Consider the following 55,306-nt stretch of genomic DNA (forward strand, 5'->3'; position numbering starts at 1 on the left):
CGCTTCTCGCGCACCTCCTGGAACAGGCGCGAGGTGAAGGAGCCGCCGCCGAAGATGTGGTTGAAGACGTAGGCCGGGATGAAGTCGGGGTCGCGCCAGGCGACGCCGCCCATGCCGAACCGGATCACCGACTGCGGCACGTCGAGGTCGACCACCACCCGGCGGCCGAGGTCCTGCACCACGGTCTGCGGCACGGCCTCCAGCGGCGCGGTCTCGTCGAGGACGCCGAAGGCGCGGTTGAGGGCATCGGCCAGGCGCGCGGCGTCGATGGCGCCGACGGCGGCCACCTTGATGCCACCGCGCCCGATCAGGTGGCGGTGCATCGCCACGAGGTCGTCACGGGTGATGGCGGCCACGCTCTCGGGCGTGCCCGAGGACGGCCGGGAATAAGGATGGCCGGCAAAGCCCTCGCGGAAGAACCGGCGCGAGGCCATCACGCCCGGATCGTTCTGCTGGTAGCGCAGGCCGGCGAGCGTCTGCCCGCGCACCCGCTCGACGGCGTCGGGGTCGAAGCGGGGCTTGGCCAGGGCGAGCGCCAGGAGGTCGATGGCCTCGTCGGCATGCTTGACCAGCATCTTGAGCGAGCCGCCGATGGAATCGTGCCCGGCGTGGAAGCTGAGTTCGATCGCGCGCGCCGCCAGCCGCTCCTGGAAGGCGTCGGATACGAGGTCGCCCGCCCCCTCGTCGAGGAGGCGGGCCAGCATCTGCGCCACGCCGGCCTTGCCCTCGGGGTCCTGCGCCGCACCGCCCTCGAAGGCGAACGAGAGGGCGATCAGCGGCACCACCGGCGATTCCACGTGCCAGGCCTCGATGCCCGAGGCGGCCGGCACCGGCAGGGCCAGGGTCTGGGACGCGGAACTGCGGGTGTCGGCCAGATCGACCTGGACTGCGTTCATGGGAGCCTCGTTGTTCGGGGGCGGTGGCGCGGCCTCGGCCGCTGCCGGAATGCGATGGTCGCTGATGCTGCGGCCTCAGGCGTCGGGATCGCGGGACTTGGTGAGATGGCCGGTGACCGAGCGGGCCGGGACGAGGTAGCGCTCGGCCGCGGCAGCCAGCCGCTCGCGGGTGACGCCCTCGATGTCGGAGGGCCAGCGGCGGACCTCCTCGATGGTCTCGCCGATGGCCAGCGCCGAGCCGTAGATGCGGGCGAGCGACGACTGGCTGTCGGAGGAATACACCGTCTCGGCCACGAGCCGGGTCTTGGCCCGCTCGATCGCCTCGGCGTCCAGGGCCTCGGCCGGCGCCCGGCGCAGGGTGCGGTCGACGGCGTCCTCGAGCTGCTCCAGGCTGACGCCCTCGGCGGGGATCGCGTAGACCGAGAACCGGGTGTCGTCGATGGCCGAGCCCATGTACCAGGCGCCGGCGTTCACCGCGATGCCCTGCTCCATGACGAGCTTGCGGTAGAGGTATGAGGTCGAGCCGCCGCCCAGCACCTCGGCGAGCAGTTCCAGGGCATGGCACTCGCCGTCGCGGGCCGTGACGCAGGAGGGGGTGAGGTAGAGCCGCTGCAGCGTCGGCTGCTCGACCTTGGGATCGGCCACCGCGACGCGGCGCAGCGCCTTGGGCTCGGGCTCGCGGGCCCGCAGCCGCACCGGCCGGGCGCCCTGGGGGGTGACGCGGCCGTAGGTGGAATCGGCGAGCTTGCGCACGACGTCCGGCGTCACGTCGCCGGCCACCACCAGGATCGCGTTCTCGGGCGTGTAGAACCGCTTGTAGTAGTCGAGGGCGTGGGCGCGGTTCAGCTCCTCGATCTCGTGCATCCAGCCGATGATCGGGATGCCGTAGGGGTGGTGCACGAACAGCGAGGCGGCCATGGCCTCGGAGAGCTGGGCCGAGGGGTCGGTCTCGACCCGCATGCGACGCTCCTCCAGCACCACGTCGCGCTCGGGGCCGACCACGGCATCCTCCAGCACCAGGCCGGTCATGCGGTCGGCCTCGAACTCCATCATGGTGCCGAGGTGGTCGCGGGCGACCCGCTGGAAATAGGCGGTGTAGTCGTAGCTGGTGAAGGCGTTCTCCTGGCCGCCCAGGCCCGAGACGGCCTTCGAGAAGGCGCCGACGGGATGGCGCTCGGTGCCCTTGAACATCAGGTGCTCGAGGAAGTGGGCGATGCCCGACTGTCCGAGCGGATCGTCGGCCGACCCGTTGCGGTACCAGATCATGTGGGTGACGACGGGGGCGCGGTGATCGGGCACCACCACGACGTCGAGCCCGTTGTCCAGGGTGAAGGACGACACCTCCGGCCCGCCGGCTTCGGAGCGGCCGAACGGTGCCGCCTCGACCCGTCCCGCGATGGGATGCGCGGCGGTCGACAGCAGGGCCGACGTATCCTTCCTGAACAGATGCATGGATGATCCTTCGGATGTCGGCGCGTGACGGGCCGACATCGTGGCCGACACCCCTCGGCACCACCCGGAGGGCGCCTCGTCGGGGCAAATTTCGTACCGGCGCCCGGTGGCCGCCGGCCGAAGCGGATGTCAGTAGCGGCTCTGGCCGCGCACGTAGAGGCCCGGGTCCGCTTCCTCGCGTTCGCGGCTCGGGTTGTTGATGGGATCGCCATTGGTCCTGGCGACCTTGGTGGGGGCGCGGCGGTAGTCGGTCGGCGGCTGGGTGAGGACCTCGCGGGTCGGCGCGGCCTCCACCGGCTCGGTCTTCTCACCCCCGGTGAGGCCGAAGGGATTGCTCCAGAACGAATCGCCGCGGCTGCCGTCCTCGGGCTTGCGCTGGCCCTCGGTGGGGATCTGCGCCCCGGCGCGGCGGCCGGCCTGCATCTCGTCGATGGACAGGGTCATGTTGTTGTCGTCCATGCGCCCCTGGGCGCCACGGACGATCGGCTTGCGCGCCTCGACGACGGCCCGCTCGCGCCGGGCCACCTCCGGGTCCTTGGGCCATTGCGGCGTGGCCTCCAAGGCCCGCGGCTGCGGCAGCGACCGGGTGTCGATGGCCTTGGCGCCGAGCTTGGGCGGCATCACCAGCGGCGCGCGCTCGCGGTAGGTGATCGGCGGACGCTCCGCCTCGACGAGGCCGAGGTTGCTGAGGGCGTCGCGCAGGAACTCGCCCTGCTCGGCCCTGGCGGCCCCTGTCAGAACCGAGGCCGCGAAGGCGGCGGCGCCCAATGGGACGAGGACCTTGCGATAGCCGACCATGTCACCCCCACTCCGTTGCCCGAGCCCGGTCGCGTTCTCGCGCATTCCCGGTCCGGCATGCCTCGTGCCTGATCCGGGTTTCGGGCGAAGGTATGGCGCCTTGACCGCACCGCACCAGCCCGGCGCGGACATGCCGCGCCGGTGTGGCCTGCGTGTCACAGCGACCGGGGTTCTCGCGCCGCGGGGGCCGGGCGCACGCTGTCGATGACGAGGCCGGCGACGCCGGCGACGATCGCGGCATCGGCGACGTTGAACACGTACCAGGACCAGTCGCCCGCGTGCAGGTGGACGAAGTCGAACACCGCCCCGTAGGCGGCCCGGTCGATGGCGTTGCCGATCGCCCCGCCGGCGACGAGGCCGAGCGACAGGGCGAGGAGGCGGCTGCCGGCCCGGCGCATCCACACCACCAGGGCCACCGTCGCCACGACCGAGATCGCCACCAGGATCCAGCGGCCGAGCGCGCCCTCCTGCTGGAACAGGCCGTAGGACACGCCCCGGTTCCAGACCACGACGAGGTCGGCATAGGGCCCCAGCCGCCAGGGCTGGGTGAGCACGAGGTCGGTGCCGAAGTAGAGCCCGAGCTTGGTCGCCTGGTCGAGGGCCAAGGTGACGAGGAGGGCGACGAGTCCGATGCGGAAGGGGGTCATGGGTGCTCGTCTAAGCAGACCTGCGCCCCCGGGCCAACGGCTGTGTCGCACGCTCACGACGGAAAGTCGCGCCGCGCGGGTTCACGATAGCCACCGCTCCCAATCCTGTCGCCCATGCAACACGCGCACGATCAGGATGCCGGTATCCTGGACGGCATAGACAATGACATGGACGCAGTGGGGATGGATGCGGACCGGCGGGGTGATCTCCTGGCGTTCATGGGCGAGGTGCGGGTTCCGCGCCAGCACGTCGAAGGCGTCGAACAGGCCGGCCTGATAGCGTTCGGCCTGCTCGATGCCGAAGGCCCGTTCGCCGTGGCCGTAGATGTGGGCGATGTCGAGGTCCGCGCGGTTCGTCGTCCGCCAGATCGTCACGGCTGACGCGAGGCGGCGGCCATATCCCGGGACAATCGGGCGATATCGTCCCGCGACCGGCCACTTTCGCCGCTCTCTAGGCCTTCGCTCACCAAGGTCTGCAGGTCGGCGATCCTGTCGGCGCGTTCCTGGTCTCGGCGGATCAGGTCGCGGACATAGTCGCTCGCAGTGCTGTAGCGACCCGTGCGGGCGCGGGCTTCCACCCAATCCTTCATCGGGTCCGGCAGGGATACGTTCATCGTCGCCATCGGCAGACCTCCACCAGAACGCTTCCGGCCCTTAGCAAAGATTGTCAACTAGCCCGCAACCGATACCCTGAACGGAGCAAACAGTACCGCCTGCCAAGCCGGCTAACTGAGCCGGTCCCGCGCCCTTGCCTCATCCGGCCCCGGGTGGCGCTTCGGGCGTTCCGGGACGAGATGACCCGGACGACGGGTCACGCCGCCCCTGCCCGTGCCGCATCCCATTCCCGCAGCGCCAGCGCGTCGCGGGGGGTGACGTCGGGATACTCCGGGTCGGTGCCGACCTCGGGGCTGACCCGCCAGGAGCGAGCGCATTTCGTCCCTTCGGCGAGGGCCGGGACCACGGCGACGCCGCGCACGTCGTCGAGGCGGAAGGCCTCGGCGGGGCCCTCGCCGGGTTCGATGCGGAGGCCTGAGGTGATGCAGACCTCGGCGGCGTCGATCCCGTCGAGGGCGGCGAGGAGGTCGGGGTCGGCGACGTACACGGTGGGTGCCGCCTCCAGGCTGGCGCCGATGCGTTTTCCCGCCCGCTCGATCTCCAGCGCCCCGGTGACGACCCGGCGCACCTTTCGCACCTTCTGCCAGCGCGCCGCGAGGGCGTCGTCACGCCAGGAGGCGGGTGTCTCCGGCAGCACCTGCAGGTGCACGGACCCGTCGTCGGAGGGATAACGGTCGAGCCAGGCCTCCTCGGCCGTGAACGCCAGCACCGGGGCCAGCCAGATCACCACCCTGCGGAACGTCTCGTCGATCACCTGGAGCGAGGCGAGGCGCGTGCGCGACGAGATCGGGTCGCAGTAGAGCGCGTCCTTGCGCACGTCGAAATAGAAGGCCGAGAGGTCGCCGGTCATGAAGCCGTTGAGAAGCGCCACCACCCGCTTGGTGTCGAAGGCGGCGTAGGCCTCGCGGATCTCGCCGTCGAGCTCGCACAGGCGGTGCAGGATCAGCCGCTCCAGGTCGGGCAGGTCGGCGTGGGCGATTGTCTGGCCCGGCTCGAAATGGGCGAGCGAGCCCAGCATCCAGCGCAAGGAGTTGCGCAGCTTGCGATAGGTCTCGGCGAAGGTCTTCATGATCTCCGGCCCGATCCGAAGGTCGTCGGTGTAATCGGAGGCCGCCACCCACAGGCGCAGGATGTCGGCGCCGGCATCCTTGATGATGCTCTGGGGCGCCACGACGTTGCCCTTCGACTTCGACATCTTGAAGCCCTTGGGGTCGAGGACGAACCCATGGGTGAGGACGATGTCGTAGGGCGCGCGCCCCCTGGTACCGGCGGATTCCAGCAGCGAGGACTGGAACCAGCCTCGGTGCTGGTCGGACCCTTCGAGGTACATCACCGTGTCGGCGCCGCCGTCGCGCTTGCGCACCACGCCGGCGAGGCCGGGGAACTGGGCGGGATCGTCGAGCACGAAGGCGTGGGTCGAGCCGGAGTCGAACCAGACGTCGAGGACGTCGGTGACCTTCTCGTAGTCCGCCGGGTCGTGGTCGGGTGCCAGGAAGCGGGCGCCATCGGCATCGGTGAACCAGGCGTCGGCGCCCTCGGCCGCGAAGGCGTCGGCGATGCGGGCGTTCACCGCTTCGTCGCGCAGCACCTCGCCGGTAGCCCGATTCACGAAGACGGTGATCGGCACGCCCCAGGCGCGCTGGCGCGAGACCACCCAGTCGGGGCGGTTGGCGACCATGCCGGTGATGCGGTTCTTGCCCTGCGGCGGCACCCAGCGGGTGTCGTCGATGCCCTTCAGCGCCACGTCGCGAAGCGTCCGGCCGTCGAGGGAATCCACCGGCCTGTCGAGCGCGATGAACCACTGCGGCGTGTTGCGGAAGATGACCGGCTTCTTCGAGCGCCAGGAGTGGGGATAGCTGTGCTTGAGCCGGCCCGAGGCGACGAGGGTGCCGGCCTCCCTGAGCGCCGCGATCACCGCCTTGTTGGCGTCACCCTTCTCGCCCTTGGGGGTGAGGACGAGTTTTCCCGTGAAACCGGGCGCCTCTTCGGTCAGCGCCCCGTCGGCGTCGACGGTGTAGGGAATGCGGGTCTCGATGCCGCGCGCCGCGAGCGCGCGACCGTTGGCGGTCCAGACCTCGAAGTCCTCGCGGCCGTGGCCCGGCGCGGTGTGGACGAAGCCGGTGCCGGCCTCGTCGGTGACGTGGTCGCCTTCGAGGAGGGGGACGGCGAAGGCGTAGCCGGGGACGTGGGCCGCGAGGGGATGCGCCACCGTGAGCCCCGCCAACGTCGCGGGCAGGACATCGCGGACGCGCTCGAACGCCTCGACGCGGGCGGCCTCGAAGACGCCGGCCGCCAGGCTGTCGGCCAGAAGGTAGGTATCGCCGACCTTGGCCCAATTGTCCTCGGCCGCCGCCGTCACCCGGTAGAGGCCGTAGGCGACCTTCTTCGAGTAGGCGACGGCGCGGTTGCCCGGCATGGTCCAGGGCGTCGTGGTCCAGATGACGACGCGGGCAGCCACCAAGTCGTCGGCGCCCCCCTCACGGATCGGAAACGCCGCGAAGATCGTATCGCTGACGTGGTCCTCGTATTCGACCTCGGCTTCCGCCAGCGCGGTCTTCTCCACCACCGACCACATCACCGGCTTCGAGCCGCGGTAGAGCTGACCCGTCGTCGCGAAGGTCATGAGTTCGCGCGCGATGGTGGCCTCGGCGGGATACGTCATGGTGGCGTAGGGGTGGTCCCAGTCGCCGGTGACGCCCAGGCGCTTGAACTCCTCGCGTTGCACGTCGAGCCATTGGCCGGCGAAGGCCCGGCATTCCTGGCGGAACTCGAGGACCGGCACGTCGTCCTTGTTACGGCCCTTGGCGCGGTACCGCTCCTCGATCTTCCACTCGATCGGCAGGCCGTGGCAGTCCCAGCCGGGCACGTAGTTCGCGTCGAACCCGAGCGCACCCTGAGAGCGGACGATGACGTCCTTGAGGATCTTGTTGAGCGCGGTGCCGATGTGGATGTTGCCGTTGGCGTAGGGCGGCCCGTCGTGGAGCACGAACTTCGGGCGGCCGGCGGCGGTCTGGCGGATGCGGCCGTAGAGGCCGGTCTCGGCCCAACGCGCCAGCAGCAGCGGCTCGCGCACCGGCAGCCCGGCCCGCATCGGAAACTCGGTACGCGGCAGGAACAGGGTCTGCGAGTAGTCGCGGGGGGGGCTCGGCTCGGTCATGATCTTCGTCTGGCGCAGTCTGAAGGGCGGCGCGGCATCGGGCCGTCGTCCGCGAAAAAAAGGGCGCGTCACGCTCTCCCGGCATCCGGCGGGCCGCTCGCGCGGGCCCTCAGGCGGGGGCCGGGCTCGTAATTCGGTGAGGGCGGTCAACACCGCACGGATCGCCGGGAGCGCACATCCCTTGTCCTCTAACAGCGGCGGGGACGCGAGGCCAGCACCGGCCGCGCGTGGGACCTTTTGATAGCTCGACCGTTGATTCCTCGCTCCGTCCCGGCGCTCCGGCGCCGGCGTGGACGACCAACAAGCAGAGGATACGCCATGAAATACGCCTTGCTCGGCCTCGGCCTCGCTCTCGCCACCGTCACCTTCGCGGATTCGGTCCAGGCCCAGGGCCTGCCCGGCGGCGTCCGTCGCGGGGCCGCCGAAGGCGACCGGGTCGCAGGCCCCATCGGCGGCATCGTCGGGGGCGCGGTCGGCGGAGCCGTCGGCACCGTCAACGGGGCGCTCGGCATCGATCCGGGCCGTCGCGCCTACCGCACGCGGATGAAGTCGCGCCAGCATCACCACGATCGCCGCCGCCACCGCTGAGCGGCCGCACGCGCCGGCCGGTCGGTCACGCCGGCCGGCGCGTGCGCTCCTGGCTCAGGAGGTAGAGGCCCGAGGCCACCACGATGGCGCCGCCGATCAGCGTCCAGCGGTGGGGCACGTCGCCGAACAGGAGGTAGCCGAGCAGGACCGACCACAGCAGCTGCGTGTAGAGGAACGGGGCCAGCACGTTGGCCGGGGCGCGGGCGTGGGCCAGCACCAGGAGCCAGTGCCCGAGGGTGCCGAACAGCCCGACCCCGACGAGCAGCAGCCACAGACCGGGCGAGGCCGGATCGCTCCAGATCCAGGGCAGCAGCGGCGCCATCACCGCGAGGCCCGCCAGCCCCGAATAGAACATCGTCGTGGCGGTGGAATCGATGGCCGCGAGCTTGCGCGTGGCGATGAGATAGAACGCGTAGCAGAGCATGTTGCCGAGGCTGAGCAGCACCGCCGGCTGGAACGCACCCACGCCCGGCCGCACGATCACCAGCACGCCCACGAAGCCCACCGCGATGGCCGCCAGCCGGCGCGGCGACGACCATTCCCCTAGGAGCGGCCCCGCCAGGAGCGCGACGGCGAGCGGCGCGGCGAACTGGATCGACAGGGTCTCCGCCAGTTGCAGGTGGCGCAGGGCGAAGAAGTTGAGGGCGGTGGAACCGAACAGCAGCAGCGAGCGCACCACCTGCAGCCACAGCCGCCGGGTCCGCACCACGCCCGGCGTGGTCACGGGATTGATGAAGGCCGAGACCATCACGACGCTGACGCCGTAGCGCATGAAGGTGGTGAACAGCGGATCGACGCCGGCCAGCGCCAGGGTCTTGGCCGAGGCGTCGAGGCAGGCGAAGAACGCCACCGTCCCGCACATCAGCACGATGCCGGCGAGCCTGCGACGGCGGACCTCGCCGGGCCCGGGGTGTTCGGAGACTCCTGGCATGGCGATGCGCTGTCCTCCCGGCTCGAACCCGACCAGGCGGGTCTACGCCGAGCCGGGACCGGCAACCACCCGCGACGGTGGCAGGGCGGCGTCGCGGCGGGGGTCTGAGGCGCTTGTCTGCCGGATCGATTCGGCGTGGCCCGTCCCCTCCCCTCTGCGGATAGGGGTTGGGTGGGTGCCCCTGCGTCGCGGCAAGAAGCCCGCTGTCCGCCCCCTCAGGCCGAGGGACCGTCGTCCTCGTCGAGGTCGCCTTCGAGTTCGGCCTCGTGGCCCTCGACGCCCGTCACCTCGGCGAGATTGCCGGCGGCACGGCGCAGGAGCTTGCGCAGGCGGCGGCGTTCCTTGCCCTCGAAGCCGTCGAGGAGTTCGGCTTCGACGTCGTCCCAGATCCGCTCGATCGCCTCGGCCTTGGCCAGCCCCGCCTCGGTGAGGCGCACCCGGACGACGCGGCCGTCGCCGGCCTCGGCCCGGCGCTCGACGAAGCCCAGCGCCGCCAGCCGCGAGATCGTCTTGGAGGCGGTGGGCGGGCGCACCCGCAGGGTCGCGGCGAGGTCGCCCATGGTCATGGTCCCGGCCATGGCCAGGGCCTGCACCACCTGCTCCTGACCGGCGAACAGGTCGAGGGCGGCGAGCCTGTCGCCGATGCGGGACCGGTGCAGCCGCGCCGCCTGCACGAGGGCCCAGCCGACGCTCTTCGAACCGGGAGGGCGCAGGCGCTTGCCCGGCCGGATCATCGGCGCCACCTCGGTCTCGACCGTTCCGGCCGCCGGCCTCTCCTCCGCCGTCGACATCCCGCGTCTCCCATCGGGACCAGGCCTCCGCCGCGGCGTGGGGCACGGCCGAGATGGCCGGGTGGGTCCGTCAGGTCCCGCATGTGCCGCCGGCCCGTGAAGGTGAGATGACACGGGGGCGACGCGGACGCCGCCATCCCGCCCCGAATCGCGCCGGCGCGCTGAAAAGCGACCGTGCATGGCGCCGGCTCACCATCCGGAGCGGACGCCGGGCCGAAGGCGACCGGCCCGCGAGGTCCGCCGCAGGACGGCACGGTGGTCATGGCGTGCCCTCCCCTGCCGCCGGCCCGTCGTTGTCCGGAACGCCGGCACCGGCTCACAGCATGCCGGGCAGGATGCGGTCCGGCGGACGGTGGCCGTCCATGAAGGTCTTGATGTTGATGATGACCTTCTCGCCCATGTCGGAGCGGCCCTCGTGGGTGGCCGAGCCCATGTGCGGCAGGAGCACCACCTTGCCCGAGCGGGCGAGCTTGACGAGGCGCGGGCTCACCGCCGGCTCCTGCTCGAACACGTCGAGGCCCGCCGCCGAGACGTCGCCGGATTCGATGAGGCGCGCCAGCGCGTTCTCGTCGATGATCTCGCCGCGGGCGGTGTTGACGACGATGGCCTCGGGCTTGAGCAGCTTGAGGCGCCGGGCCGAGAGCAGGTGGTAGGTGGCCGGCGTGTGCGGGCAGTTCACCGAGACGATGTCGACCCGCGCCAGCATCTGGTCGAGGGATTCCCAATAGGTCGCCTCGAGGTCGCGCTCGATCGCGGCGGGCACCCGGCGGCGGTTGTGGTAATGGATCGAGAGGCCGAACGCCTTGGCGCGGCGGGCCAGCGCCTGGCCGATCCGGCCCATGCCGACGATCCCCAGGCGTTTACCCGTGATGCGGCGGCCGAGCATCCAGGTCGGCGACCAGCCGGCGTCCCAGGCGTCGTCGGGGATGATGCGCGCCCCCTCCGTCACCCGGCGCGCCACCGCCAGGATCAGCGCCATGGTCATGTCGGCGGTGTCCTCCGTCAGCACCCCGGGGGTGTTGGTGACGGTGATGCCGCGCTCCAGCGCCACGGCCACGTCGATGTGGTCGACGCCGTTGCCGAAGTTGGCGATGAGCCGCAGGTTCGGGCCGGCCTGGGCCAGGAGCGCGGTGTCGATCTCGTCGGTGACGGTGGGCACGAGCACGTCGGCCTCGCGCATGGCGGCGACGAGGGCATCCTGGTCCAGCGGCGTATCGTCGGGGTTGAAGCGGCAGTCGAACAGCTCGCGCATGCGCGCTTCAACGGCTTCCGGCAGTCGCCGCGTGACCACCACGAGCGGCTTGCGCTTCAACGACGGCATGCTTCCTCCCCGCGGACCCGGCCCACCGGCGCCCCGGCCTGTCCGGGCGCGGATGACGGGGCCCCTTACGTTCTGTTAACCACGCGACCGGCAGAAGATCACCACGGACGTCGCGCATCCTCGCGCACAAACCGAGGCCGTCGCGGGCCGCCCTCTCTACCAGAGAGGGGCTCGAACACAATGCGCGGGGCGGTCCCGTGTCCGGCGTCGGCCGGAGACCGCGGGACCACGGCACAGGAGACGAACGATGCGCGCCCTCGCTGTTGTTGTCGCCGCCCTCCTCGGCGCCGCGGCCGCCTCCGGCCCGAAGGGCGCCGCCGCGCAGGGGCAGCCGGACGTGGCCCTGGGGCCGGTGACCAAGCTGCCGCTGCCGCGCTACGCCAGCCTCAAGACCGACCGCGTCAACCTGCGCGAAGGCCCCTCCAAGGACCACCGCACCCTGTGGGTGTTCCAGCGGGCCGGGCTGCCCATCGAGATCGTGGCCGAGTTCGAGACCTGGCGGCGCATCCGCGATTCCGAGGGCACCGAGGGCTGGGTGCTGCACTCGCTGCTCTCGGGCCGGCGGACCTCCATCGTCACCGCCGGCCGCAGCGGCGACAAGGCCGCGGCGATCCCGCTGTTCGCCAAGGCCGACGAAACCTCCGGCGAGGAGGCCCGGCTCCAGGCCGGCGTCATCGGCAGCGTCAAATCCTGCACCGGCAGCTGGTGCCGCGTGATCGTCGCCCTCCCCCAGAAGGGCGGCGACGTCTCCGGCTACATCCGCCAGGACCGGCTGTGGGGCGTGTACCCGAACGAACGGGTGGAGTGATACGGTTTCCGCTCGAATCGAGTGGGAGCCGTCTCACCGAGCCCGCGCGGCGCCTGAGCGAAGCCCATTTCCGCATCACGAAGTGATCACCCGGAAATGATATGAGGCCGGCCGGTGATCGCCCGCCTGTCCCGCTCACGAAAAAGGCCCGGCGAAACCGGGCCCTTTTCGTATCTCATTGGGACGAGGTCGCTCAGGCCCGGCGGGCGGCGACCCGGCGGCGCAGGCGCACGATCACCTCGACGCCGGCGATCTCCATGCCCTCGGGGGCCTCGGGCAGGGAATCGACGGTGATGCCGCAATCGGGCATGTCGAGGACCTGACCCTCCTCCTCGAGGAAGAAGTGGTGGTGCTCGCTCGGGTTGGTGTCGAAATAGGCCTTCGAGCCGTCGAGCGCGAGCTGGCGCAGCAGGCCGGCCTCGGTGAACTGGTGGAGGGTGTTGTAGACCGTGGCCAGCGACACCGGCACCTTGGCGCGCATCGCCTCGTCGTAGAGCATTTCCGCCGTCAGGTGGCGGTCGCCACGCCCGAACAGCAGCCAACCCAGGGAGAGGCGCTGGCGCGTCGGGCGCAGTCCGGCCCGGCGCAACCGGTCGCGCAGGTCCGACAGCGGGCAGCCGCGCCGACCGAGCGCACCGGCCGCCTCACCGGCGGGACCGGTGCCCCGCGCGTTCAGCGCGGCCTGGAGTGACGTCAGATTCGACATGACGGTTACGGAACGCTCGCGGAATGCATCGGAACTCTGATGGGAGGGTTATATGAGAGGCACCGCCGACCCGCAACCCGAAGCCGCCGCGTCGCCGCCGGCCCGCTTTGAAGGCGCCGGGGGCCTGTGCTAACGAGGCCGCGCTGTCGCAGGGGACGGCATGGACGCGGGGCGGCCCGGACCACGGGCCCGTCGCGTCAGCATCACGAGCCGAGGACCGATCCGCTTTCATGTCTTCCGATCACGATCAGACTCCTCCCCGGACTCCTCCCGAGACCCCGACCACGGCCGTATCGGCGCGGGCGTCCAGCTACAGCCACGAGGAGTTGCTGGCCTGCGGGCGCGGCGAGCTGTTCGGCGCGGGCAACGCCCAGCTGCCGCTGCCGCCGATGCTGATGTTCGACCGCATCGTCTCGATCGGGTCCGAGGGCGGCGCCCACGGCAAGGGTCATGTCCTGGCCGAGTTCGACGTCAGGCCCGACCTCTGGTTCTTCGGCTGCCATTTCAAGAACGACCCGGTGATGCCCGGCTGCCTCGGCCTCGACGCCCTGTGGCAGCTCGTGGGCTTCCACCTCGGCTGGCTCGGCGCCCCCGGACGCGGCCGGGCGCTCGGCGTCGGCGAGGTGAAGTTCACCGACCAGGTCCTGCCGAGCGTGAAACAGGTGGTCTACGGCATCGACATCAAGCGCGTGCGCCAGGGCAAGCTCGTGCTCGGCATCGCCGACGGTTGGCTCGAGGCCGACGGGCGGCGCATCTACGAGGCCAAGGACCTGCGCGTGGCCCTGTTCCAGGCGCAGGCCTGAAGCGACATCGACGAGCCCCGATGAACGGGGCCGGTTGAGATCGGGCCCGGCCCGCCTTACCTGACTGTCTCTCGATTGATCGTCCATGGGGAGCGCCTTCGCTCAGGCACCCCGGCGGAGAAGAACCTGCCCATGCGCCGCGTCGTGATCACCGGGATGGGCATCGTCTCGTCCATCGGCAACACCACCGAGGAAGTCCTCGCCTCCCTGCGCGAGGCCAAGTCCGGCATCGGCGCTTCGGCGTCCTATGCCGAACTCGGGTTCCGCAGCCAGGTGGAAGGCCGGCCCAGCCTCGATCCGGAGACCCTCGTCGACCGGCGCGCCATGCGCTTCCACGGCGGCGGCACCGCCTGGAACCACGTCGCCATGGACCAGGCCATCGCCGATTCCGGCCTGGAGGCGGGCGAGATCTCGAACCCGCGCACCGGCATCATCATGGGGTCGGGCGGCCCCTCCACCAAGGCGATCGTGGAATCGGCCGCCATCGCCCGCGAAAAGGGCCCCAAGCGCGTCGGGCCGTTCGCGGTGCCCAAGGCGATGTCGTCCACCGCCTCGGCGACGCTCGCGACCTGGTTCAAGATCAAGGGCGTGAACTATTCGATCGCCTCGGCCTGCGCGACGTCCAACCACTGCATCGGCAACGCCGCCGAGATCATCCAGGCCGGGCGCCAGGACATCATCTTCGCGGGCGGTTGCGAGGACCTCGACTGGACCCTCTCGGTGCTGTTCGACGCCATGGGCGCCATGTCCTCGAAGTACAACGACACCCCGGCGCGGGCCTCGCGCGCCTACGACGCCAACCGCGACGGCTTCGTCATCGCCGGCGGCGCCGGCGTGCTGGTGCTCGAGGAACTGGAGCACGCGCGGGCTCGCGGCGCCAAGATCTACGGCGAGGTCGCGGGCTACGGCGCCACCTCCGACGGCCACGACATGGTCGCCCCCTCCGGCGAGGGCGCGGTGCGCTGCATGCAGCAGGCGATCGAGGGACTGAAGGGCGCGCGGATCGACTACATCAACCCGCACGCCACGGCGACGCCCGTGGGCGACGAGAAGGAGATCGAGGCGATCCGGGAGGTGTTCGGACGAGGCGAGGACTGCCCGCCGATCTCGGCGACCAAGTCCCTCACCGGCCATTCGCTCGGCGCCACCGGCGTGCAGGAGGCGATCTATTCGCTCCTGATGATGAAGCACGGCTTCATCTGCGAGAGCGCGCATATCGACGAGATCGACCCGGCCTTCGCCGACATGCCGATCCTGCGCCAGCGCCGCGACGGCGTCGCGCTCGGCCACGTGCTCTCGAACTCGTTCGGGTTCGGCGGCACCAACGCGACCCTGGTGCTCAAGCACCTGGACGCCTGATAGGGGTCCCGCTCGCATCGAGCGGCAACCAAGTACGGACCCCGCGCGGCACCCCCGGGAAGCCCATCGCCGCATCACTGCCGGATCGACGGGATCAGGTCGGAGACCGGCGGTCCGCGACGTTGCTGGCCGCATGGATGTACCCGGACGCCGGACGGCGGGCTCCTCAACGGCCTTTCGGCCGGAGCGAAGAAGCGCGAAATTTTCCGCTTCGAGAGAATATCTTTATCGTTTCTGTGCCGATCGGCACGCAAAACGAAAAGATCATTTTTTATCGCATCCCTTTGAGACGGTCGCACGTTATTGCGGCAGACCCGCTTACGATACGACGACGGTCGGGCGGGACATCACAACGGGAGTTTCGATCCATGACCATCAAGACCTTGCTGGCCGCCTCCGTCATCGCCCTCAGCCTGCCCATGGCCGCCCAGGCCCAGGGTCTGGTGCGCGGCGCCGAGCGCGGCGCCCAAGAGGGTGCGGATGCCGCCGGACCGGTGGGTGCCATCGTCGGCGGTGCCGTCGGCGCGGCCACCGGCACCGTCGGCGGCATCCTCGGCGTGGACGACCGTCCCCGCTTCCGCCAGTACGTGACCCGCGAGAAGCGCCGTTCGTTCGACTACAACGGTGACGTCCGTGTCGGCACCGTGCTGCCGAACTCCGGCGTGACCTATTACGAGGTCCCGGCCGAGTACAACGCCCGCGGCGCCCGCTACACCGTCATCAACGACCGTCCGGTCCTCGTGGACCGCTCGTCGCGGATCGTCGAAGTCATCGACTAATCGATCGACCCTTTTCGGTTGGATTGAACGGAAAGCCCCCGGCGATCGCTCGCCGGGGGCTTTCTCATGCCCGGCCGACGGCGGAGGTCGGGATCGCGAACCGCAGGCGATGAGGTCCCACGAGTGGACTTGCGACGACTTGGGACTGGCGACGACCTGAGACTTGCAACGACTTGCCATGGATCGCTGTTGAGGGTGACGGAGCGAGGAAAGACCGACACCATGCAGAACGAGATCGACGACCGCGGCCCCTCGGAGTCCGCCTCCAAGGAGGGCGCCCTGCCCGAGCCGGTGCGCGATCATCTCGGGCAGCAGCTGCGTAGCGTCTTCACCACCGGCGACGGCGTGCCGGACTATCTCGGGGACCCTGTGGTGCCGGAAGAGTTCGAGCCGCAGATCAAGCGGCTGGAAGTCCGCCTCAAGACCCACGAAGAGGGCACCGAGGCGGTGGCCCAGGCCCTCGATCAGATCCTCGGCGACCTCGGCGGCACCGGAACGGGCGGGTCGACGTCGCGAACCTGACAGCCCTGAGCCTGTCGGACGTTGGAGCGCTCAGACCTTGGGGGCGTTCAGACCTTGGGGCGCGTCGCCAGGATGTCGCGGATCTCGCCCAGGATCTTCACGTCGGCCGGCACTTCGGCGACCGCCTCCGGCTTGGCCTCCTCCTGCGACTGAAGCTTGTTCATGGCGCGGATGACGAGGAACAGCACGAAGGCGACGATCATGAAGTTGATCGCCACGGTGATGAACTGGCCGTAGCCGATCACCGCGCCCTGCTTCTTGGCATCGGCATAAGCGGCGCCCTTCTGCACGCTCGACGACAGGGCGATATAGTAGTTCGAGAAGTCGAGACCGCCGGTGATCGCACCGATCATCGGCATGAAGACGTCCTGCACCGCCGATGTGACGATGGCGCCGAAGGCCGCGCCGATGATCACGCCGACGGCAAGGTCGACGACGTTGCCGCGCAGTGCGAACTTCTTGAATTCCTCGAGCATGATTGCCGCCCCGTCCCCGTTCGTGTTCCCGAGCACTAGCCAAGCCATGCTCACCGGGCAAGGTGCCGACCGGCGCCAGGCGTCAGGGCGGCGGCAAAGCCTGTGGGGCGTCGGCGGGCGCGGGCGGCGTTTACGTTGCGGCGGCGGTCGGCGTCTCGCGACGGGCCTCCGCCTTGGCCCGGCGGCGGTACTGGGCCGCGCCGATGGGGATGCCGACGAGATAGGCGACCGCGAGCACGACCATCGCCTCGAACGGGAAGCTGATGAACAACCCGAACCCGGCCGCCACCACCAGGAAGATCGGCAGCACCCAATCGCGCGGCACCCGCTTGCCCATGGTCTTGCCCGAGAAGGTCGGCACCGTGGAGACGACGAGCAGCGCGATGACGAGGACGTAGCCGAGCACGATGGGGGCCGCCCACCGCTCCATGGTGAGCCCGAGGAAGTGCAGGTAGAGCGGCAGCATCGCCGTGAGAGCGCCGGCCGGGGCCGGCACGCCGACGAAGTAGTCCTTCTTCCATTCCGGCCGGGTCGGGTCGTCGAGCATCGCATTGAAGCGGGCGAGCCGGAGGGCCATGGCGATGGCGAAGATCAGCGCCACGATCCAGCCGACCGAGCGCAGGTGGAACAGCGCGAAGCCGTAGAGGATCAAGGCCGGGGCGCAGCCGAAGTTGACGAAGTCGGCGAGCGAATCGAGCTCGGCCCCGAACCGCGAGGTACCCTTGAGCATCCGCGCCACGCGCCCGTCGATGCCGTCGAGGAAGGCGGCAGCCACGATGGCGATGACGGCGGGCTCGAACTTGCCCTCGAAGGCCAGCCGGATCGCGGTCAACCCGAGGCAGAGCGCCATCAGGGTGATCATGTTGGGCGCGATCATCCGGAACGGCACCGGCTTGAACCGGCGGGGTTTCGGCTCGTCGGCGTCGGGCGCGAAGGGCGGGAACAGGTCGTCCATGGCGGGCTCCCTCTCAGATCCGGCGGAAGGCGCGCTCGGGGCCGCCGCTCAGGTCGGCCAGCACCGTCTCGCCGGCCACCGCCTTCTGGCCGAGGCCGACCAGCACCCGGGTGCCGAGCGGCAGGTAGACGTCGACGCGCGAACCGAACCGGATCAGCCCGAAGCGCTCGCCGACCTGCAGGGTCTCGCCGGCCTGGACGAAGCCGACGATGCGCCGGGCGACGAGGCCGGCGATCTGGACGACGCCGATCCGCAGCGGCGTGCCGCGGTGGGTGGTCTCCATCACGAGGCCGTTGCGCTCGTTGTCGTCGCTGGCCTTGTCGAGCTCGGCATTGAGGAAGAGGCCGGGGGTGTAGTGGATCTGCCCGATCCGGCCCGTCATCGGCACCCGGTTCACGTGGCAGTCGAACACGTTCATGAACACCGAGATGCGGGTCATCTCCACCTGCGGCAGGTCGAGCTCCGGGGGCGGCAGCACCGTGGCGATGAGGTTCACCCGCCCGTCTGCCGGCGACACCACGAGGCCGTCGCCGATGGGGGTGATCCGCTCGGGGTCGCGGAAGAAGTAGCAGACCCACAGGGTGAGGATCAGGAAGATCCAGCCCAGGCTCTGCGCGAAGTACCCGCCGATCACGGTGAGCACGATGCCGATCAGGATGAAGGGATACCCCTCCTTGTGGATCGGCACGAGCGTCTTGCGGATCGTCTCGAGGAGGTCGGTCATGGGGCTGTTTCGGTTGTCCGTGTCTGGCGACGGCCCCGCGGCCGCCCCGTGTGCATGGCGCCCCTCTTAAGGCAACGGGCGCGCTCCGTCATACGGTTTCGGGCAGGCATACGGTTTCGGGCAGGCGCCGGACGGCCGTTGGCAAGCGTCGGATCAACGCAGGCGCCCGCCTGCATCCCCGGCGGGGACGATTGACAAGACTGTATCACTTAGTGATACAGTCTACCAAGGGCGATCCGGTGATCAGAAGCCTCAGGGACACGTGGTCGGAGGCGATTTTTCGGGGGCGATGCCCCAGGGGATTTCCGACCGACCTCTTCAAGGTCGCGAGGCGAAAGCTTCAGGCGATCGACGCGGCCGACGTCATCGGCGACCTGCGTTATCCGCCCGGCAACCGTCTGGAATCCCTGAAAGCCGATCGTGTCGGCCAATGGAGCATCAGGATCGACGATCAGTGGCGCGTCTGCTTTCGAGGGGTGCCAACCGGCCCGGAGGATGTCGAGATCGTCGACTATCATTGATCGACCGCCCGGAAGACTGGAGGCTCCGACATGACCCGAGATGTGGTGGAGATCGTCGCCACCCTGCCGCCGATGCATCCCGGCGAGATGCTGCGGGAGGAATACATGGTTCCGCTCGGTCTCAGCGCCGGGACCGTCGCACGGGCCTGTGGCGTCCCGCGCACCCGCATCGAGCGGATCGCGCGGGAGGAGATCGGCGTCAGCGCCGATACGGCGTTGCGCCTCGGTCGCTACCTCGGCACCAGCGCGCAGTTCTGGATCAACCTTCAGGGACGCTACGACCTCCTCAGGGCGCAGGAGTCGGCAGGGTCCGACGTCGAACGGATCGAGCCTCTGAACCGCGACGCCGCCTGACCGGCCCGGATCCTCACTCGGCCGGCTCGGCCACCCGTGCCGCACCCGCCCGCGCGTCCGACGCCTTGTCCTCCTCGGCCCGTTTGAGAATTTCGCGGGCCTCGTCGGCCTCGCGCTGGCGATTCCACATCGCGGCATAGACGCCGCCCTCGTCGAGGAGCACGTCGTGGCTGCCGCGCTCGACGATGACGCCCTTGTCCAGCACCAGAATCTCGTCCGCGTTCACCACCGTCGAGAGGCGGTGGGCGATGACCAGCGTGGTGCGGCCCTTGGAGATCGTGTCCAGCGCGTCCTGGATCTCGCGCTCGGTGAAGCTGTCCAGCGCCGAGGTCGCCTCGTCGAGGACGAGGATCGGCGGGCCCTTCAGGATGGTGCGGGCGATGGCCACCCGCTGCTTTTCGCCGCCCGAGAGCTTGAGGCCGCGCTCGCCCACCGGGGTGTCGTAGCCCTCCGGCAGGCTCGACACGAAGCGGTCGATCTGGGCGAGGCCGGCGGCGGCGCGCACCGCCGCGTCGCTGGCGTCCCATTGGCCGTAGCGGATGTTGTAGCCGATGGTGTCGTTGAACAGCACCGTGTCCTGCGGCACCATGCCGATGACGGCGCGCAGGGAGGCCTGCTGCACGTCCGCGATGTCCTGGCCGTCGATGGTGATCCGGCCCCCTTGCGGCTCGTAGAACCGGAACAGCAGGCGCGAGAGGGTCGACTTGCCCGCCCCCGAGGGGCCGACGATGGCCACCGTGCGCCCGGCCGGCACCGTGAAGCTGACCCCGCGCAGGATCGGCCGGTCCGCATGATAGGCGAAATGCACGTCCTCGAACCGCACCACGCCGGGGCCGGCCTTGAGCGCGGGCGCATTCGGCCGGTCGGCGATCTCGGGGTTGCGGTGCAGGATCTGGAACATGTCGTCGATGTCGATCAGCGCCTGTTTGATCTCGCGGTAGATCATGCCCATGAAGTTGAGCGGCATCGAGAGCTGGATCAGCATGGTGTTGACCAGCACGAAGCCGCCCAGCGTCGTGCGCCCGGCCATGATGTCGCGGGCAGCCAACCACATCACGATCGTCATGCCGATGGTGAAGATCAGCGCCTGGCCGGCGTTGAGGATGGCCAGCGAGACGTAGGTCTGGGTCGAGGCCTTTTCGTACTTCGCCATCGAGCCGTCGTAGCGCTCCGCCTCGCGCCGTTCCGCGCCGAAGTACTTCACGGTCTCGAAGTTGAGCAGCGAATCCACGGCCTTGGTGTTGGCGTCGGTGTCGGAACTGTTCATCCGGCGGCGGATCTCGATGCGCCACTGCGTCGCCTTCCAGGTGAAGCCGAGGTAGGCCGCCACCATCACGAACACGACGGCCGAATAGGTCCAGTCGAACTCGTAGGCGAGGACGCCGATGACGAGGGCGAACTCGACGACGGTCGGCACCAGCGTCAGCACCATCAGGCGCGACAGCTCCTCGATGCCGCCGCGCCCGCGCTCGAGCACGCGCGTCAGCCCGCCGGTCTTGCGCTCGAGGTGGAAGCGCAGGGAGAGGCGGTGCATGTGCTCGAAGGTCTGGAGTGCCAGGCGCCGCACCGCGTTCATGGCGACCTTGGCGAACAGCCCGTCGCGCACCTGCGTCAGCCCGGCCATCAGCACCCGCGACAGGCCGTAGAGGCCGATCATCACCATCGGCAGCGCGAAGATCCCGGTGGGGACCTCGGCCGGCGGCGTGCCGTCCTTGGCGCCGGCGATCGCCACCAGCGCGTCGGTGGCCCATTTGAAGGTGAAGGGCGTCACCATCGTCACGACCTTGGCGACCATCAGCAGGCCGAAGGCGAGGAAGACGCGGCGCTGGAGGTCGGGCCGGCCGTGCGGCCAGAGATAGGGCCAGAGCCGGCGGTAGGTGGCGACGAGGCCGGGGCGCGCGGACGGCGCGGCTCCGGTCGCCGCGGTCGCGGTATCGGGCTTCATGGGGAACGGGTTTTCCAGGAACGGTGAGGAGACCCGCTGCATATAGGCCGCGTGCGAGGCCGCGACAGGCGCCCGCGCGCAACCCCGCCCGGCGCCGTGGGGGGCTCATGGCTCATCCGGCGAGGTCGTCGAAGCCCCCGCCGCCCCTCACCCCCGCCGCTCCTCCGTCCGGACGGCCGCCGCGCCGTCGGTGGGCAGGACGAAGATCTGGCCGGGGTAGATCAGGTCGGGGTTGCGGATCTGGCTCTGGTTGGCGTCGAAGATCACCGTGTAGCGGGTGCCCTTGCCGTAGACCTTGCGGCTGATCTGCCAGAGGTTGTCGCCCCGCGCGATCCTGGCGGTTCCGATCTCGGGGATGAAGACGGTGCGCTCGGGAGCGCCCGGCCGCGCCGTCGGTCCGGGGGCAGGTATCTGGAGAGCGGGTGCCTGGAGGGCCGGACTCTCGGCGCCCGGCTTCTCGGGCGCGGGCATGCGGGAAGGCGCCGTCACGGCGGGAGCCGGCGCGAGGTCGCTGCGCGCCATCGCGCCCGGTCGCTCCGGCGCACCGGGGGCGGGCGTCTCGGCGCGCGGCGGTTCGGCGGGCCGGAACGGCGGCTGCGCGCCCTCCGGGGGCCGGCGCTCGGCGAGCTTGGAATCCGCGAGCTTGGGATGGTTGACCTTGGGATCGGCGACCTTGGGCTCCACCGATTGGGCGGCGGCTCGCCTGGCGTCGGCACCGCCGGCAGCGGGCGCCGCAGCCTCCGGCAGGGCCGGCACGACGGCGACGGTGTCCCGCTCATGGGCCGGGCCTCCACCGCCCATGGGCCTGGACGCCGCCTTGGGAGGCGCAGCCGCCGGTACCGCGAAGGCCACCTCCGAGCGCGCCTTGACCTTGCCGGAGACCGAGTCGACCTCGTCGATCCGCACCCGGTAGGCGCCCGGCAAGACGCCCCGGCCGATCGCGAAGGCGAGACGGCCGTCGGCGCCGGCGCTGCCCGGCGCCACGAGGGTGTCGTTGAGGTAGAGCCGCACGGTGGCGCCGGGCGAGGCCTGCCCGGTCACGTAGAGCCGGCCGCCCTCCTCCGCGTCGACGCTGACGACCTTGACGGGGGCCGCGGCCGGCCGGGGCGCTTCGGGGGTGGACGCCGCCGCCTTCGGGGCCGAGCCGGCCTCCGGACCGGGCGCTCCCTTAGCCGCGGCGGATTTCGCATCGGCGGACTTCGCATCGGCGGACGTCGCTTCGGCGGACTTCGGCGACTTGGCCGGGGATCGACCCGCCTCCTCCGCTACGGGGGCCGGGGCGGCGGGCGCCGGATCGGGCTGCGACAGCACCACCGTCGGCCGGTCCGGCGCGCTCAGGGCGATCAACGGCTTGGCATCGCGGTTGCCTGACACGACGACGGCGACGCTCTCGCGCGAGCGCCGGACCTGCCCGTCGGCGCCGGTGATGCGCAGGGTGATCTCACTGTTTCCGGACGGCAGCGCAGGCGGGACGATGGCGAACTGGCCGGAGGGATCGATGAGCGCACGGGCAATCGGCTCGCCGTCGCGCATCAGCTCGACGGTGGTGTTGGGCGCACCGCGCCCCGCGATCACGGAGTCGCCGTTCGGCTCCACCCGGATGATGTCGAAGGTCGGCGCCCCCGCTTCGGCGGCCGGCAGGGTCTGCGGCTGTGCCGGGATCTGCTCTCCGGCGGGCCGGGGCTTTCCCGGCTGGTCCTTGCCCGCCTCCCCTGAGCGTTGCGGGGCCGGCGACACACCGGACGCCACATCCCCGGGCTTGACGTCCCCAGGCTTGATAGCTCCGGACTTGCCATCGTCGGGGCCGGGCACGGCCGTATCGGGCAGGCGGGCGACGGCCGGTTCGCCCCCGGTCATGCTCTTCCAGACCTGTCCCGATCCGAACAGGGCCAGCACGAGGGCGAATCCGGCGACCAGGCCTCCACCGGCGAGGACGAGGCTCCGCCGCAACTCCGCCGTCATGGCGCTTCACTCCAAACGCGTTCGGAAACCCGGCGGACAGGCCGACGAATCTCGCTCGGCGGCTGTCGACAAACCACCGATGGACGGCGACATAATAGCGAACATGACTGGAACACCAAACCTTTCGGCGGCCGCGAGCCGCCCGGCGCCCCTCCCCTCGGTAGTCTGGCCCCTGGACGGGCGCCCCGCCGGCCTCGGCGGGGGACCGCCGGACCGCCGGGCCGGAGCATGCGCATGACGCCGGTCGAACCGGCTCCGGTGCGGACGGTCTGCGTCTATTGCGGCTCGGGCTTCGGGGGAGACCCCGCCTTCACGCGAGCCGCCGAAGGCCTCGGCCGCGCCCTGGCGCAGGCCGGCATCGGCCTCGTCTACGGCGGCGGCAACGTCGGCCTGATGGGCACGGTGGCGCGCGCGGTGCTGGCGCACGGCGGCCACGTCACCGGCATCATCCCGGACTTCCTGAAGTCGCGCGAGCGCATGCTCGACGAGATCCAGGAGACCATCGTCGTGTCCGACATGCACACCCGCAAGCGCCTGATGTTCGAGCGCTCGGACGCCTTCGTCGCCTTGCCCGGCGGGATCGGCACCCTCGAGGAACTCGTCGAGCAGATGACCTGGGCCCAGCTCGGCCGCCACGAGAAGCCCATCGTCCTGGTCTCGGTGGCCGACTTCTGGCGGCCGCTCCTCGTCCTCCTCGACCACATGCGCGAGCAGGGCTTCATCCGCGAGGGCCTCGACCTCAACTACCTCGTGGCCGAGGATGCCGAGGCGGCGGTGGCGATGCTGCGCGAGGCGCGGCCCGCGATCTCGCCGGAGGCCGAGACGGCGATCGCCCGGCGGTTCTGATCGGGCGGGCCGCTATCGCTGCGGCGGCAGCGGCCGGGGCAGCATCCGCAGGTCGACCGGCTGGGTCGGATCGATCTCCGCCATCAACGCGGGCTTCAGGTCGTAGCGGTCGGCGATGGATTCCAACGCGAGGACCGCGTCCTGGTTGATGCCCCACCGCGTCGCCGTGGCCACGAAAGCGCGCGTGGTCATGAGCGTCACGGGGAAATCGACATCGAGGAACAGGGTCGCGACCTTGCGGTCCTCGTAGAGGACCACCGCCGAGGCAGCTTCTTCGGGATGCCAGTGGCCGACGAACTCGCGCAAGGCCTGCTCGCCCGAGTCGCGCAACGCGCTCTTGAGCAGGGCCTCGTCCTGTGGCGTCCGGCTCCGGGCGCGCAGCGAAGCCACGCCGATGCCGACCACTTTCTCGACGCGAAGGGCGGCGTCTCCCAGACCGGCGATCCAGGCGGCGATGTCGGCCGCGAACGGTCTGGTCAAATCGCCGACCACCTCGTCCTCGACCCGGTCCACCAGCACGATGCGCCGGTTGAGACCGCGCACGGTGTCGAGGATGCCGGCAGCCGCCAGCCGGATCAGTGGCCCCGCATCGGCGACGATGATCGGTTGGCGATCGGACGGGGCGATCATGTCACCGGCGTCCAAGTCGTGGCGCCGTCCTTGTTGTCCTTGATCGCGACGCCGAGGCCGAGGAGGAGATCGCGCAGCCGGTCCGATTCCGCCCAGTCCCTGGCCGCCCGTGCCGCTTTGCGTTCCGCGATCAGCCCCTCGACCCGCTCGACGTCGATGCCCGCCGCGAGGATGGCGCCGGCCTCGCGCTGCGAGCGCGTCGCGGCCAGAAGGCCGAACAGGCCGGCCCCCGCCTTGAGGGCGGCCGGGTCGGTGAGGCGGTGGAGTTCGGCGAGCGCCGCGGCCGTGTTGAGGTCGTCCAGCAGTGGCTCGAGCACGGCCGCCGGCACGTCCGGCGCAGGCGCGGCGTCGCCCACGACGCCGTACCAGCGGTCCAGCATCCGGCCCGCCTCCTCCAGCCCGCGCAAGGTCCAGTCGATCGGCTGGCGGTAGTGGGTCTTGAGCATGGCCAGGCGCACGACTTCGCCGGGCCAGTCGTTCAGCACGGCGCGCAGGGTGACGAAGTTGCCGAGCGATTTCGACATCTTCTCCCCCTCGACCTGGAGGAAGCCGTTGTGGAGCCAGACGTTGGCCATCACGTCGGTGGAAAAGCAGCAGCGGGACTGGGCGACCTCGTTCTCGTGGTGGGGAAAGATCAGGTCGATGCCGCCGGCGTGGATGTCGAAGGTCTCGCCGAGGTGCTTCCACGACATCGCCGAGCACTCGATGTGCCAGCCCGGCCGGCCCGGCACCGCGATGCCGCAGGGGGAGGGCCAGGACGGCTCGCCCGGTTTGGCCGGCTTCCACAGCACGAAGTCGAGGGTGGAGCGCTTGTAGGCGGCGACCTCGACGCGGGCCCCCGCCTCCATCTCGTCCAGGGGCCGCCGGGAGAGCGCGCCGTAGTCATGCATCGCCGGCACGTCGAACAGCACGTGGTCGTCGGCGACGTAGGCGTGGCCCGAGGCGACGAGGCGCTCGACGATGGCCACCATCTCGGCGATGTGGTCGGTGGCCCGCGGCTCGACGAAGCGGGGGCGCTGCCCGTCGACGTTCACGTCCTCCGGCATCAGCACGCCGAGCCGGCGCAGGTCGGCGTGGAAGTCGGCCAGGGTGGCGTCGGTGAGGTCGCGGATCGAGATGCCGCGCGCCGCGGCCCGCGCGTTGATCTTGTCGTCGACGTCGGTGACGTTGCGGACGTAGGTGACCTGGCCCGCCCCGTAGCGGTGACGCAGCAGCCGGAACAGCAGGTCGAAGACGATGATCGGCCGCGCGTTGCCGATGTGGGCCGCGTCGTAGACCGTGGGGCCGCAGGCGTACATCCGCACGTGCGTCGGATCGATCGGCGAAAAGGCCGTCTTCTCGCGGGTCAGCGTGTTGTAGAGCCGCAACATCGGTTCCATGAAAGCGTGTCTCGTCCCTGCAGCATCCCGGCCGGCCCCGTGCCCCCGCACGGCGATGCCAGGGCGGGATCCCCTTGCCCCGACATCGTTTTCCCGTGAGCGGCCGGGCCCGGTCCGGGAACGGCGGCCGCGCCGGGTTTCCCGCGCTGTTGCGGGAAGGCGATGGCATCGGCGCCGCATTCGGGCTACCCCAAAAGGGTGATCACTTCGAGAGGGAAAGCCGGCCCGGAACGAGGGAGGGGATTAAACGAACGGCCGAAAGCCTTTGTTTACCGGCCCGATCGACAGTTCCGGCCATCGCCAATCTCCCGCGCCGACACTCCCGCGCCGACCTTCCCCGCACCGCAACTTCACCCCCGCTTCGATCAAGGTCTCCCCATGCGTCGTCCGGCCGTGTGCCTCAGCGCCTGCCTCGCCCTCGGGCTGTTCTCGACCCTGGCCTTCGCGCAGCAGGCGCCGGCCAAGGCGACCAAGGTGGAGAAGACCTTCCTGATCCCGGCCGCCGAAGGCTACGGCGTCGGCGACTGCCTGTCGTCGGGGAGCGGCGGCTGCGGCCAGGTGGTGGCCGACGCCTGGTGCGAATCGCAGGGGTTCGCCTCGGCGGGCGCGTTCGGCATCGCCGCGCCGGAGGATTACACCGGCGCGATCGAGGCCCCCGTCAAGCCGGCCGAACCCCCGCCGATCAAGATCAGCTGCCAGGATTGAGGTGTCGCGGGATCGCGCTCAGCTCTTGAAGACGTCGCCGCACTTGGGCGGCGGCTCGGTTCCCCAGGGCATCAGCGGCACCGTCGAGGTGGAGTTCTTGGGCGAGCCCTGCACCACCTTGTCGGAATAGACCATGTAGATCAGCGTATTGCGCTTGGCGTCGCAGCCGCGCACGATCTGCATCGACTTGAATATCAGCGAACGGCGCTCGCTGAACACAACCTCGCCCTGCTTGAGCTCGCCCTTGAAGCTCACCGGCCCGACCTGGCGGCAGGAGAGCGAGATGTCCGAGACGTCCTCGGCCAGCCCCAGCGTTCCCTTGATGCCGCCCTTCTCGGGCTGGGTGTAGTGGCAGGCGACCCCGGCCACTGCCGGATCGTCGATGCCGTAGACCACGAGCTTGTCGTTGGGGGTGAGCGGGCGCCACACCGTCGACTTGTCGAAGATCCGGTCGGGGTCGTCGGCCGCCGCCGCCGGCCCCGCGGCCGCGGCCGCCGCCAGCGCCACGCCCGACGCGAGCGCGACGGATACCGCCGTCCGCGCTGTGAGACCACGAAGCCACATCATTGGATCTTTCCCCTGTTAGGAACCGGGGCGGATGTGGGAAGGCTGTCGCCGGTTGGCCAGGGCGGATACAAAAGCCTCGCTTCGGCGGCCGGACGAATCGCCGAACCGATCGTTCGTCGATTCGACGGAACCGCCAAGCTCAACCCCCGTTGCTGTCAGGTCATGCCGCTGATCCCCTCCGCGATCCGCCTCCCCGTCCTGCGTCGCATCGGCCGCATGCTGGCCGGCGCCGCCGCCATGCTCGCGGCCACGGCCTTGCCGGCCGCCGCCGACACCTATTCCTGCCAGCGCTACAAGGCGGAGCTCGCCAACCTCAGCGCGGGGGCCGACACCGCCCGCGCGCTCCAGAACGAGATCGGCCGCCTCAACGCCTATTTCCGGACGTTGAACTGCGAGGGCGGCAAGTTCCTGTTCTTCGATACCCGCCCGCCCCAGTGCGGCGCGGTGGAGCAGCGCATTCGCGCCCTCAACGCCGGCTACGGTGGCGACAACGGCGAGGTGACGGCCGCGCGCCGCCGGCAATTGAACGCCGCCGTCGCGAGCGCCTGCGCCGACCAGAACCGGCCCGCCACCGTCACCGAGGCCTCCCTCGGCGAGGCGCGGGCCCGGGGCGGCAGCCAGGTGATCTGCGTGCGCAGCTGCGACGGCGCCTATTTCCCGATGACCAACCTGCCCGAGGGCCGCAGCGGCGCCGACGAACTGTGCCAGGCCCTGTGCCCGGGTGCGGAGGCGGCCGCCTATTCGATGCCCCACGGCGACGACGCCCTGCGCCAGGCCGCCACGATCAAGGGCAGCCGCGCCTACGTCTCGCTGGCCAACGCCTTCAAGTTCCAGAAGAGTTTCACCCCGAACTGCTCGTGCAAGGCCGAGGGGCGCACCTGGGCGCAATCCCTGGTCAAGGCCGAGAGCATGATGGTGCGCCACAAGGGTGACATCTTCGTCACCCCGATGCAGGCCGAGGCGATGTCTCGGCCGAAGGTCCGCCTGACCCTCGTCGGCCGGGCCGACAAGACCGCGGCCTCCCTCGCGGCCGATGCGGCCAGCCGTGGTGCCGCGGTGGTGTCGGACGCCGATCCGGCCCACGCCGGCACCACCGTCCAGCAAACGGCCTCCGCGCCCGCGGAGCCGCCGCCCATCCGCATCATCGCACCCACCATCATCGCGGCCCCGGCCCGGTTCGGGACCCCGTGAAGGAGCAACCTGCGCGGGGCGCCGCGCAGGTTGCATGACACCGCATCATGGAACGATCTCGCGTGCGTCCCGGTTCGAAGGGGACTTCAACGACGCGAGAGTGATGTCATGCGGCCCATCCGCCTCCTCCTTCTGACCGGCACCGTCCTGCCGGCCCTCGTCCTGTCCGATCTCTCCGCCGCCTATGCCGGCGCGCAGGCCGAGCGGACGATGATGGCGCAGGCGGGTCCGGGAGAAGGGCCGGGTCGGGAGAGGGGCGAGCCCCGCGGCGGACCGCCGGCCGGCGCCGCACCCCGCGCGGCCCCGCCGGCCGAACGTCCCGAACCCCGCGGCGAACGCCCCGAACCCCGCGGCGAGCGACCCCAACCCCGTGCGGCCCAGCCCCCGGCCGAGCGGCCCGAACCTCGTGGCGAGCGCCCCGAGCGCAGGTCCGAGCCGCGCGAGGCTCCGGCACCCCGCCAGGAGGCTCCCGCGAGACCGGACGCTCCCGCGAAACAGGACGCTCCTGCCCGCCGAGAAGCGCCCGCGAGAGAGGCCCCCCCAAGAGAGACACCTGCCGCTCGGGAGGCACCGGCCCGTCCCGAGGCGCCCAAGCCCGAGCGGGCGAGCCCGCCGCGTCCGGCATCCGAGCCGGCCGGACGCCCCGATGCCGCCCCGCCCGCCGACGCGCCGCGCGGTGGCCAGGGCCGCCCGCAGCAGGAGCGCGGTGGACAGGACCGTTCCGACCAGCCCGCCGGCCGGGCCCCTGGCCAAGAGCGAGGCCAGGAGCCGGGCCGTCGCGCGCCGGACCAGCCGGACGCCACGCGGCCGAGGACGCCCGAAACAGCCCCCGCTCGCCCGGCGACTCCTCCGGGCGCGGACGGACAGACGCCGCCGCGTCCGGCGGCCCCGAACGCCGCGCCCGGCGTACCGGGTCGCCCGGTGACGCCGGGCGGTGCGGAGGCGCCTGCGGGCCAGCGGCCCTCGCCCCCCGGTGCCACTCCGGCTCCCAATGCGGCTCCCGGCGTGCCCGGCCGGCCCGTGGCTCCGCCGGCCGCCGACGGGCAGGCGCCCGCACGACCGGCTCCGAACGCCGCTCCGGGCGTTCCCGGCCGTCCCGTCACACCTCCGGGCGCCGACGGCCAGGCACCGCGCCCGGCTCCGAACGCCGCTCCGGGCGTCCCCGGACGTCCCGTGACCCCGCCGGGCGCCGAGGGCCCGGCCCCCGGGCAACCGCCGCAGGCACCGAACGCGGCGCCGGGCGTGCTGGGTCGTCCCGTGGCACCGCCGGCGGCTGCCCCCGGCACCGTGCCGCCCGCCGCTCCGGGAGCGCCGGCCGGTGCCGTCGTGCCGGGACAGGCGCCGCAGGGTGGCGTGCGTCCCGATGGCCGGCCCGGCGCCGGGCTGCCCGGTGACCCGGTCGGCCGTGGCGAGGATCGCCGCGAGCGGTTTAACACGCCCGGCCGCCCCGGCTACGTCCAGGGTGGCTTCCGCAGCGACGACGTCGACGTGCGCAGCTACGACGAAGTCCGGCGCGACCGGCGCGAGTACAGCGAGGACGGCCGCACCTTCATCCGCGAGCCGGGCCGGATCATCGTGCGCGACCGCGACCGCACCTTCATCCGCCACGACGAGAACGAGCGTTTCCGCGACCTCGACCGCCGGGGCTTCCGCAGCGAGCGCCGCGGCGAGGACACCGTGACCTATCTCGACCGTCCGGGCGGCGAGCAGATCGTGACCATCGTCGACGACGACGGCCGCCTGCTGCGGCGCTCGCGCCGGTTCCGCGACGGCCGCGAGGTCGTGATCATCGACAACGCCATCGGCGGCCCGCCGCGCCCGATCTACGACGACGTCGTGGACCTGCCCCCGCCCGCCCTGCGCATCCCGCGCGAGCGCTACATCGTCGACTACGAGGGCGCCGACGAACGCACGCTCTACGAGACCCTGTCGGCACCGCCGGTGGAGCCGGTGGGGCGGCGCTATACCCTCGACCAGGTCCGCTACAGCCCGCAGCTGCGCGCCCGCATGCGCAGCGTCGACATCGATACGATCACCTTCGAGAGCGGCTCGTTCACGGTGACCCCGGACCAGGCCGCCCGGCTCTCGACCATGGCGGCTGCGATCAACCAGGCGATCCGCGCCAATCCGCAGGAGGTTTTTCTGATCGAGGGCTACACCGACGCGGTGGGGGCGGACGTCGACAACCTGTCGCTGTCCGACCGGCGCGCTCAATCGGTGGCGACGGTGCTGACCCAGTCCTTCCAGGTGCCGCCGGAGAACCTGACGACCCAGGGCTACGGCGAGCAGAACCTCAAGGTGAACACGCAAGGCCCCTCGCGCGAGAACCGCCGGGTGACCGTGCGCCGGATCACGCCGCTGATCCAGCAGCAGGCGGAAACCCCGCCGCGCTGATCGGGCTGGGGTGTCCGCACCGCGAGGACGAGGTGGAAGGGGTCGCCGGGAGGCGGCCCCTTCGCCGTATCGCGGGTTGCGGACCGGCCACCGCGCGCAAAACCGCATCCAAGGTTCCGACCTCGGGTGACCGGCGTCGCGCGCCGCGCAGATGCCACTGCCCCGTCATCCCGGGGCGGGGCAGCGGCGCCCGGGATCCACCGTCGCTCGCGTTGGCGGCTGCGGGTTCCCGGTTCGCCTGCGGCGTCCCGGAATGACCGGGCGATGGTCATGATCGACGCGGATCGACGCTTCGGGATGGCGTCCGCCTCGGTTTGGAGACCTGAGGATCGATCGCTCACGATTTGGTTGACGTCGACATTATGTTAATGGCGGCCCGATAGAACAACGTCGCGCGAGCGAGCGCAGATCGGAGCCGATCCGTGCCCCACGCCGTGCTTCCCACAGTCGTATCCGTGGCCGGCTTCATCGGCGTGGAGCCGATCGACGGCGGGGATACCATCGCCGTCCGCTTCAAAGCACCGGATGACGGTGAGATCACGATTCTCGTGCCGCAAAAAGCGATCGCGGACCTTCAAACGGCACTGACCGATCGACCCGAACGCGATCGATTCCGGCAGGGCCGCCTCGAACCGTAGGCGCGCCTGGAGGAGCATCAGGCTGAGCGGCCGGGAATAGGCCTTGCGCGAGCGCCGATCCGAGGATGACGCGGCGCGACGGCCGGATGCGTGAGGGCCCGGTTCGCCGAAGCCACCCGTTCCGACGCCGCCGTCGCACCGGCCCGGACGGCGAAGCGCGGATGGGAGCCGGGGAGTCGGCCCCGATTTCGTCACGCTCGACTGGCAGGCGCGGCGGTGAAACACCGACCGAGGCGACGATGACCACACCCTTCTCGAGCCGCAGGAACACCCTCGGCCTCCTGGCCCTCTCGGGCAGCCTGCTCGTGGGCTTCGTGGCACTGCCGCAGCCGGCCGTGGCCCGCAACAACACCGCGGTGGGCGTCGGCACCGGGGCGGTGGCCGGGGCGCTCGTGGCCGGGCCGCTGGGCGCCGTGGTCGGGGGCATCGTCGGCGGCGTGGTCGGATCGAATTCCGAAAGCGCCCGTCCACGGCGCAGCCGCAGGGCCCGCGCCGTGCGTCCCCGCCGCCAGCCGGCGGTGGCGCGCATCGCCCCGAGGGCGGCGCCGGCCGCGCGCCCGGTGGCTCAGGCCGAGCCGCGGCCGGTTTCCACGGTCCCGACCTCCACAACCTGGACCAATCCGCGCTGACGCTCGCTCAGGTTCCGCAGAAGGTCTGCAGCACCCGCTCCTCCTCGCGCGGCGGCAGCGCGTAGGCTCCCCGGTCGGGCTGGTCCTCGAAGGGGGTGGCCAGCACCTCCAGGAGAGCGGCGAAGGGGGCGTAGTCGTCCCGCGTCACCGCCGCCACGATCACCGCCTCGATCTGGTGGTTGCGCGGAATGAAGGCCGGGTTGACCGCCCGCATGGCGGCGCGGCGGCCCTGGTCCGGCTCGTTCGAAAGCCGGGTGCGCCAGCGGGCGAGCCAGGCGTGGCAGGGGGCAGGGTCGTCGAACAGGGCCGCCAGCGCGTCGTCGGCGCCAGGATCGGCGCCATGGTCGGCGGCACAATCGGCCAAGCGCCGGAAGGTCAGGGTGAAATCGGCGCGGCCGGCCGCCATCGCCTCCATCAGGTCGCGCACGAGCGCCACGTCGTCGGGCTCCTGGGTCCGCAGGCCGACCTTGGCCCGCAGGCCCGCCTGGAACGTCGCCTGGAAGGCCGGCGCGAACCCTTCGAGGATCGCCTGGGCCTCGGCCACCGCCGCATCGACGTCCTCATCGAAGAGCGGCAGCATCGCCTCGGCCAGCCGGGTCAGGTTCCACTGCGCGATGCGCGGCTGGTTGGCGAAGGCGTAGCGGCCGTGCTCGTCGATGGCGCTGAAGACCGCGCCGGGGTCGTAGGCGTCCATGAAGGCACAGGGGCCGTAGTCGATGGTCTCGCCCGACACCGCCATGTTGTCGGTGTTCATGACGCCGTGGATGAAGCCCACCAGCATCCAGCGGGCGATGAGACGGGCCTGCCGCTCGACGATGCGCGCCAGCAGCGCCGGATAGGGCCGCTCGGTTCCGGAGAGGTCGGGATCGTGGCGGGCGACGACGTGGTCGGCCAGCAGGCGCAGGCCCTCGGTGTCGCCGCGGAAGGCGAAATACTGGAAGGTCCCGACCCGGATGTGGCTGGCGGCGACGCGGGCGAGGATGGCGCCGGGCAGGCGGCCCTCGCGGATCACGGTGTCGCCGGTGAGCGTCGCGGCCAGCGCCCGGGTGGTGGGAATCCCCAAGGCCGCCATGGCCTCGCTGACGAGGTATTCGCGCAGGACCGGGCCGAGGGCGGCGCGGCCGTCGCCACGGCGGGAGAACGGGGTCGGGCCGGCTCCCTTCAGCTGGATGTCGCGGCGACCGTCGCGGCCGACGACCTCGCCGAGCAGCACGGCGCGACCGTCGCCGAGCTGCGGCACCGGGTTGCCGAACTGGTGGCCGGCATAGGCCATCGCCGCCGGCTCGGCGCCCTCGGGAACGGCGTTGCCGCCCAGCACCGCCACGCCCTCGGGGCTCGACAGCCACGTGGGATCGATACCCAGGGTCTCGGCCAGGGCGGCGTTCGCCTGGATCAGGCGCGGGGCGGCCACGGGGGTCGGAGGGACACGGGCGACGAAGCGCTCGGGCAGGCGGACGTAGCTGTTGTCGAACGCGATCGTCGCCATGGCAGGCTCACCCTCGTCCACGGAACGGCGGCCCTGTCCCAGCAGAACCGCGCCGGGGCAACGGTTTCGGAACGTCGGCGATCGGGGCCGATCTTGCCGGCATGGCCCGTTCCGCGCGACACGGGTCCAGCGACACGGGGAATCCGCGTGTTCACGGGACCGACTCGTCGGCCCCGCCCGTTGTTCCCCGATGGCCGTCCACATGGGGACGCACGGGCGGGCTCGCCAGCCCGCCCGGGCCCTACTCGCAGACCTCGACGCGGCGATAGGTGAACTCGACGTCGTCGAGCCAGACCTTGCGGCGCTCCATGTGGCAGATCGGCTCGCGGCGCGGGGGCCGCACGTAGATCGGCTCGACGTCCTCGACGTAGACCGGCCGCGGGCGGGCATAGACGGGCGGCGGCGGCGCGGCCTGGGCCCCGCTCATCAGGGCGCCGAGGGCGACGCCGCCCAGGACGCCGGCGGCGGCCCCGCCGATGAGGGCGCCGTTACGGCCGTCCCGAGCCTGCGCTCCGGCAAGGCCGGCACCGAGGATCAGGCCGGCGGTGAGCAGGATCCGGGCTCCATGCCGGACCGATCCGAGGGAGGTCTTGGCGCGCACGTGTCATCTCCGTGAATAATCCCTCATCGTAGATCGCGGGCTCGTTAACAAATCCTGAACCCCCTCCCGGATTGGCCCCTGCCGCCGGGCGTCCTACCTGTCGTGCCGAGGCCGCTCACGGCCGGGGTCGGGAGTATCGGGATGCGCGTCATCGGGGTCTGTCTGGCCGGCCTGGTAGCGGCGATGCCCGTGGCGGCCGCGGAACCGCCGCAGGCCCTCTTGGCGGGCCTCGACGGCAAGACCTTCTTCACGCCCGAGGGCGGTCGCAACGGCCCGAACGGCCAGGATGCGCTCGCCGTCGTCGACGTCTCGGACGAGGCCAACCCGCGCCTGTCCCACGTCATGCCCCTCGACAACTCGGTCTACGGGCCGCCCACCAACCTGCAGATCACCCCCGACGGGCGCCTCGGGCTGGTGGCGAGCTCCGTCCTGATGCGGCGGGAGGGCGAGGCCTGGTACGCCGAGGCCGACGACCGTCTCCACGTCGTCGACCTCGCCGCGACGCCGCCGCGCCTCGTCGAGACGATCAGGGTGGGGCGCCAGCCCTCGGGGCTCGCCATCGCCCGCACCGGCACCCTGGCGCTGGTGGCCAACCGCGAGGGCCGCAGCGTCACGGCGCTGTCGATCTCGGGCACGAGCGTGCGGGTGGTCGCCACCGTGGACGTCGAGGGCGAGGCCGCCGCGGTGGCGATCGCCCCGGACGGACGACGCGCCTACGTCGCCAAGAACAAGGCCGGCACGATCGGCGTGCTCGCCCTCGACGGCCCGCGCGTCACCTACGAGGCCGGCCTCGACATGCCGGTGGGGGCCAACACCTACGGCCTCGATGTCAGCCCCGACGGCCGCCTCGTCCTGGCCGGCAACACCGGGACGGAGCCGAGCGACGGCCATGCCGACACGGTCAGCGTCATCCGGGCCGACGCCGCCCGGCCGGTGGTGCGCGACCACATCGGCATCGGCGACACGCCCGAGGCCCTGGCGATCGCGCCGGACGGGCGCCGTGCGGCGGTGGCGGTGGTGCGCGGCGCGGCCGCCCCGCACGCCAGCCCCGCCTTCACGGCCACGGGCGCGGTGGCGCTCCTCGGCATCGGCGAGGATGGAGCGGTGCGACGCCTCGGCGAGGCCCCGGCCGGCGCCGTGACCCAGGGCATCGCGTTCTCGCCCTCGGGGGCCTTCGTCTACGTCGGCAACTATGTCGACCGCACGCTGGGGGTCTACCGGATCGAGGGGGACACCATCGTCGAGACCGGCGTCAGGCTGGCGCTGCCGGGACAGCCGGCCTCCCTCCGGGGCCGGGCGGCGCGCTGAAGGAGGCGATCGTCCGCCTCATACTATTTCCAGGTGATCACTTCGTGATGCGGACATGGGCTTCGCTCAGCCGCCGCGCTGGCTTGGTGATACGGCCCCCGCTTGATTCAAGCGGAAACCGAATCACCCGGCCATCGCATCCTGCAGCACCGTGAAGATGCGCGGGTCGGCGCAATGGGAGACGTTGAAGCGCAGGAAGCGCCCCCCCAGCGGCGACAGGCTGAAGGCGGCGCCCGGTGCCAGCACCACGCCGCGGGCGAGCGCCCGGCGGGCGACGTCGCCGGAATCGATCCCCTCCGGCAGCCGCGTCCACAGGAACAGGCCGCCCGAGGGCTGTGTCCACAGGGTCAGGCCGCAGGCCTCCAGCCGCCGGGCGGCCCGCCCCATCTCGCGGGCAAGCTTGTCGCGCACGTCGGCGACGTGGTGGCGGTAGCTGCCGTCGGTGACGAGGCGGTGCATGAGGTCGGCCGAGAGGTGGCCGTTGCCCAGACTCATCGCGAGCTTGAGGTCGATCAGCGGCTCGATCCAGTCCGGCCGCAGGGCAATGTAGCCGCAGCGGATCGAGGCCGAGAGGGTCTTTGAGAAGCTGCCGACCTGGATCACCCGCTTCAGCCCGTCGAAGCCGGCCAGGCGCGGCGAGGGGTCGGCTTCGAGGTCGCCGAAGATGTCGTCCTCGATGATGAGGGTGTCGTGCGCCTCCGCCAGCCGCAGGATGCGGTGCGCCACCGCCGGGCTGAGGCTCGCCCCGGTCGGGTTCTGGAGGGCGGAATTGGTGAGGTAGAACCGCGGGCGATGGGTGGAGAACAGCGTCTCCAGCGCCGCCACGTCCGGCCCCGCCGGGGTGTAGGGCACGCCCACCACCGCGACCCGGTGGGCGCGCAGGAGCGCATGGAAATTGAAGTAGCAGGGGTCGTCCACCACCACGGTGTCGCCGGGCTCGATCAGGAACCGGCACAGCAGGTCCACGGCCTGCGTCGCGGAGTCGACGAGCAGGATCTGGTCGGCCTGTGCCTCGACGCCGCGCTCGGCCAGACGCCGGGCGATCTGGGCACGCAGGGGCGCCAGCCCCATCGGCTGGTCGTAGCAGACGAGCGGACGGTCCGGCCCCCGCGCCAGCTGGCGCAGGCCCCGCCGGATCGCCTCCGTCGGCATCCACGACGACGGCAGCCAGCCCGAGCCGGGCTTGAGCAGGTCCGGCCCCGCCTGCATCGACTGCCGGGTGATCCACAGGGGGTCGACCGCCCGGTCGAGCTGCGGCCCCACCGTCTTGAGGCAGAGCGGCCGGGTCTTGCCGGCGACGTAGAAGCCCGAGCCGCGCCGGGCCACGATGACGCCCTCGGCCCCGAGCCGATCGTAGGCCTCGACCACGGTGGATTTCGACACGCCCATGGTCTCGGCGAACGCCCGCACCGAGGGCAGGCGCGCGCCCGGCGCCAGGTGCCGGCCGGCGATGCGCTCGGTGATGGCGGCGGTGACGAGACCGACGCGGGTGGGTTCGGGAGCGGGCTGCGGCTTCATCTGTACTGCCGTTTCGACCGGACAATTCGTCGAAATCGTACTGGACCGTTCCTGTCGCCGCCAGCCCCGCCGGTCCATTCTCCCCTCATCGCAACGCCGATCAGGAGTGCCCGCCATGACGAGGACCCTACCCACCACCCTGGACAGCCCGCGCGGCCCCTCCGCCCTCGCGGCCGCCCGCCACCTCGCGACCCGCGCCGTCGCCCACATCGCCCGGACCCTCTCGCGCCAGGCCATGAACCGACGGGTGCTGCGCCAGCTCTCGGCGATGTCCGAGCGCGAACTGAAGGACATCGGCCTGGTCAGGCAGGACGTCGCGGACGCGTCCTGCGGCGAGGGCGACGCCTCGGTGCTGCTGGTGGCGCGCCGCGACGAACGCCGGTCGGTGCGACGTGCGCGGTGACGAAGCGACTGGCTTTGGACAGGCCTGACACCCTAGGATGCAGGACCGGCGCGGCGGCTACCGAGAGGCCGCATGTAATGGCTCCTGCAAGCCAAGCCTTTAGCAACCAATGAGGACGGATCGATGGGACACGTTCGGTCCAGACTTAATGATCGCGAGGTCGTGGCATCAGGCTCGATCATCGGTCGTCGCGGCGACCTCATATCAATCTATCCATTTGTTGAAATTCCTTCCTACTCGATTGTCTTTAGTCACAGAATTGTCAATGATGGAAAAACCAATTCAACCAGCGTCAACCTAATCGGCGATGACACCGTATTGATAGATCTAGAAATCATCTGGCAATCCGTCAATGCCATCACTGTAGTTGATACGCTATTTGCGACCGATGATAAGAGTTTATATTTTCTGAGTTATTATATCAATGTTGTTGGCCAGCCCGATAATTATACATTTGTTTTCAACTATACGATATTATCTAGATCGGCTTGATACCAATGCCGCCCATGCACGAATCGACCCTTCGCTTGGTAACGAAGGATGGCGGGCTAGTCTCTACGATACCTCCGGCATCTTCAGAGTTGAAGGGAGGTGCAGGTGAGCCGCCCCAAAACCCTCCCTCCGGCGACTCGTCGGAACGCAAGCTGGCCGCGAAGGGCCACAATGAAGGGGTGAAGCTGTTCGCCAGCGGTGTGAACACACTGGCAGCGGCGGTCCTGACGACGGCGATCGTCGTACCCCTCATCAAGGATCCGATGACGTTCGTCATCGAGTACCACCCGATTTGGTACATCGTCGGGATAGGCCTACATATTTCAGGACAGGTCGCGCTACGTTTCGGGCTGCGAAGTGAGGAGTGAGGCCATGACGGGCGAACTGGTATTCCTGGCCGTCCTGGTGACCGGCGGCGGCCTTCTGTATGTCTATCTTTCAGGCAAGACCTTCGATCGGAAGTATCCGCGCCGGAACGAGGGCACCGCGCCTGCGGAACGGCAGACGTCCGGCCATTAGCATTCAAGTCGCGCTCGGTCTTCGGCCCATGGTTTTTGACCGGAACCGAGCGATGCGGTCGGTGCGACGTGCGCGGTGACACGCGCCGGCCCTCCCGGCGGCGATCGCGCCGGATGACGGGCGTGGCGGGGCGGTCCGGCCTGCGCTAAGGAGAGCCCGCCCTCCCCTCACCCCGGATACGCGATGGCTGGCGCCGCCGATCATGCGAGCTTCCTGCCGCCGGTCCTGACCTTCCTGTCGGCGGCGGTGATCGGCGTGCCGATCTTCCGCGCCGTGGGGCAGAGCGCGGTGCTCGGCTACCTCGTGGCCGGGGTGGTGATCGGCCCGGCCGGGCTGTCGCTCATCGCCGAACCGGAGACCGCGGCCAGCGTCGCCGAGATCGGGGTGGTGCTGCTCCTGTTCATCGTCGGGCTCGAACTCGAGATCTCGCGGCTCGTCTCGATGCGGCGCGACATCTTCGGACTGGGCGCGGCGCAGCTGGTGCTGTGCGCGCTGGCGCTCGGGCTGATCGGCGTGGCGATGGGGCTCGCCCCGGCCGCCGCCCTCATCGTCGGCATCGCCCTGGCCCTGTCGGCGACGGCGGTGGCGCTGCAGCTCCTCGAGGAACGCGGCGACCTCGGCACCCCCTACGGCGGGCGCGCCTTCGCGGTTCTCCTGTTCCAGGACATCTCGGTGGTGGCGATTCTGGCGGTGATGCCGCTGATGGCCTCGACCGGGGGCGGCACCGATCCGGGCTGGCTCGGCGAAGCCCTGGTCTCCTTCGCCAAGGTCGGCGGCGCCATCGGTGCGGTGGTGCTGGTGGGGCGCTACGGCCTCAACCCGTTCTTCGGCCTGCTGGCGGCCAGCGGCGCGCGCGAGGTGATGACGGCCTCCGCCCTGCTGGTGGTGCTGGGCACCGCGCTCCTCATGGAGAAGGTCGGGCTCTCGATGGCCATGGGCGCCTTCCTCGCGGGCGTGCTGCTGGCCGAATCGAACTTTCGCCACCAGCTCGAGGCCGACATCGAGCCCTTCCGCGGCATGCTGCTCGGCCTGTTCTTCATGAGCGTCGGCATGTCGATCGACGGCGGCCTCCTCAAGACCGCCTGGGCGCCGCTGTTCGGCGCCACCGTCCTGGCGATCCTGGTCAAGATCGGGATCGTGGCCGGGCTGTTCCGCCTGTTCGGCTCGTCCTGGCTCGATTCGGTGCGCGGCGCCGCGATCCTGGCCCCGGCCGGCGAGTTCGCCTTCGTGGTGCTTCCCGTGGGCGGCGGGCTCGGCCTCATCGACGGCCAGGCGACCCGCTTTGCCGTGGCCCTGGCGGCGCTGACCATGCTCGTCGGCCCGGTCGCGGCCAAGGCCCTCGACGCCGCACTGGCGCGGCGCCCGAGCGAACCCGAGCCGGTGCCCGACACGGTGGAATCCGCCGAGGCGCGGGTGCTGGTGATCGGGTTCGGCCGGTTCGGCCAGATCCTGACCCAGGTGCTGCTGGCCGAGGGCATCAGCGTCACGGTCATCGACAAGGACGTCGACCAGATCCGCAGCGCCTCGCGCTTCGGCTTCCGGATCTACTACGGCGACGGGACGCGCCTCGACGTGCTGCGCGCGGCCGGCATCGGCAAGGCCGAGCTCGTCTGCATCTGCGTCGACGACCCGCAGGCGACCCTCAAGATCGTCGACATCGTGCACGAGGAATTCACGGCGGTGCGGACCTATGTGAGGGCCTATGACCGCACCCAATCGATCGCCCTCATGAACCGCGACGTGGACTTCCACCTGCGCGAGACGGTGGAATCGGCCCTCAGTTTCGGCCGCTCCACCCTCGAAGGGCTCGGGCTCTCGGCCGAGGCCGCCGCCGCCGTGGCCACCGACGTGAGGAAGCGCGACATCGCCCGCCTCGTCCTGCAGCAGGCCGGGGCGCTCCCCGACGCGAGCTGGATGCGCGGCACCTCCGAGGTCAAGCCCGAGCCGCTGACCGCGCCGCGCCGGCCCTCGCGGGCGCTCAACGCCGAGACCCGCGGCATCATCGCCTCGCAGCGCCAGGAGGCGGCGACCCGCACCCTGGACACCGAGGGCGCCCTCAAGGCGGACGGCGCACAGGATGCGTGAGCCCCGCGCCGCGGCCACCGGAACCACCGCCAACGATCCCGGCCGCTTCCTCAGCGGCTCGATCCTGCGCCACGTGGTGGTGATGAGCGCCACCGGCTCGATCGGGCTGATGGCGATCTTCGTGGTCGACCTCCTGTCGCTCCTCTACGTCTCGCAGCTCGGCGACCCGAAGCTGACGGCGGCGGTGGGGTTCGCCACCATCGTCCAGTTCTTCGGCATCGCCATCACCATCGGTCTGATGATCGCGGCGGGAGCCCTGGTCTCGCGGGCGATCGGGCGGGGCGACGGCGCCCGGGCCCGGCGCTTGGCCGCCTCCGCCACCATCCACGGCATCCTCGCCGCCGCCCTCTTCGTGGCGGTGACGCTGCCGCTGATGCGCCCGGCCCTGACCTTCATCGGTGCGGATGCCGACACCCTGCCGGTCGCCGAGCGCTTCCTCTGGATCGTCCTGCCCTCCACGCTCCTGATGGCGCCGGGGATGATGTTCTCCGGCCTTCTGCGGGCGGTGGGGGCGGCGCGCCAGGCCATGTACGTGACGCTCGGCGGCGGCATCGTCACGGCGATCGTCGACCCGATCCTGATCTTCGGCTGCGGCCTCGGGGTCGACGGGGCGGCCATCGCCACCTGCATCGCCCGCGCGACCTTCGCGCTGATCGGGTTCTGGGGGGTGCGCCGCAACGACCTCGTCGCCCGCCCGACCCTGGCCGACGTGGTCGCCGACGCGCCCGAGATGATGCGCATCGCCCTGCCGGCGGTGCTCGCCAACCTCGCGCCCTCGGTGGCCAGCGCCTTCATCGCCCATGCGGTGGCGCAGTTCGGCGCCCTGGCGGTGGCCGGCAACGTGGTGGTCGACCGCCTGACGCCGGTGGCCTTCGGCGGCCTGTTCGCGATGTCGGGGTCGGTGGGGCCGATCCTCGGACAGAACTGGGGCGCGGGCCGGTTCGACCGCATGCGCGAGGTGCTGGCCAGCGGCGCCCTCGTCACGGCGGTCTACACCGGGGTGGTCTGGGCCCTGCTCGTGGTGCTGCGCGAGCCCCTGCGCGCCCTGTTCGAACTCCAGGGGGTGGCGGCCGAGCTGTTCTTGTTCTTCTGCCTCGTCAGCGGCCCGGTCTGGTTCTTCGTCGGGCTCCTGTTCCTATCGAACGCCGCCTTCAACAACCTCGGCTTCCCGTTCCTCTCCACCGCCCTCAACTGGGGCCGCTCGACCCTGGGGACGATGCCGCCCGCACTTCTCGGCGGCGCCATGTACGGGCCGGCGGGGGTGATCGCCGGGGTCGGCATCGGCTCGGTCGCCTTCGGCATCGCGGCCGTCGCGCTGGCGTGGCGCACCATCGGAACGCTCCAGGCGCGGGCCCGCGCCGCCGTACCGCCGCCGGAGCCGCCCGCGTGCGAACCGGTTCGGGTGGAGGAGATGGTGCGCGGGTGACCGCCGGGCCGGCGATTCTCCGCGCCCTTGGGACCCGCCGGCGCCGAAGGCTGGTATAACGGGGCGCAATGAGACAGACTTCGCCTGCCGCGCCGAGGGGCGGGCCCTTGGCCCGTCGCCGAGGAATCGCCAAGGGCCGTGCGTCATGTTCAACCTGTTCGACATCCTCCAGGCACAGGGCGGCCCCGGCCTGCAAGGATTCGGCAACCAATACGGACTGTCGCCCGACCAGACCCGCAAGGCCATGGAAGCCTTGCTGCCGGCCTTCAGCCTCGGCCTCCAGCGCAACGCCGCCGACCCGACCGGCCTCAGCCAGCTGTTCGGCCTCGTTGGAACCGGCGGCCCCGGCCGCGCGCCCCCGCCCTCGCAGGCCGACCTCCTCGTCCAGCAGATCTTCGGGTCGTCGCACCTGAGCCAGGCGGTGGTCCAGCAGGCGGCCATGGCGAGCGGGGTCGCCTCGCCGGTCCTGCGCCAGATGATGCCGATGGTGGCGGGCATGGTGGTGGCCGGCATCGTCCACCTGATGCTCAACCAGCCGCAAGCGACACCCGCCCCGCCGCCGCCCACTCCGCTGCCCAACGGCTTCTCGCCCGGCGCCTATTGGTCCGAGATGATGAAGGTCTGGAGCAGCGCGATGGCCCCGCCCGCCGCCGTGGAGGCCAAGCCCCGCCGTGCCGGGGCGGCGGCCCTGCCACCGCCCGCGTCCAGGGCGGAGACGAAACCCAACGCGGCCGGGAATCCTTCGGCGGTCGCGGGCGAGCCCTACGCGATCCTGCAGCAGATGTTCGATGCCGGCGTCGAGGCCCAGCAGGAGAACGTCAAGGCGATGCAGTCGCTGTTCGACTCGTTCTGGAAGAGCCCTCGCACGAAGGCCTGACGCGAGACGTCACGGATTCCTGGGCGAGAATCCGAGCTTCGCCGGGATACCGGACCGGCGGCCGGCTATTTGTTGATCATGGCCGTTTCGATCTTCCCGTACATCCCACCCATGTTGCTGGCGTAGCTGTTGATGCCGCCGACCACGGCGAGGAAGATCAGGCCGGCGATCAGCGCATATTCGATCGCCGTGGCGCCACCCTGGGCGGCGCGAAAGCCCCGGGCGGCGCGGAGGATGGTCCGTTTCACGGGAAACACTCCAGGCCGCCCGGCTCCCGGGCGAGTCTCGGCCACAGGCGAAGTCATCGTCTCAGTTTCCCGTGGCGGAGTCAGTGCGTCGTGACCCCTCCTATCACGCCAGGTGTTTCGCTTCGCTTAAGCCATTCCGCGAAACGCAACCTGGAATACCGCTCAGCCTCGTCCGGCTTCCTGGCGCAGGGCGTCGATCCGCTTGGAGGCCTCGGCCTTGTCGAGATCGGGCTCGAACGCCGCAGGCTCGCCGACCTCCTCGGTGAGGGTCTTGAGGTAGGAGGCCTGCGCGCCGGTCATCGGCTCGGAGCCGGTGGTCCACTGGTCGGGGTCCTTGATCCGGTTCGAGGCGTCGCCGCCCTCGGTCTTGGGGTTCGACTGCTTGGGGTCAGCTCGCTCGGAATCCGCCTGCCGGGCGTCGTCCTGCTGGGCGGAGGGCTTCGACTTCGTCATGGCACGCTCACCTTCGTTCATGGAATGTTCTCACCCCAACGTCGGTCGGCGGCGCGGGTTCCGAGGAGGGTGGCCGGACGGCGGGGCGTCCGGCCACGGGCGCCTCAGGCCGCCTCGGCCTTGGGCTGAACCTCGGCGGTGTAATCGTCCATCAGGGTCTTGGTCAGGGTCGCGGGCGTGAACCGGTAGGGGCCGATCTCGGCCACCGGCGTCACCTCGGCGGCCGAGCCGGTGATGAAGCATTCGGAGAAGCCCGCCATCTCCTCGGGACGGATGCGCCGCTCCACCACCTCGACGCCGCGGCGGCGGGCGAGTTCGATCACCGTCTGCCGGGTGATGCCGTTGAGGAACCGGTCGGCGAGCGGCGTGTGGATCACCCCGTCGGCCACGAAGAACACGTTGGCGCCAGTGCATTCGGCGACGTTGTCCTCCCAGTCGAGCATCAGCGCGTCGGCGTAGCCCTTGTTCTCGGCCCGGTGCTTGGAGATCGTGCAGATCATGTAGAGGCCCGCCGCCTTGGAGGCGGAAGGGGCGGTGCGCGGGTCGGGCCGGCGGTAGTCGGCGAGATCCAGGCGGATGCCCTTCATCTTGGTCTGCGGATCGAAGTAGCTCGGCCATTCCCAGGCGGCGATGGCGAGGTGGATGGTGTTGGCCTGGGCCGCCACCCCCATCATCTCCGAGCCGCGCCAGGCGACGGGGCGCAGGTAGGCGTCCGACAGGCCGCTGGTGCGCAGCACCAGCTCCTTGGCCGCCACGATCTCGGCGACGGTGTGGGGGATCTTGAAGTCGAGGAGTTCGGCCGAACGGATCAGGCGGGCGGCATGCGCCTCGCTCTTGAAGATCGCGCCGCCGTAGGCCCGCTCGCCCTCGAACACCGACGAGCCGTAGTGCAGCCCGTGGCTGAGCACGTGGATCTTGGCCTCCCGCCACGGCACCAGCACGCCGTCGAACCAGATGGTGCCCTCACGCTGGTCGAACGGGATCATGGACATGGCGACGGGTTCCTCGGCAGGGAGAGTTCGGCGCGGCGAGCGCGATCGATGCGCCGGGCCATCCGGGAGATCGGCGGATGCAGGGGCCACGGCGCCGTCCACGACGGGCGATCCGGCAGGCCCCGCACGGTGAAGGGCCGGCACGCCGGAGACGTCAACAGCCGAAGGCCGAACTCACGCCGCAGGCTCGTGACGGCCCGGGGCCGGACGGGTTGACGGGTAGCAATGGGGCTGAGATATGTCAACAAGACTGACATAAATCGCCGAGGCCGGCCTCGCCTGTCTGAACCCGCACATCCGACATCGGATGTCCGAATGCCTGGAGGGTGCCCCGAACGTGGAACGGCACGCGACGCCAGAGACCGCCGATGCCGCGAGCCCGGCGGAGGACCCGGGGCCGGCGGGCCGGACCGCGCCCGGCGGCAGCGACGACCTGATCGAACTCCTGTTCTTCGCCTATCGCGATTTCGTCGGTGACCCGGACCGCATCCTGGCGCAGTATGGCTTCGGCCGCGCCCACCACCGGGTCCTGCATTTCGTCGACCGCTATCCGGGTCTCACCATCGCCGAACTCCTTGATATCCTGCGCATCACCAAGCAGAGCCTCAACCGGGTGCTGAAGGACTTGATCGGACAGGACTACATCACGCAGAAGACCGGCGCCCACGACAGGCGCCAGCGGCTGCTGTACTGCACCCCCGCCGGGACGGCGCTGGCCGGGGACCTCACCCGGGTCCAGGCGCGGCGGCTGGCCCGCGCCCTGTCCGACCCCGTGGCGGGGGCCGGGACCGACCGGTCGCGGGGGAGCGCGGCCCACGGCGCCGCCGAGGGGTTCCTGCTGGCGATGATCGACCCCGAGGAACGCGCCGCCGTGCGCCGGCTCATGGCCCGGCGCGTGGGAGCCTTCGCCTGATGGGTCACCCCGGCCTCAAGGCCCGCGCCGACCTGCCCGATCACGCCGCCCACATCCTGGTGGTCGACGACGACCGCCGCGTGCGCGAACTGCTCACCCGCTTCCTGTTCGAGCAGGGTTTCCGGGTCACCGCCGCCGAGACCGTGGCGGACGCCCGCGCCAAGTCGCAGAGCCTCGTCTTCGACGCCCTCGTCCTCGACGTGATGATGCCCGGCGAGACCGGATTCGACTACGCCCGCCAGGTCCGCGAGACCTCGCAGGTGCCGATCCTGATGCTCACCGCCCGCTCCAACCCCAACGACCGGGTGATGGGACTGGAGATCGGCGCCGACGACTACCTGCCCAAGCCCTTCGAGCCGCGCGAGCTGATCCTGCGGCTCAACAACATCCTGCGCCGCGGCGCCAAGGCCGCCCCGGTGCGCGAGGGCGCCGAGGCCGTCACCTTCGGGCCGTTCTCCTACCGCATCGACCGGGGCGAGCTGCGCCGGGCCGACGAGGCCGTACGCATCACCGAGCGCGAGCGCGAGATCCTCACCGTGCTGGCGCTGGCGGCCGGCGCCAACGTCGAGCGCGAGGCCCTGGCCGGCGGCGGCGGGCTGGCGGCCGAGCGCAGCATCGACGTGCAGATCAACCGCCTGCGCCGCAAGACCGAGGTCGATCCGGCCAATCCCGTGTTCCTCCAGACGGTGCGCGGCGTCGGCTACCGCCTCGCCGTCGACTAGGGGCGCGGGGGCGATGGCCGGGGGCCTGAGGGGCCTTGGGCAGGGCGCGAGCCGGGCCTGGGCGGCGCTGCCGCGGCCGGCCCGCGTGTGGCGGCTGACCTCGCGGGCGATCGGCGACGCCTTGCCCAAGGGGCTCTACGCCCGCTCGCTCATCATCATCATCGCGCCCGTGGTGCTGCTCCAGTCGGTGATCGCCTACACCTTCATGGAGCGGCACTGGCAGCTCGTGACCCGCCGGCTCTCGGCCGCCGTGACCGCGGACGTGGCCGCCCTCATCGACATCTACGAGAGCTACCCCCAGGACAAGGACACCGAGACCCTCTCGCGCATCGCCGCCACCCGGCTCAACCTCGACCTCGACATCCTGAAGGGCGCCAAGCTGCCGGCGCCGGGGCCGCGCCCGTTCTTCTCGATCCTCGACGAGGCCCTGTCGGAGGAGATCAACCGCCAGATCAAGCGGCCCTACTGGATCGACACGGTGGGCCGGTCGAGCCTCATCGAGATCCGGGTGGCGATCGCCGACGGGGTCATGCGCGTCACCGCCCGGCGCAGCATGGCCTACGCCTCGAACTCGCACATCTTCCTGCTGTGGATGACCGGTTCGTCGATGGTCCTGCTCGGGGTCGCGATCCTGTTCCTGCGCAACCAGATCAAGCCGATCCTGCGGCTGGCCGCCGTGGCCGAGAGCTTCGGCAAGGGCCGCGAGATCGAGTTCCGGCCCCGCGGCGCCCGCGAGGTCCGCGCCGCCGGCCATGCCTTCATCGAGATGAAGCGGCGCATCGAGCGGGCGATGGACCAGCGCACGACCATGCTCAACGGGGTGAGCCACGACCTGCGCACCATCATCACCCGCTTCAAGCTCTCGCTGGCCCTCGTCGAGCAGAACGCCGACGTGGAGGACCTGAGCCGCGACGTCGACGAGATGAGCCGCATGCTCGAGGCCTACCTCGCCTTCGCGCGCGGCGATTCCGGCGAGCTCGCCGTGCCCACCGACCTACGCGCCCTGCTCGAGGACCTGCGCTCGGACATCGAGCGCCTCGGCGCCCACGTCGAGGCGGTGGACATCGACGGGCCGATGAGCGTGACCCTGCGGCCGGACGCGATCCGGCGCTGCCTGTTCAACCTCGCGGCCAACGCCGCGCGCTACGGCGACACCGTCGCCATCGTGGCGCGGCGCGACCTGCGCAACGTGCTCGTCTCCATCGACGACGACGGGCCGGGCATTCCGGCCGAGCAGCGCGAGGAGGTGTTCAAGCCGTTCGTGCGCCTCGACGACGCCCGGCAGGACGCCGGCGGCTCGGGCCTCGGCCTCTCCATCGCCCGCGACATCGCCAGGGCGCACGGAGGCGACGTCACCCTCCACGACGGCCCGCTCGGGGGGCTGCGCGCCACGGTACGGCTGCCGGCGTGACGCGTTGCCGGTGGCTCCGGTCCTCGGCCGAGGACGGCGGCGTTCGAGCCGACCGCCGCGAACATCCGTCGCCCGGAGCGGCTGCGGCTCCGGCGCCGCGAAAACTTCGCGCCGGGGTGTCCCCAGCCGGGCCGGGGGGTGCTACAAGCGGCCGACAGGAGGGTCCGCGACCATCGGCGGGCCCGTCAGACGCGAGCGCGCATTCCCATGACCCCGCCCACGAACTCGCCCACGAATTCGCCCATGAACCCGCTGGTCCCCATCTTCATCCTGCTGTCGCTGCCGATCGCCGCCATCGGCCTCGTGCTCTACACCGACGCGGGCATCGAGCCGACCCTGTTCTACGCCAGCGTGAAGACCTTCGTGGTCCTCTTCGTCATCGGCGGCCTGCTTTCCTACGGCGCCAGCCGCCTCTCGGGCGGCTCCGAGGGCTGAGGCCCGCCCTCGCAACCGGGAGGCCCGACACCCGTCGACCCCGGGGGCGGGCCACCGCACACGGAGCCGGGAGGCCGGCGCCCGTCGGGACAGGCCACCGCTCCGAAAGGCCGAACCCACGTTGACCGCCCCTCCCCGTGCGCCCGACTTCCGCCTCGCCCTCTACGAGCTGAGCGACAGCCTGGGCGACCTCGACGACACGGCGGCGATCTCCTACGCCGCCGGCGCGGTCCTGGGGCGCTGGCTGTCGGTGAGCCGGGCCGGTTACGGCACCATCGACCGGGTCGACGAGACCATCACGATCGAGCGCGACTGGAATGCGCCCGGGATCGTGACGATCGCGGGGACGCTGCACTTTCGCGACTACGGCTCGTACATCGACGACCTCAAGCGCGGCGAGACCGTGGTCTGTGCCGACGCCTTCGGCGACCCTCGCACCCGCGACCGCGCCGACGCGCTGGCCGGGATCAGCGCCCGGTCCTTCATCAACATGCCGGTGACCGAGGGCGGCGGCTTCGTGGCGCTGCTCTACGTCAACCACGAGAACGCCCGCGACTGGAGCGCGGACGAGCTCGATTTCATGCGCGAGGTCGCCGCGCGGACCCGCACCGCCATCGAGCGCCGCCGCGCCGAGCGCGAGCTACGCGCCCTGGCCGCCTCCCTGGAGAGCCAGGTCGCCGAGCGCACGGCCGAGCGCGACAGGGTCTGGCGCAACTCCCGCGACCTCCTGGTCGTCATCGGGGCGGACGGGGTCTTCCGCGCGGTCAACCCGGCCTGGACCGCGATCCTCGGCCACGCGGCCGAGGAGGTGGTGGGGCATAGCTTCCTCCAGTTCATCTGGCCCGAGGACGCCGCCCTCACCCTCGACGGGCTGGTGACCGCCGTGGGCCGCAGCGACCTCACCAGCTTCGAGAACCGTTACCGCCACAAGGACGGCACCCCGCGCTGGATCTCCTGGCACACCTCCACCGAGGGCGATGTCGTCTACGCCTACGGCCGCCACGTCACCGCCGAGAAGGAGCAGGCCCAGACCCTGCGCCTGACCCAGGAGGCCCTGCGCCAGGCGCAGAAGATGGAGGCGGTGGGCCAGCTCACCGGTGGCCTCGCCCACGACTTCAACAACCTGCTCGCGGGCATCACCGGCAGCCTCGAACTGGTGGAAAAGCGCCTCGGCCAGGGCCGGCTCGACGCGATTCCCCGCTACATCGACGCCGCGCAGGGGGCGGCCAAGCGGGCCGCGGCCCTGACCCAGCGCCTGCTCGCCTTCTCGCGCCGGCAGACCCTCGACCCGAAGGTGATCAACCTCAACCGCCTGGTGGCGGACATGGAGGACCTCGTCCGCCGCACGGTCGGGCCCCAGGTCACCCTGGAGGTGGTGGGCGCGGGCGGCCTCTGGCTCGTGATGGTCGATCCCAACCAGTTCGAGAACGCGCTGCTCAACCTGTGCATCAACGCCCGCGACGCCATGCCCGGCGGCGGGCGACTGACGGTGGAGACCGCCAACAAGTGGCTCGACGACCGCGCCGCGGCCGAGCGCGAGCTGCCCCCCGGGCAATACGTCTCGCTGTGCGTCACCGACACCGGCACCGGCATGACCCGCGACGTGATCGAGCGGGCCTTCGACCCGTTCTTCACGACCAAGCCCCTGGGCCAGGGCACCGGGCTCGGCCTCTCGATGATCTACGGTTTCGTCCGCCAGTCGGGCGGGCAGGTCCGGATCTATTCGGAGGTGGGCGACGGGACGACGATGTGCCTCTACCTGCCGCGCCACCTCGGCGAGGGCGAGGACACCCCGAGCAGCCCCGGATCGGGGACCGACGGCCTCGTCGGCCACGGCGAGGTGGTGCTGGTGGTGGACGACGACCCCACCGTGCGCATGCTGGTGGTCGACGTGCTGATGGACGGCGGCTACGCGGTGATGGAGGCGGCCGACGGCCCCGCCGGCCTGCGCCTGCTCCAGGGCGAGGCCCGCATCGACCTCCTGATCACCGACGTCGGCCTGCCCGGCGGCCTCAACGGGCGCCAGGTCGCCGACGCCGCCCGCGCCCTGCGCCCGGGGCTGAAGGTGCTGTTCATCACCGGCTACGCCGACAACGCCGTGGTCGGCAACGGCCACCTCGACCCCGGCATGCAGGTGGTGACCAAACCCTTCACCATCGACGCCCTGCGCGACAAGATCCGGGAGATGATCGAGGAGTAGGGGCGCGGGTGCGGACGGCGGCCCCCGGCCTCGGGCAGGTTCGCGCGGGCGCCCGCCATCGCGGCAGCGGCCGGGGCGGGACGGCAATCGACGCTGGACGGCAGCGGGGTTGCGCGCTAGCCGTGCGCCGGCGGATGCAGGGTCGCTTCGCGGGACGGGATGGGTTCCTTGAGCGAACGGAGCGGGACGGAATCCGCCACGGTCTACCTCGACGTGGACGGCGTGGTGACGACGGCCGGCTATCAACGGCAGGCCGGCAAGGACAACCTCGATCCGGCCCAGGTCGCCCTCGTCGCCGCCCTGGTGCGGGAGTTCGACGCCAGGGTGGTCGTTTCGTCGACGTGGCGCGTGGCCGATTGCCGCCCGACGCTGGTCGAAGCCGGCCTGCCGGCGGACTGCTTTCACCCCGACTGGCGGACGGCCATCCTGCCGGCGAGCCGGGACGCCCGGACCGGCGACATGCTCCCGGCCGAGCGGGCCGGGCGCGGCGACGAAATCGCCGACCACGTGACCCGGAACCGCATTACGCATTATCTCGTCCTCGACGACGTCGAGGTCGGGCCCCTCCATGCGGGCCGGCACGTCCGGCCCGATGCGGAGTTCGGGCTGTCCGATGCGGATGATGTCCTGGCCCGTCGCATCCTGAGCGAAAGGCCGCGCCGCGACGGCTGATGCGGTTTCCCGCTTGCATCAAGCGTGGACCGTATCACCGAGCCCGCGCGGCGCTCGAGCGAAGCCCATGTCCGCATCACGACGTGATCAACCCGAAATGGGATGATGCGTCGAATCGGCTCATGCGGATCATCCGCCGCTTTACGGTTTCGCAGCCATTGAACTTTTCCCGGCTACGGGTCATTCCATGACAGTGGAATGACGAATTCGTCGTGCCGCTCCCGACATCGACAGGGTCGCTTTTCGACCCGCGCCGGACCCGCCCGTCCGGCACCTCCATGCGCCGCCCCCGTGCGGCTCGTGCGGGCGCGTCGCGTCGGATCGTCGACCGGCAGGAAGGAGTGGTTGCGATGTTCGGACTCAGAGATCGGATCGATCCGTCGCGCCCTTCGCTTGCCGCCCTCGGCATCGTCGAACGGTCGGCCGCCAGGGGCCATGGCGCCCTCGTCGCCACCGGCTGGGCCGAGATCGGGTTCGGGTACCACGGCACCGTCCACGCGCATCCGGACCATCCGGACGTGGTCGTGCGCTTCGCCCGCAAGGCCGATGGGTTCGGCGACTACGCCGCCCTCCTTCGCAGGGGCTTTGCGGGGTCCGACGGGCCGCACGCTCCGCGCGTGCACGATCTGCACGTCAGCCGCTGCGGCGCCTTGATGACCGTCGGCTCGCGCCTGACCAATCCGCCGGCGCAGGTCTGGTGGCTGGCCTACGCCCACGCCGTCATCGCGGACCACCCCGGCGTCGCGATGGACGAAGGTGTGCGCGAGCGCTTCAAGGTGGAATGGCCCGCGCACGAACCCCGGATCGATCACGCGAGCTTCGATGGGATTCGGGAAACCTTCCGGGACGCATGGCCCGGATACGAAGCCTTTGTCGCCACCCTGCGGGCGGCGTCGCCCCGTGGCCTCGACCCGAACGTCGGGAACGTCCTCGTCGGATGCGACGGCAGTCCCGTGGTCAACGATCCGCTCTGCGACGACGGGTTCGGCCTGTGGCGCTCGCCCGTTTCGCGCCTGCTGACACGGTACGCGGAGGCCGTGCGTCGTCTGGCGACAGAAGCACTGGGTCGGGCACCCGCCACCGCCTAGTCACGCAGCCGGTCGAGGCGTTCCCCCTTTCAGGGCGACGACAAACCCGCCCCGACGACCTTGGCGATCCGCTCGGAACGACCGAGCCATTCGTCCCTCGTATCCGGGACGCCGTTGTCCCGCGGCAGGCACTTTGCCGGCGAGGTCTCCGTCGTCCAGCAATCCGTCCAGATGCCGCCCCGGCGGATCAACAGGTGCCGCCCGTCCGCAGTGACGACGAGGCGGGGATCGTGGGTGAAGGAGTGGTCCTCCGAATAGGTGATGTCGCTGACAGCATTCTGGAACGGTTGCCAGCGCCAGCCGCGCGGCGTCTCCCACAAACCGAAGATCGTGTCCGTCATTCCCGGTTCCAGGGTCATCATGACCACCCGTCCATCCGGAAGAACGACGCGGTCGATTTCAAAACGCACCGTGGCCACTTGCAGGAAGCCGCCGACCAGCACGATGACCGGAACCGCGACCGCGAGGTCCGCCAGCGGGCTGAGCCGGCGCCATCCCCGAACGCCGGCTGCCGCGACGACCTGGGACAGCAGCAGCAGGACGAGGCCCACGTCCGGAACGTGATGCACCCAGGACGGCAGGATGACCTCGCCGGTGCCCCAAGGCCACACGATGCCGACGAGGAGCCCGAGATAGAGCGCGATCAGCAGGCCACCGCTGAGCAGTGAGAGGCGACGGAGCCGGGCGAGACGCAGCATGACCGCCCTCCAGCACGGGACGAGGTTGCGGGCAACGGCGGCAGGGACGGAGCCGACGGAGGCAATCGACACCGGTTCGCGGGGAAAAAGGGGGGCCCCCTACTCCGCCGCCACCCGCGGCGAGATGCGGCCGTCGTTGGCGGGCGGGCCCGGGAGGGCGAAGGGCTCGCCGGCCTCGGGTTCGTCCTTGGTCCCGATGAAGCGCGAGAACAGGCGCACGATCAGGCGGGAGAGGTCGTCCACCAGTACGAAGATCGCCGGCACGAAGATCAGCGACAGGCCCGTCGAGACGATGAGGCCGCCGATCACCGCGATGGCCATCGGGGCGCGGAACTCGCCGCCGATGCCCAATGCCATCGCCGAGGGCACCATGCCGGCGGCCATGGCGATGGTGGTCATCACGATGGGCCGGGCGCGCTTGCGGCCGGCGTCGATGATGGCGGTGGCGCGGTCGACCCCGGCCGCCATCTCCTCGATGGCGAAATCCACCAGCATGATCGCGTTCTTGGTCACCACGCCCATCAGCATCAGGATGCCGATGACCACGGGCATCGAGATCGGCTTGCTGAAGATCAGGAGGCCGAGGATGGCGCCGCCGATGGAGAGCGGCAGCGAGAACAGGATGGTGAGCGGCTGCAGGAAGTTGCCGAACAGCAGCACCAGCACCCCGAACACCATCATCAGGCCGGCGCCCATGGCCAGGGCGAAGCCTTCGAACACCTCGCCCATCACCTCGGCGTCGCCGGTCTGGCGCAGGGTGACGCCCGGCGGCAGGTTCTTGGCGGTGGGCAGCGCCATCACCGCCTCGATGAGGGAGCCGAGCGCGTCCGAGCCCTGCATGTCCGCCTCCAGCGCCACGCGGATGGCGCGGTCGTAGCGGTCGATGGCGGTGGGCCCCTGGCCGAGGCTGATGTCGGCGACGCTCGCCAGAGGCACCGCCGCGCCGGCCTTGACCGGCACCTTCATGGTCGCGATCTCGGAAAGGTCGCCGCGCAGCCGTTCGGGCAGCTGCACCCGGATCGGCACCTGGCGGTCGCCGGCGTTGAACTTGGCCAGATTCGCGCCGATGTCGCCGATGGTGCCGACCCTGACCGTCTCGGCGATGAGGTCGGTGGAGACGCCCAGATCCGCCGCGACGCCGGCCTTGGGCCGGATGCGGACCTCGGTGCGGTCGAGGGGGGCTGTGGACATCACGTTGACGAGGTGGGGCACCCCCGCCGCCTCGCGCTGCAGCTGGGCGGCGGTGTCGGCCACCACCAGCCGGTCGGGGCCGGCCACCACCAGGGTGAGGTCGCGCTGGCCGCTCTCGCGCAGCGCCCAGAACCGGATGTCGGGCGTCTCCCTCAGGAGGGCGCCGATCACCACGTCCATCTGCTTCTGGGTGCGGGCGCGGGTGTTCTTCGGGGTCAGGTTGATGGTGAAGGTGGCGAGCCGCACCTCCTTCTTGCCGGGCAGCTGGCGGCCGCCGTCCACGAACACGCTGCGCACCTCCGGCAGGCCGCGGATGCGCTCGACGAGCCCGTCGGTGACGCGGGTGGTGTCGGCCAGGCGCGCGCCGGGGGGAAGCTCCACCACGAAGATGGTGCGCGCCGCGTCCTCCGCCGGCAGGAAGCCGGCCGGCAAGAGGGTGGTCGACCAGATCGAGACGGCAAAGCAGCCGAGCCCCACCACCAGCGTGACGAACTTGTGGCGCACCGACCACGCGACGATGCGGGTGTAGCCGCGCATCACGAAGCCCTCGCGGGTGTCCTCCGGCCCGTGGTCGCGCAGGAAATAGGCGGCCAGCAGCGGCGTGATCAGGCGCGCCACCAGCAGCGACATGAACACCGCGGCCGCGATGGTGAGGCCGAACTGCTTGAAGTACTGCCCGGCGATGCCGCTCATGAAGGAGACGGGGGCGAAGATCGCGATGATCGTCGCCGTGATGGCGATGACGGCCAGCCCGATCTCGTCGGCGGCCTCCAGCGAGGCGCGGTAGGCCGATTTGCCCATGCGCATGTGGCGCACGATGTTCTCGATCTCGACGATGGCGTCGTCGACGAGGATGCCGGTGACGAGGGTGATGGCCAGCAGGCTGACGGCGTTGAGCGAGAAGCCGAGCGTGCTCATGACCCAGAAGGTCGGCAGCACCGAGAGCGGCAGCGCGATCGAGGCGATGAGCGTGGCGCGCCAGTCGCGCAGGAACACGAACACCACGACGACGGCGAGCAGCGCCCCCTCGATGAGGCTCAGCATCGCCGAGTGGTAGTTGCCGACCGTGTTGGTCACCACCGTGTCGATGAGGTCGAAGCGCACGCCCGGGTTCTTCTCGGCCAGCTCCGCGATCTTCCGGGCCACCGATTCGGCCACCTGCGCGTCGCTGGCGCCGGTGGCGCGCGAGATCGCGAAGGCCACCACCGGCTCGCCGTTGAAGCGGGCGAAGGTGCGCGGCTCCTCCGAGCCGTCGACCAGGGTGGCGAGTTCGTCGAGCCGGACCTTGCGGTTGCCCGGCACCACGATGGAGGTCTCGGCCAGGGTCGCCAGGCTCGCGGCCCCGCCGAGGGTGCGGATCGACTGCTCGAGGCCGCCGACCTCGCCGCGCCCGCCGGCCATGTCGGCGGAGGTGAGGCGGACCTGCCGGTTGACGTCGGCCGCGGTGATGCCCAGCGCCAGCAGCCGGTCGGGCTTGAG

56 protein-coding genes (2 of these 56 running past the window's edge) are annotated in these 55,306 nt (G+C 70.9%); 29 read left to right on the plus strand and 27 right to left on the minus strand.

Annotation, left to right across the window (positions count from 1 at the left end; all coding sequences use genetic code 11):
- From ASG59_RS10600 to ileS, 7 genes are all read right to left on the minus strand, one after another.
- Nucleotides 1–896, minus strand: partial view of a pitrilysin family protein gene (locus ASG59_RS10600; protein WP_056280755.1) — the 5' portion only. It extends 397 nt beyond the left edge of the window; only the first 896 of its 1,293 coding nucleotides appear in the window; the start codon lies at nucleotides 894–896; its stop codon lies off the left edge, out of view.
- 75 nt (nucleotides 897–971) lie between these two features.
- Nucleotides 972–2,348, minus strand: coding sequence for a pitrilysin family protein (locus ASG59_RS10605; protein ID WP_055879773.1), 1,377 nt, complete (start codon nucleotides 2,346–2,348; stop codon nucleotides 972–974).
- 129 nt (nucleotides 2,349–2,477) lie between these two features.
- Nucleotides 2,478–3,146 carry a hypothetical protein gene (locus ASG59_RS10610; protein WP_056280757.1) on the minus strand — a complete coding sequence of 223 codons (669 nt, stop codon included), beginning with the start codon at nucleotides 3,144–3,146 and terminating at the stop codon, nucleotides 2,478–2,480.
- A 155-nt stretch (nucleotides 3,147–3,301) separates the two neighbouring features.
- Nucleotides 3,302–3,793, minus strand: a complete 492-nt coding sequence (lspA, locus tag ASG59_RS10615; protein WP_056280759.1) for a signal peptidase II — start codon at nucleotides 3,791–3,793, stop codon at nucleotides 3,302–3,304.
- An 81-nt stretch (nucleotides 3,794–3,874) separates the two neighbouring features.
- The gene (locus ASG59_RS10620) at nucleotides 3,875–4,168 is read right to left on the minus strand and encodes a type II toxin-antitoxin system RelE/ParE family toxin (RefSeq protein WP_056408778.1); all 294 of its coding nucleotides are present in this window, start codon (nucleotides 4,166–4,168) and stop codon (nucleotides 3,875–3,877) included.
- Nucleotides 4,165–4,416, minus strand: a complete 252-nt coding sequence (locus ASG59_RS10625; protein ID WP_055879787.1) for a type II toxin-antitoxin system ParD family antitoxin — start codon at nucleotides 4,414–4,416, stop codon at nucleotides 4,165–4,167. Before ASG59_RS10625 ends, ASG59_RS10620 begins: the two co-directional genes overlap by 4 nt.
- Before the next feature lie 188 nt (nucleotides 4,417–4,604).
- On the minus strand, nucleotides 4,605–7,565 hold the full coding sequence (gene ileS / locus ASG59_RS10630) for an isoleucine--tRNA ligase (protein WP_056408780.1): 2,961 nt from the start codon (nucleotides 7,563–7,565) through the stop codon (nucleotides 4,605–4,607).
- Nucleotides 7,566–7,883: 318 nt separating this feature from the next.
- On the opposite strand from ileS, the gene ASG59_RS10635 reads away from it, so the two are divergent.
- The gene (locus ASG59_RS10635; RefSeq protein ID WP_056280765.1) at nucleotides 7,884–8,153 is read left to right on the plus strand and encodes a hypothetical protein; all 270 of its coding nucleotides are present in this window, start codon (nucleotides 7,884–7,886) and stop codon (nucleotides 8,151–8,153) included.
- A gap of 25 nt (nucleotides 8,154–8,178) precedes the next feature.
- On the opposite strand, the gene ASG59_RS10640 is transcribed toward ASG59_RS10635, so the two are convergent.
- The 3 genes from ASG59_RS10640 to ASG59_RS10650 form a co-directional block, all read right to left on the minus strand.
- Entirely contained in the window at nucleotides 8,179–9,084 is a 906-nt protein-coding gene (locus ASG59_RS10640; RefSeq protein WP_056280767.1) for a DMT family transporter, read from the minus strand.
- Between the two features lie 215 nt (nucleotides 9,085–9,299).
- Nucleotides 9,300–9,818, minus strand: a complete 519-nt coding sequence (locus ASG59_RS10645; protein WP_244472253.1) for a MarR family winged helix-turn-helix transcriptional regulator — start codon at nucleotides 9,816–9,818, stop codon at nucleotides 9,300–9,302.
- Nucleotides 9,819–10,191: 373 nt separating this feature from the next.
- Nucleotides 10,192–11,196, minus strand: a complete 1,005-nt coding sequence (locus ASG59_RS10650; RefSeq protein ID WP_055879803.1) for a D-glycerate dehydrogenase — start codon at nucleotides 11,194–11,196, stop codon at nucleotides 10,192–10,194.
- A 247-nt stretch (nucleotides 11,197–11,443) separates the two neighbouring features.
- Here ASG59_RS10650 and ASG59_RS10655 point away from each other — a divergent pair, with 247 nt between their 5' ends.
- Nucleotides 11,444–12,004, plus strand: a complete 561-nt coding sequence (locus ASG59_RS10655) for an SH3 domain-containing protein (RefSeq protein WP_056280768.1) — start codon at nucleotides 11,444–11,446, stop codon at nucleotides 12,002–12,004.
- A gap of 193 nt (nucleotides 12,005–12,197) precedes the next feature.
- On the opposite strand, the gene irr is transcribed toward ASG59_RS10655, so the two are convergent.
- Complete coding sequence (gene irr / locus ASG59_RS10660) at nucleotides 12,198–12,710, minus strand: Fur family transcriptional regulator Irr (RefSeq protein ID WP_055879809.1); 513 nt, start codon at nucleotides 12,708–12,710, stop codon at nucleotides 12,198–12,200.
- 230 nt (nucleotides 12,711–12,940) lie between these two features.
- Between irr and fabA the strand changes: the two genes are divergently transcribed.
- The 4 genes from fabA to ASG59_RS10680 all read left to right on the plus strand — a co-directional run bounded on the left by fabA (nucleotide 12,941) and on the right by ASG59_RS10680 (nucleotide 16,173).
- Complete coding sequence (fabA, locus tag ASG59_RS10665; protein ID WP_055879812.1) at nucleotides 12,941–13,513, plus strand: 3-hydroxyacyl-[acyl-carrier-protein] dehydratase FabA; 573 nt, start codon at nucleotides 12,941–12,943, stop codon at nucleotides 13,511–13,513.
- A gap of 132 nt (nucleotides 13,514–13,645) precedes the next feature.
- The gene (fabB, locus tag ASG59_RS10670; protein WP_055879815.1) at nucleotides 13,646–14,872 is read left to right on the plus strand and encodes a beta-ketoacyl-ACP synthase I; all 1,227 of its coding nucleotides are present in this window, start codon (nucleotides 13,646–13,648) and stop codon (nucleotides 14,870–14,872) included.
- Between the two features lie 368 nt (nucleotides 14,873–15,240).
- Nucleotides 15,241–15,651 (plus strand): DUF1236 domain-containing protein, encoded by a 411-nt coding sequence (locus tag ASG59_RS10675; protein WP_056280770.1) that lies wholly within the window; start codon nucleotides 15,241–15,243, stop codon nucleotides 15,649–15,651.
- A 222-nt stretch (nucleotides 15,652–15,873) separates the two neighbouring features.
- On the plus strand, nucleotides 15,874–16,173 hold the full coding sequence (locus tag ASG59_RS10680; RefSeq protein WP_056280773.1) for a hypothetical protein: 300 nt from the start codon (nucleotides 15,874–15,876) through the stop codon (nucleotides 16,171–16,173).
- Between the two features lie 47 nt (nucleotides 16,174–16,220).
- Here the strand turns inward: ASG59_RS10680 and mscL are convergent, their stop codons facing one another.
- The 3 genes from mscL to ASG59_RS10695 form a co-directional block, all read right to left on the minus strand.
- Nucleotides 16,221–16,649: a large conductance mechanosensitive channel protein MscL gene (mscL, locus tag ASG59_RS10685; RefSeq protein ID WP_055879824.1), complete on the minus strand. Its 429-nt coding sequence runs from the start codon at nucleotides 16,647–16,649 to the stop codon at nucleotides 16,221–16,223.
- A 130-nt stretch (nucleotides 16,650–16,779) separates the two neighbouring features.
- Entirely contained in the window at nucleotides 16,780–17,604 is an 825-nt protein-coding gene (locus tag ASG59_RS10690) for a phosphatidylcholine/phosphatidylserine synthase (protein WP_056408782.1), read from the minus strand.
- A gap of 13 nt (nucleotides 17,605–17,617) precedes the next feature.
- Entirely contained in the window at nucleotides 17,618–18,328 is a 711-nt protein-coding gene (locus ASG59_RS10695; protein WP_055879829.1) for a phosphatidylserine decarboxylase, read from the minus strand.
- Nucleotides 18,329–18,567: 239 nt separating this feature from the next.
- On the opposite strand from ASG59_RS10695, the gene ASG59_RS10700 reads away from it, so the two are divergent.
- Complete coding sequence (locus tag ASG59_RS10700) at nucleotides 18,568–18,849, plus strand: type II toxin-antitoxin system RelE/ParE family toxin (RefSeq protein ID WP_056280775.1); 282 nt, start codon at nucleotides 18,568–18,570, stop codon at nucleotides 18,847–18,849.
- A 30-nt stretch (nucleotides 18,850–18,879) separates the two neighbouring features.
- Nucleotides 18,880–19,203, plus strand: coding sequence for a HigA family addiction module antitoxin (locus ASG59_RS10705; protein ID WP_056280776.1), 324 nt, complete (start codon nucleotides 18,880–18,882; stop codon nucleotides 19,201–19,203).
- A 13-nt stretch (nucleotides 19,204–19,216) separates the two neighbouring features.
- On the opposite strand, the gene ASG59_RS10710 is transcribed toward ASG59_RS10705, so the two are convergent.
- The gene (locus ASG59_RS10710) at nucleotides 19,217–21,148 is read right to left on the minus strand and encodes an ABC transporter ATP-binding protein/permease (RefSeq protein WP_082494294.1); all 1,932 of its coding nucleotides are present in this window, start codon (nucleotides 21,146–21,148) and stop codon (nucleotides 19,217–19,219) included.
- Nucleotides 21,149–21,295: 147 nt separating this feature from the next.
- Entirely contained in the window at nucleotides 21,296–23,110 is a 1,815-nt protein-coding gene (locus tag ASG59_RS10715) for a LysM peptidoglycan-binding domain-containing protein (protein ID WP_056408784.1), read from the minus strand.
- 234 nt (nucleotides 23,111–23,344) lie between these two features.
- On the opposite strand from ASG59_RS10715, the gene ASG59_RS10720 reads away from it, so the two are divergent.
- Nucleotides 23,345–23,956, plus strand: coding sequence for a TIGR00730 family Rossman fold protein (locus ASG59_RS10720; RefSeq protein ID WP_055879846.1), 612 nt, complete (start codon nucleotides 23,345–23,347; stop codon nucleotides 23,954–23,956).
- Nucleotides 23,957–23,968: 12 nt separating this feature from the next.
- On the opposite strand, the gene ASG59_RS10725 is transcribed toward ASG59_RS10720, so the two are convergent.
- A complete protein-coding gene (locus tag ASG59_RS10725) occupies nucleotides 23,969–24,586 on the minus strand; it encodes a hypothetical protein (protein ID WP_056408785.1) in 618 nt (205 codons plus the stop codon).
- Nucleotides 24,583–25,965, minus strand: coding sequence for a cysteine--tRNA ligase (cysS, locus tag ASG59_RS10730; protein WP_056408787.1), 1,383 nt, complete (start codon nucleotides 25,963–25,965; stop codon nucleotides 24,583–24,585). Before cysS ends, ASG59_RS10725 begins: the two co-directional genes overlap by 4 nt.
- Before the next feature lie 378 nt (nucleotides 25,966–26,343).
- On the opposite strand from cysS, the gene ASG59_RS10735 reads away from it, so the two are divergent.
- On the plus strand, nucleotides 26,344–26,670 hold the full coding sequence (locus ASG59_RS10735; protein WP_056408789.1) for a hypothetical protein: 327 nt from the start codon (nucleotides 26,344–26,346) through the stop codon (nucleotides 26,668–26,670).
- Between the two features lie 18 nt (nucleotides 26,671–26,688).
- Here the strand turns inward: ASG59_RS10735 and ASG59_RS10740 are convergent, their stop codons facing one another.
- Entirely contained in the window at nucleotides 26,689–27,237 is a 549-nt protein-coding gene (locus tag ASG59_RS10740; protein ID WP_056408791.1) for a CreA family protein, read from the minus strand.
- 162 nt (nucleotides 27,238–27,399) lie between these two features.
- Here ASG59_RS10740 and ASG59_RS10745 point away from each other — a divergent pair, with 162 nt between their 5' ends.
- From ASG59_RS10745 to ASG59_RS10760, 4 genes are all read left to right on the plus strand, one after another.
- The gene (locus ASG59_RS10745; protein WP_056408794.1) at nucleotides 27,400–28,428 is read left to right on the plus strand and encodes a DUF2865 domain-containing protein; all 1,029 of its coding nucleotides are present in this window, start codon (nucleotides 27,400–27,402) and stop codon (nucleotides 28,426–28,428) included.
- Nucleotides 28,429–29,601: 1,173 nt separating this feature from the next.
- A complete protein-coding gene (locus ASG59_RS21470; RefSeq protein ID WP_347379691.1) occupies nucleotides 29,602–30,822 on the plus strand; it encodes an OmpA family protein in 1,221 nt (406 codons plus the stop codon).
- A 455-nt stretch (nucleotides 30,823–31,277) separates the two neighbouring features.
- Nucleotides 31,278–31,460: a hypothetical protein gene (locus tag ASG59_RS10755; protein WP_056408799.1), complete on the plus strand. Its 183-nt coding sequence runs from the start codon at nucleotides 31,278–31,280 to the stop codon at nucleotides 31,458–31,460.
- Nucleotides 31,461–31,699: 239 nt separating this feature from the next.
- Nucleotides 31,700–32,089, plus strand: coding sequence for a hypothetical protein (locus tag ASG59_RS10760; protein WP_055879871.1), 390 nt, complete (start codon nucleotides 31,700–31,702; stop codon nucleotides 32,087–32,089).
- Nucleotides 32,090–32,096: 7 nt separating this feature from the next.
- Here the strand turns inward: ASG59_RS10760 and ASG59_RS10765 are convergent, their stop codons facing one another.
- Together ASG59_RS10765 and ASG59_RS10770 are read right to left on the minus strand one after the other, a co-directional pair.
- A complete protein-coding gene (locus ASG59_RS10765; protein WP_056408801.1) occupies nucleotides 32,097–33,575 on the minus strand; it encodes a protein adenylyltransferase SelO in 1,479 nt (492 codons plus the stop codon).
- A 241-nt stretch (nucleotides 33,576–33,816) separates the two neighbouring features.
- Complete coding sequence (locus ASG59_RS10770) at nucleotides 33,817–34,113, minus strand: hypothetical protein (protein ID WP_244472254.1); 297 nt, start codon at nucleotides 34,111–34,113, stop codon at nucleotides 33,817–33,819.
- Between the two features lie 204 nt (nucleotides 34,114–34,317).
- On the opposite strand from ASG59_RS10770, the gene ASG59_RS10775 reads away from it, so the two are divergent.
- Nucleotides 34,318–35,484: a YncE family protein gene (locus ASG59_RS10775; protein ID WP_056408804.1), complete on the plus strand. Its 1,167-nt coding sequence runs from the start codon at nucleotides 34,318–34,320 to the stop codon at nucleotides 35,482–35,484.
- 123 nt (nucleotides 35,485–35,607) lie between these two features.
- Here ASG59_RS10775 and ASG59_RS10780 read toward each other — a convergent pair whose 3' ends face one another.
- Nucleotides 35,608–37,002 carry a PLP-dependent aminotransferase family protein gene (locus ASG59_RS10780; RefSeq protein WP_056408806.1) on the minus strand — a complete coding sequence of 465 codons (1,395 nt, stop codon included), beginning with the start codon at nucleotides 37,000–37,002 and terminating at the stop codon, nucleotides 35,608–35,610.
- Nucleotides 37,003–37,117: 115 nt separating this feature from the next.
- Here ASG59_RS10780 and ASG59_RS10785 point away from each other — a divergent pair, with 115 nt between their 5' ends.
- From ASG59_RS10785 to ASG59_RS10805, 7 genes are all read left to right on the plus strand, one after another.
- Complete coding sequence (locus ASG59_RS10785) at nucleotides 37,118–37,405, plus strand: DUF1127 domain-containing protein (protein ID WP_056280798.1); 288 nt, start codon at nucleotides 37,118–37,120, stop codon at nucleotides 37,403–37,405.
- 162 nt (nucleotides 37,406–37,567) lie between these two features.
- Nucleotides 37,568–37,897, plus strand: coding sequence for a hypothetical protein (locus ASG59_RS20500; protein ID WP_156387511.1), 330 nt, complete (start codon nucleotides 37,568–37,570; stop codon nucleotides 37,895–37,897).
- A gap of 179 nt (nucleotides 37,898–38,076) precedes the next feature.
- Entirely contained in the window at nucleotides 38,077–38,265 is a 189-nt protein-coding gene (locus tag ASG59_RS10790; protein ID WP_056408807.1) for a hypothetical protein, read from the plus strand.
- A 4-nt stretch (nucleotides 38,266–38,269) separates the two neighbouring features.
- Entirely contained in the window at nucleotides 38,270–38,416 is a 147-nt protein-coding gene (locus tag ASG59_RS20505; protein ID WP_156399207.1) for a hypothetical protein, read from the plus strand.
- A 183-nt stretch (nucleotides 38,417–38,599) separates the two neighbouring features.
- Complete coding sequence (locus ASG59_RS10795) at nucleotides 38,600–40,501, plus strand: monovalent cation:proton antiporter-2 (CPA2) family protein (RefSeq protein ID WP_056408809.1); 1,902 nt, start codon at nucleotides 38,600–38,602, stop codon at nucleotides 40,499–40,501.
- A complete protein-coding gene (locus tag ASG59_RS10800) occupies nucleotides 40,494–41,927 on the plus strand; it encodes an MATE family efflux transporter (protein WP_055879897.1) in 1,434 nt (477 codons plus the stop codon). Before ASG59_RS10795 ends, ASG59_RS10800 begins: the two co-directional genes overlap by 8 nt.
- Nucleotides 41,928–42,072: 145 nt before the next feature.
- Nucleotides 42,073–42,804, plus strand: a complete 732-nt coding sequence (locus ASG59_RS10805) for a DUF937 domain-containing protein (protein ID WP_056408811.1) — start codon at nucleotides 42,073–42,075, stop codon at nucleotides 42,802–42,804.
- 65 nt (nucleotides 42,805–42,869) lie between these two features.
- Here ASG59_RS10805 and ASG59_RS10810 read toward each other — a convergent pair whose 3' ends face one another.
- The 3 genes from ASG59_RS10810 to ASG59_RS10820 form a co-directional block, all read right to left on the minus strand.
- The gene (locus ASG59_RS10810) at nucleotides 42,870–43,052 is read right to left on the minus strand and encodes a Flp family type IVb pilin (protein WP_244472234.1); all 183 of its coding nucleotides are present in this window, start codon (nucleotides 43,050–43,052) and stop codon (nucleotides 42,870–42,872) included.
- Nucleotides 43,053–43,214: 162 nt separating this feature from the next.
- Nucleotides 43,215–43,505 carry a DUF3072 domain-containing protein gene (locus tag ASG59_RS10815; protein WP_056408813.1) on the minus strand — a complete coding sequence of 97 codons (291 nt, stop codon included), beginning with the start codon at nucleotides 43,503–43,505 and terminating at the stop codon, nucleotides 43,215–43,217.
- A 104-nt stretch (nucleotides 43,506–43,609) separates the two neighbouring features.
- Nucleotides 43,610–44,497 (minus strand): branched-chain amino acid aminotransferase, encoded by an 888-nt coding sequence (locus tag ASG59_RS10820; RefSeq protein ID WP_056408815.1) that lies wholly within the window; start codon nucleotides 44,495–44,497, stop codon nucleotides 43,610–43,612.
- Between the two features lie 307 nt (nucleotides 44,498–44,804).
- On the opposite strand from ASG59_RS10820, the gene ASG59_RS10825 reads away from it, so the two are divergent.
- The 7 genes from ASG59_RS10825 (at nucleotide 44,805) to ASG59_RS10855 (ending at nucleotide 51,938) form a co-directional block, all read left to right on the plus strand.
- Nucleotides 44,805–45,410 (plus strand): MarR family transcriptional regulator, encoded by a 606-nt coding sequence (locus ASG59_RS10825; protein WP_082528726.1) that lies wholly within the window; start codon nucleotides 44,805–44,807, stop codon nucleotides 45,408–45,410.
- Nucleotides 45,410–46,132, plus strand: coding sequence for a response regulator (locus ASG59_RS10830; RefSeq protein WP_056280807.1), 723 nt, complete (start codon nucleotides 45,410–45,412; stop codon nucleotides 46,130–46,132). The genes ASG59_RS10825 and ASG59_RS10830 overlap by 1 nt, the downstream gene beginning before the upstream one ends.
- Nucleotides 46,133–46,145: 13 nt before the next feature.
- Complete coding sequence (locus ASG59_RS10835) at nucleotides 46,146–47,543, plus strand: ATP-binding protein (RefSeq protein WP_056280809.1); 1,398 nt, start codon at nucleotides 46,146–46,148, stop codon at nucleotides 47,541–47,543.
- Between the two features lie 243 nt (nucleotides 47,544–47,786).
- Complete coding sequence (locus ASG59_RS10840) at nucleotides 47,787–47,978, plus strand: hypothetical protein (RefSeq protein ID WP_055879917.1); 192 nt, start codon at nucleotides 47,787–47,789, stop codon at nucleotides 47,976–47,978.
- Nucleotides 47,979–48,099: 121 nt separating this feature from the next.
- Nucleotides 48,100–50,178, plus strand: a complete 2,079-nt coding sequence (locus tag ASG59_RS10845; RefSeq protein ID WP_055879920.1) for an ATP-binding protein — start codon at nucleotides 48,100–48,102, stop codon at nucleotides 50,176–50,178.
- Between the two features lie 168 nt (nucleotides 50,179–50,346).
- On the plus strand, nucleotides 50,347–50,850 hold the full coding sequence (locus ASG59_RS10850; protein WP_156399208.1) for an HAD domain-containing protein: 504 nt from the start codon (nucleotides 50,347–50,349) through the stop codon (nucleotides 50,848–50,850).
- A 278-nt stretch (nucleotides 50,851–51,128) separates the two neighbouring features.
- Nucleotides 51,129–51,938, plus strand: coding sequence for a hypothetical protein (locus tag ASG59_RS10855; protein WP_156399209.1), 810 nt, complete (start codon nucleotides 51,129–51,131; stop codon nucleotides 51,936–51,938).
- 29 nt (nucleotides 51,939–51,967) lie between these two features.
- Here the strand turns inward: ASG59_RS10855 and ASG59_RS10860 are convergent, their stop codons facing one another.
- Together ASG59_RS10860 and ASG59_RS10865 are read right to left on the minus strand one after the other, a co-directional pair.
- Nucleotides 51,968–52,636 carry a hypothetical protein gene (locus ASG59_RS10860; RefSeq protein WP_056408821.1) on the minus strand — a complete coding sequence of 223 codons (669 nt, stop codon included), beginning with the start codon at nucleotides 52,634–52,636 and terminating at the stop codon, nucleotides 51,968–51,970.
- A 99-nt stretch (nucleotides 52,637–52,735) separates the two neighbouring features.
- A protein-coding gene (locus ASG59_RS10865; protein WP_056408823.1) for an efflux RND transporter permease subunit crosses the window boundary here: on the minus strand, nucleotides 52,736–55,306 show its 3' portion. The gene runs 567 nt beyond the window's last position; only the last 2,571 of its 3,138 coding nucleotides appear in the window; its start codon lies off the right edge, out of view; it ends in the stop codon at nucleotides 52,736–52,738.

Source organism: Methylobacterium sp. Leaf466, assembly GCF_001425565.1.
Taxonomy (GTDB): domain Bacteria; phylum Pseudomonadota; class Alphaproteobacteria; order Rhizobiales; family Beijerinckiaceae; genus Methylobacterium.

Coding starts and splice junctions, on each gene's coding strand:
- ASG59_RS10605 (WP_055879773.1), bottom strand. CDS start 2,348: ATGCATCTGTTCAGGAAGGATACGTCGGCCCTGCTGTCGACCGCCGCG.
- ASG59_RS10610 (WP_056280757.1), bottom strand. CDS start 3,146: ATGGTCGGCTATCGCAAGGTCCTCGTCCCATTGGGCGCCGCCGCCTTC.
- lspA (WP_056280759.1), bottom strand. CDS start 3,793: ATGACCCCCTTCCGCATCGGACTCGTCGCCCTCCTCGTCACCTTGGCC.
- ASG59_RS10625 (WP_055879787.1), bottom strand. CDS start 4,416: ATGGCGACGATGAACGTATCCCTGCCGGACCCGATGAAGGATTGGGTG.
- ileS (WP_056408780.1), bottom strand. CDS start 7,565: ATGACCGAGCCGAGCCCCCCCCGCGACTACTCGCAGACCCTGTTCCTG.
- ASG59_RS10635 (WP_056280765.1), top strand. CDS start 7,884: ATGAAATACGCCTTGCTCGGCCTCGGCCTCGCTCTCGCCACCGTCACC.
- ASG59_RS10640 (WP_056280767.1), bottom strand. CDS start 9,084: ATGCCAGGAGTCTCCGAACACCCCGGGCCCGGCGAGGTCCGCCGTCGC.
- ASG59_RS10645 (WP_244472253.1), bottom strand. CDS start 9,818: ATGATCCGGCCGGGCAAGCGCCTGCGCCCTCCCGGTTCGAAGAGCGTC.
- ASG59_RS10650 (WP_055879803.1), bottom strand. CDS start 11,196: ATGCCGTCGTTGAAGCGCAAGCCGCTCGTGGTGGTCACGCGGCGACTG.
- ASG59_RS10655 (WP_056280768.1), top strand. CDS start 11,444: ATGCGCGCCCTCGCTGTTGTTGTCGCCGCCCTCCTCGGCGCCGCGGCC.
- irr (WP_055879809.1), bottom strand. CDS start 12,710: ATGTCGAATCTGACGTCACTCCAGGCCGCGCTGAACGCGCGGGGCACC.
- fabA (WP_055879812.1), top strand. CDS start 12,941: ATGTCTTCCGATCACGATCAGACTCCTCCCCGGACTCCTCCCGAGACC.
- fabB (WP_055879815.1), top strand. CDS start 13,646: ATGCGCCGCGTCGTGATCACCGGGATGGGCATCGTCTCGTCCATCGGC.
- ASG59_RS10675 (WP_056280770.1), top strand. CDS start 15,241: ATGACCATCAAGACCTTGCTGGCCGCCTCCGTCATCGCCCTCAGCCTG.
- ASG59_RS10680 (WP_056280773.1), top strand. CDS start 15,874: ATGCAGAACGAGATCGACGACCGCGGCCCCTCGGAGTCCGCCTCCAAG.
- mscL (WP_055879824.1), bottom strand. CDS start 16,649: ATGCTCGAGGAATTCAAGAAGTTCGCACTGCGCGGCAACGTCGTCGAC.
- ASG59_RS10690 (WP_056408782.1), bottom strand. CDS start 17,604: ATGGACGACCTGTTCCCGCCCTTCGCGCCCGACGCCGACGAGCCGAAA.
- ASG59_RS10695 (WP_055879829.1), bottom strand. CDS start 18,328: ATGACCGACCTCCTCGAGACGATCCGCAAGACGCTCGTGCCGATCCAC.
- ASG59_RS10705 (WP_056280776.1), top strand. CDS start 18,880: ATGACCCGAGATGTGGTGGAGATCGTCGCCACCCTGCCGCCGATGCAT.
- ASG59_RS10710 (WP_082494294.1), bottom strand. CDS start 21,148: ATGAAGCCCGATACCGCGACCGCGGCGACCGGAGCCGCGCCGTCCGCG.
- ASG59_RS10715 (WP_056408784.1), bottom strand. CDS start 23,110: ATGACGGCGGAGTTGCGGCGGAGCCTCGTCCTCGCCGGTGGAGGCCTG.
- ASG59_RS10720 (WP_055879846.1), top strand. CDS start 23,345: ATGACGCCGGTCGAACCGGCTCCGGTGCGGACGGTCTGCGTCTATTGC.
- ASG59_RS10725 (WP_056408785.1), bottom strand. CDS start 24,586: ATGATCGCCCCGTCCGATCGCCAACCGATCATCGTCGCCGATGCGGGG.
- cysS (WP_056408787.1), bottom strand. CDS start 25,965: ATGGAACCGATGTTGCGGCTCTACAACACGCTGACCCGCGAGAAGACG.
- ASG59_RS10735 (WP_056408789.1), top strand. CDS start 26,344: ATGCGTCGTCCGGCCGTGTGCCTCAGCGCCTGCCTCGCCCTCGGGCTG.
- ASG59_RS10740 (WP_056408791.1), bottom strand. CDS start 27,237: ATGATGTGGCTTCGTGGTCTCACAGCGCGGACGGCGGTATCCGTCGCG.
- ASG59_RS10745 (WP_056408794.1), top strand. CDS start 27,400: ATGCCGCTGATCCCCTCCGCGATCCGCCTCCCCGTCCTGCGTCGCATC.
- ASG59_RS10760 (WP_055879871.1), top strand. CDS start 31,700: ATGACCACACCCTTCTCGAGCCGCAGGAACACCCTCGGCCTCCTGGCC.
- ASG59_RS10765 (WP_056408801.1), bottom strand. CDS start 33,575: ATGGCGACGATCGCGTTCGACAACAGCTACGTCCGCCTGCCCGAGCGC.
- ASG59_RS10775 (WP_056408804.1), top strand. CDS start 34,318: ATGCGCGTCATCGGGGTCTGTCTGGCCGGCCTGGTAGCGGCGATGCCC.
- ASG59_RS10780 (WP_056408806.1), bottom strand. CDS start 37,002: ATGAAGCCGCAGCCCGCTCCCGAACCCACCCGCGTCGGTCTCGTCACC.
- ASG59_RS10785 (WP_056280798.1), top strand. CDS start 37,118: ATGACGAGGACCCTACCCACCACCCTGGACAGCCCGCGCGGCCCCTCC.
- ASG59_RS20505 (WP_156399207.1), top strand. CDS start 38,270: ATGACGGGCGAACTGGTATTCCTGGCCGTCCTGGTGACCGGCGGCGGC.
- ASG59_RS10795 (WP_056408809.1), top strand. CDS start 38,600: ATGGCTGGCGCCGCCGATCATGCGAGCTTCCTGCCGCCGGTCCTGACC.
- ASG59_RS10800 (WP_055879897.1), top strand. CDS start 40,494: ATGCGTGAGCCCCGCGCCGCGGCCACCGGAACCACCGCCAACGATCCC.
- ASG59_RS10805 (WP_056408811.1), top strand. CDS start 42,073: ATGTTCAACCTGTTCGACATCCTCCAGGCACAGGGCGGCCCCGGCCTG.
- ASG59_RS10815 (WP_056408813.1), bottom strand. CDS start 43,505: ATGACGAAGTCGAAGCCCTCCGCCCAGCAGGACGACGCCCGGCAGGCG.
- ASG59_RS10820 (WP_056408815.1), bottom strand. CDS start 44,497: ATGTCCATGATCCCGTTCGACCAGCGTGAGGGCACCATCTGGTTCGAC.
- ASG59_RS10825 (WP_082528726.1), top strand. CDS start 44,805: ATGTCCGAATGCCTGGAGGGTGCCCCGAACGTGGAACGGCACGCGACG.
- ASG59_RS10830 (WP_056280807.1), top strand. CDS start 45,410: ATGGGTCACCCCGGCCTCAAGGCCCGCGCCGACCTGCCCGATCACGCC.
- ASG59_RS10835 (WP_056280809.1), top strand. CDS start 46,146: ATGGCCGGGGGCCTGAGGGGCCTTGGGCAGGGCGCGAGCCGGGCCTGG.
- ASG59_RS10840 (WP_055879917.1), top strand. CDS start 47,787: ATGAACCCGCTGGTCCCCATCTTCATCCTGCTGTCGCTGCCGATCGCC.
- ASG59_RS10855 (WP_156399209.1), top strand. CDS start 51,129: ATGCGCCGCCCCCGTGCGGCTCGTGCGGGCGCGTCGCGTCGGATCGTC.
- ASG59_RS10860 (WP_056408821.1), bottom strand. CDS start 52,636: ATGCTGCGTCTCGCCCGGCTCCGTCGCCTCTCACTGCTCAGCGGTGGC.